The sequence below is a fragment of the Geodermatophilus sp. SYSU D00879 genome (assembly GCF_054050375.1).
In genome coordinates this window covers 113619-171289 of record NZ_JBJGZF010000009.1, presented here as the reverse complement: position 1 = coordinate 171289, position 57671 = coordinate 113619, and the positions used below count along the sequence as shown (strand labels likewise).

Here is a 57671-nt window from a genome sequence, read left to right as displayed (position 1 = left end):
TCGTCCTGAACGCCTGCCACGGGGCCGCCGTCGGCGCCACGGGCGCCTTCGCCAGTCTCGCGGACGGGCTCGTGGGACAGGGGGTGGCCGCCGTTGTCGCCATGCAGTGGGCCATCCCGGACGACATCGCAGTCCGCTTCGCGGACACGCTGTACGCCAGGCTGGCGGGGGGTGATCGACTGGAGGCCGCGGTGGCCGACGCCCGGGCCGGCATGGGCGGTGGGGTGCATGCTGCCTGTCCGGCGCTGTACCTGGCCCGGACCTACGGCGTCCCACCCGGTGGCGAGGCGGCACCGACCTTCCTGCACCTCGAGCCGGATGTCTCGCTCGTCGGGCGCGACGCCGAGGTCACCCGAGTCATGGAGTGCGTGGGTAGGGAGCGGTCTCTCCGAGCTGCCGGTCCCATGGTGTGCGTCGTCACCGGGCCGCCGGGTGCCGGGAAGACCGCTCTGGTCACCCACGCGGCACATCGTCTCGGCGACCGTTTCGGCTTCGCCCGTCTGCAGCTCGATCTCGGCGGGGACTTCCTCGCGAGCGACCCGTCCCGCCCGCTGGTCGAGGTGCTGCGGTTGGTTGGGCAGCCGGAGACGCCGTCGAACGCCGGGGAGCAGCACCGGCGTCTGACCGAGACGCTGCGCGATCGGGCCGTCCTCCTCGTCCTCGACAACGTGACCGCGGCTCGACCGGTGGAGTACCTGCTCACCGCCCTCGGGCCGGCGTGCGCGGTCATCGTCACGACGCAGATGTCGCTGGACTGGCGCGGGGACGTGCGCGTCCTGCCCCTGGCTCCGCTGGGTCCTGCGGAAGCCACGGAGCTGTTCCGCCGCACGGGCCAGCTGCATTCGGTTGATGGCGCCGACGCAGGGCTCGTCGCCCAGGTCACCTCCGCCTGCGACGGTCTCCCTCTGGCGCTGGTCGTGGCGGGGCGGCAGATCGCCGAGCAGACCGTGAGCCTCGCAGAGCTCGCTGCGGAACTCGGGAGTCGTCCGCTGGACCTCCTGCCCCAGGTCGAGGCGGTGTTCTCCGTCGCCTACGGGCGGCTCGAGGAGGCGGAGCGCAGGTGCTATCGCGCCCTCGCCGCCGCCCCCGGGAGCTCCGCCTCGCCGGAGACCACGGCGACGATGCTGCACGTGTCCGTCAGCAGGGCGCGGCGCAGCCTGCACGTGCTGGTTGGCAGACGCCTCGTGCAGCGAACCGGCGACGGACGCTTCCAGGAGCTGGAGCTGCTGCGAGCCCACGCCTTGCAGGTGTCGAGGACCGGTGAGGTGCCGCGCAGGCAGCGCGCGGCGGTGGTCCACCTCGCCGCGGAGTCTGCCCGCAGGATGTTGGCCGTGGACGGTCTGCCGTCGGCGGCCCGGCCATCCGCCGACCTCGTCCTCCCCGGCGGCATGGAGCCGGGAGAGAGCCGCGGGGCCTTCGCGCGGCGGACGGCTGCCCTGGACTGGTTCGAGTCAGAACGGGAGCCGTTGCTGGCCGCGGTGCAGATCGCCGCTGCGCGGGGGTGGTCGGACCTCGCCGTGCAGATGGCCGTGTCCATCAGCCCGTTCCTCTCGCGCCGCTCCTACTGGCTGGACTGGCAGACCGTGGCGGAACGGGCAGCGGCGGTGGCCCAGGCTGCCGGGATCGACGACCCGGAGTTGACTCTCAGCCTCGCCCACGTGCGCTACAGCTTCGGGCGCAAGGCCGAGGCGCGTGCGCTCTTTCAGCGGGCGATGACTCGCTTCCAGGAGCAGGACGACGCCCTGGGTCAGGCTGCTGTGTGCGCCCTGCTGGCCAGCTTGCAGGCAAGCCAGGACGAGCCCGATCTCGCGCTCGAGACGTGTGCGCGGGGGCTGGCGCTCGTCGCCGCTGCGGCGCCGGACGCCGGCTTTCCGCGCTCCCCGGTCCGCGTTGAAGGCGACCTGCTGGCGACCCAGGGCAACGTCTTGAGAGGTACGGGCCGCCTGGAGGAGGCCATGGGCCCAGCGGACGCAGCCCGAGACCGTCATCGGCGCGCGGGTGACCTGCGAGCCGCGGCCCAGGACGATCTGCTGTCGGCAAACATCTCGCAGGCCCTTGGTCGCGCCGAGGAGGCGCAGCGCCTGGCGAGCCGGGGCGTCGAGCTGGCCAGGGAACTGGACGACGTGCCCCTGCTCGCCGAGGGGCTGCGCATCCTGTCCTATGCGTACGGACGGCAGGGGCGCTGGGCTGAGGCGGTGCTCGTCTGCGAGGAGGGGGTCGACCTGCTCCGCAGGCGCTCCGCCGACCGGTGGGCCCTGGCGGTGGAACGGACCGCCCTTGCCCTCGCCGCGACTGGAGCCGGGCGGGGCCTCGATCGAGGTCTGCCGATCGTCGAGGAGACGATCGGCGACTTTCGTGACATGGGCGACGGGGCAGGAGAGGCGTGGGGTCTGCAGATCCGGTGCCGGGCCCTCGCCCAGGGAGACCGGTACGTCGAGGCGGTCGAGGCGGGGGAGCGGGCCCTCGGGCTGCTCGAGGCTCTCGACGCGCCGGCCGGGCTGGCCGACGCGTGCCTGGTGCTGGGGCACGCCCACGCCCGCCGAGGGCACTGGGGTCAGGCCGCAGCACGCTTCCGGCAGGCGGCTGAGCTGCGCACGGGGCTGAGCGCCGCCGCACGACGGGAGGCGCTGGACCTCCTCGCGGAGGCCGAGGGGCGCCTGAGGGCCGAGGGGCGAGGCGTGGACGGTCTCGACGTCCCGTTGTGAGTGCATGGTCTCGCCGTTGCCTGCTTGTGTCTCGTCCAGCTCTCGATGGGCGCAACGGTCAGGCCGTCCGAGGTGCGCGACCCGTCCCCGTGGGAGGGGCGGACGCCTCGGTCGGGGCCTCGACCGACGATGCGGGGCGGGGTCGCGCGAGGTCGGGAGCTCGCCGCGCGTACGCCGATCAGCCGCTCCGCGGAGCGGTCGGTGCTCTGCGTCCGTTCCTGCCCGGAGCGGGACCCGTACGTCCCCGGGCTGACGCCGACGCCCGTGCGACTGGGCCAACGGGGACCTGGCGACGGCGGCTGCCGCAGGAGCCCAGGACGGCCAAGCCACCCGTGATGCCGACCTGTTGCTCGGGACGGTCGAACGGCGGTCGTCTGCCGGTGCCGCTCGGGGCTGTCGGGCGCATCCGCACGGAGACCGCCGGAGTGTGCCCGTGCGGGGGACGGACGGCGGCGCCCGGGTCGGCGGCTGGACCCGGCCAGGCGGTGCCCGCGCATCGTAGTGCCATCCCGTGGCGGGCGAGGGCCGCGCCGGCCGACGGTGGCCGTGAGTCCTCGGTGACGCACCGGTGACGTCGGCGGAGAACGGTGAGGACCTTGCGGTTCGGCGGTCCTCGCCGAGTCCGTGCACTCCGATGCTCCCGTCACCGCCCCAGGAGGCATCTGTGGCACGTCAAGCGCTGGGCGACGTGATCGTCCTCCTCCCGGGGATCACCGGCAGTGTGCTGCAGCGGGACGGCAGGGACGTGTGGGCGCCGACGCCGCGGGCCGTCCTCGCGAGCCTGTGGTCGCTGGGCCGGAGCCTCAAGGAGCTGGAGCTCGACGCCGACCCCGTCGACGCCGACGACCTCGGCGACGGCGTCGTGGCGACGCGGCTGGTGCCGGACGTGCACCTCGTTCCCGGGCTGTGGGGCATCGACGGTTACTCCGCGATCTCCGCCACCATCCGCGGTGCGTTCGACGTCGTACCCGGCCGGACCTTCCTGGAGTTCCCCTACGACTGGCGCCGGGACAACCGGGTGTCCGCCCGGAAGCTGGCGGCCGTCGCTCTCCCCGCCCTGCGCGAGCAGCGGAGGAGCAATCCGGACGCCAAACTCGTGCTCATCGGCCATTCCATGGGTGGACTGGTCGCCCGCTACTTCCTGGAGTGCCTGGACGGCTGGAAGGACACCCGGCTCCTCATCACCTTCGGCACGCCGTACCGGGGGTCGTTGAACGCCCTGGACTTCCTCGCCAACGGTTTCCGCAAGAAGGCCGGGCCGTTCACCGTGGCGGATCTCTCCCGGCTGATGCGCTCCTTCACCTCCGTGTACCAGCTGCTGCCCATCTACCCGTGCATCGATGCCGGCACCGGGATCCTCACCCGCGTCGCCGAGACGCAGCGGCTCCCGTCCGGCGTGGATGTGGCGAGGGCGCACCAGGCCGAGCACATGTTCCACCGCGCCATCGAGTCCGCGGTCGCGCAGCGGGAACAGGAGCAGCCCTACCTCGTCCATCCGATCGTCGGGCTCTCCCAGCCGACGCTGCAGTCCGCACACCTGCGGGACGGACGGCTGACGATGCTGAGGACCTACGAGGGTGAGGATCTCGACGGCGACGGGACGGTGCCGCGCGTGTCGGCGACCCCGATCGAGTACGACGGGCTGAGACCGGACCGGGGCATCTACGCCCCCGACCGGCACGCCGCACTGCAGAACGGACTGTCGATCCGCACCCAGTTGCTCGGCCTGCTCACCCCGGTGATCCGCCCGGAGAGGTTCCGGGACGCCCGTGGGGGCCTGCGCCTGGAGCTCGACGACGTGTACTCGGTCGACGAGGAGATCCCCGTCACCGTCGTGTCCGCGACGCGCCGGGACACACTCGTCGCGACCGTGACGGACGTGGCGACCGGACGACCGTTGATCGGGCCCCTGCCGCTGCGCGCTCACGACGACGAGATGACCCACTCCGGGGAGCTCGGGCCGCTACCCGGCGGCTGCTACCGACTGGAGGTGGCCCCGGCCGGCGGCAGCACCCGCACCGCCCAGCCGGTGCACGGGCTGTTCCTGGTGGTGGCGGACGACGAGCCGGTCTGACCGGGTCGGGAGCGTCAGGCTGGGAGGACTCATGCGAGGCTCCGTTTTCGCCCTGCTGGTCGGCATCAACGACTACGGCGGCCGCGTCAGTCCCCTCGCGGGCACCCATGACGACGTGCTGGCGTTCGAGGCCTTCCTCACAGCCCAGGTGCCGGAGGGCCGGCGGCACGTGCGCCGACTGCTCGACGGCGAGGCGACGCGCCAGGCGGTCATCGAGGGCTTCACCAAGCACCTGTCCGGCGCCCGGGACGGCGACGTCGCCCTGTTCTACTTCTCCGGGCACGGCTCGGAGGAGCCGGTGGCACAGCGGTACTGGGCGCTGGAGCCGACGGGGTGGAACCAGACCCTCGTGTGCTTCGACAGCCGGACACCGGGGGTGCCCGACCTCGCGGACAAGGAGCTGAACCAGCTCGTCCGGGGCATCACTGCGAACGGCGCGCACGTCGTCCTGTGTTTCGACTGCTGTCACTCCGGAGGCGCCAACCGCGCGGGGATTCCGCCGCGGGTGCGGGCGCGCCTCGCGCCGCGCCTGCAGGAGCCGAGACCCGATGAGGAGTACCTCCCCGAGGTTCGGCAGGCACTGGCCGGCGCGGCGCGGGATGCCAGCGCGAGCGCTACGGGGTGGCACGACCTGCCCCCGCACGTCGCCCTGGCGGCGTGCGAGTCGCAGGAGCTGTCGCTGGAACTGCCGATCGGCGAGGAGGTCCGTGGCGTCTTCTCCGCCATGCTGCAGAGAGCGCTCGGCATCCTCGGGCCCGGCGCGAGTTATCGCGACCTGATCGGGGCCACCTCGGCCGCCGTCCGGGACCGAGTCGCCGACCAACACCCGGTCGGCTTCGCCGAGGATCCCGCGAGCCTCGACCAGCCCTTGTTCGGCGGCGCGGTGCGGCTCCGCCGCTCCCGCGTCACCCTCGAGCACGTCACCGGCGCCTGGTGGGTCGACGCTGGGCGCGTCCACGGTGTGCAGCCGCCTCTGGACGGTAGGTCGTCGGTGTTCGCGGTGCTGCCGCCTAGCCCGGCAGTGGGGGACACCGAGGACGAGGGAACGACCCCGCCCGGTGACGGCCGGCCTCTCGGGCACGTCCAGGTCACCGAGGTCGAGCCGGGCCGTTCCCGGGTGGTCCCGACCGGCAGCTGGGCGCCGGCGTCCGGGACCCGGTACCCGGTCGTCCTCGTCGACCTGCCTCTGCCGCCCGCCCGCGTCGAACTCGTCGGCGACTCGCCCGCCTGGGACGCCGTGCGCGACCTGCTGCGCAGCTCACCGCACGTCCGCGAGGGCTCCGACGACCCCGGGCTCGAGGGTGACCGCTTCCGCGTCGTCGCCGGCTCCAGCGGCCTGACCATCACGCGCCCGGACGGCAGCCCGCTCACCGACGGCGTGCCAGCCGACCGGTCGGCAGCGCGGCGGGTGGTCGACCGCCTCGAGCACCTCGCGCGATGGCACCACATCAAGCGGCTCGACAATCCGGTGTCGGCCCTCACCGGTACCGTCACGATGGACCTCGTGGCCGCCGAGCCCGGGGCGCAGGCCCCGCCGCCCGGCAGCCGCGTGCCGTTGCTTCCGGCGGACAACGGCGAGTTCCTACTCGAGTACCGGGCCACCTCGGGTGGCTGGCAGCCGCCGTACGTCTTCGTCTACATCACCAACGGCAGCGACCGCAACCTGTACCTCACGCTGCTGGACCTCACCGACCGCTTCCGCTGCCACGGCCGCCTCTTCCCCGTCGACCTGGTCCCGGCCGGGCAGACGGTGGCCGCCTTCACCGGGAAACCGATCGACGTCACGGTTCCCGACGAGCGCTTGAAGGCCGGCGGCGACACCGTCTACGACTGGCTCAAGGTGTTCGCCTCCGAGGACCGGTTCGCCGCGCAGGCCTACGAGCTGCCGAATCTCGACGGCGTCATCAGCCGCGCCGCAGTCCGCCGGGGAGCGCCCCGATCCGTGCTCGACCGCCTCGCTGTCCGGACCATGACCCGGGACGCCGGGGGAGCCGACATCATCGCCAGGCCGGCGGAGTGGACGACGGCGAGGATGACCCTGCGCACCGTCCACCCCGGCATCGCCAGGGCCGCCCACTGAGCACGGATCCGGTGCGGCTTGACGGGTGAACGGCCCGTCAGGGGCCGAAGTGGACATACGGCGCCCACAGGAGTGGCCGGTCCGGGTGCCTGGCCCGGAGATCGCCGACGGCCGCGTGCAACGCCTCAGCGGTGCGCGTCAGGTTCTGACCGGCCGAGTCGAGACGCGCGTACACGATCTCGGCGACGTCCGGCGCGGCGGCGTCGACGACCGTCCAGAGCGTGCCGATGACGTGCCGGTACCCGAGCAGTTGCATCGCCGCCGCCAGGTGGATGGCCTCGTCCAGCAGGAGGGGGCTGCCGGTCGCGGTCTGACAGGCGGACAGGAACGCGAGCTCGGCGCTGTCGAGGCGGACGCCGATGAGTTCGTCGACGGTGAGCCGTCCATCCCAGAGCAGGAAGGCGCTGCGGGAGGGCTCCGCCTCGTCCTGCAGCCCGTGACAGGCGAAGTGCACCCAGGGATAGGTGCTCAGGGCACGGAGCACGGCGCCGCGGGTCGCTCTCCGGTCCAGGAGCTGCCGTCCGTCCTCCGGAGGCGGGAAGTGCGCGGACAGGACGGCGAGTTCCCGGGGCACCGCCGGCAACGGCGCCATGCGGGGGGTCCGGGACATCCCCACGGCGAGCTGCCGGGGGGCGCCGGTGGGGCCGCTCCTGGCCCGGAGCAGCGCGGCGAGGGTCGGCGTGTAGGAGCTGACGACCCGCGCCGGGACACTCTCGGCGACCGGCCCGTCGGCCGGGGAGACCACGGCGTGCCGTCCGGCGGCGTGGAGGGGGAGGACGGCCAGGGGACCGACCGGGGACCACCACAGGCGTGGGAGGGACTCGTCGTCGCGACCACCCGTGTAGCCCAGGTGATCGAGCACGGGTTGCCCGGCGGTGTCCCAGAGCCACCCCAGGACCCTCAGCGGGAGGTCGTGGTCGGTGGTCGTTGTGGTCGCGGCCAGATCCCGGGAACTGGCGGCCCGCCGGCGGGTGGCCGCCGCCCACAGCCGGCTCATCCGGCCGCCCAGCGGCGCCCCCGGCCCGGGCGGTGTGCGGGCGGCGTCGGCGGAGGTCGTGGACAGGAGGAGGTTCGCCTGGGCCACGGCCGCCTCGTGGGTGAGCTGCGGCAGGTCCACGACGTCGACGCCCGGGGTGCCCGCCGCCGTCACGACCAGGGCGTGACCGCGCCGTTCGCCGGCGACGAGGACGACGACGGGTCCCTGTGCCGCGGCTTCGCGGAGGACCGCGAAGGGGACCGGCGCGAGGAAGTGCCGGAAGCCCTCGACGTTGCGCGCCTGCTCGACCAGCGCGTCCCACTCGATGGCCAGCCTCCGGCGCCGTTCCAACGTCCGGATCTGCTCGTGCCGCGCGGGCAGCGCGTCCTGACCGCCGTCCTCCCCGGTCCACCCCGCCTCGGGGGTCGGCTGACCGAGCTCCTCCCGGATGCGGTCGAGGCGGGCCGCCAGGTCGGGAACCCGTTCGGCGAGGCGCGTCAGGTCGCTGCGCATGTGCAGTGCCTGCGTCCACAGCACCGACCGCGCCTGCTCGAGGAGTTCGACGGCACCGGGCAGGTCTCCGGCCTCCAGGACGGCGCCCACCGCTTCCGTCGCGAGTCCCGCGTGGTCGACGAGGTGCACCTCGCGTGTCCGGCGCTCGAGGCCGTGCCACGCCGCGAGCGGTAGGAGGGTGACGGCGGCCGTGTAGCCGTCGGCGGCCGAACGGAGGTCCCCGGTGTCCCGGGCGAGCCTCCCCCATGCCCGGGCGGCCGTCAGCCGCACCTCCGGAGGGGCGGTGACGAGCACGCTGGCCGTCCGCTCGCAGGTCACGGCCTCGTCGGCGTGGGCGTGGTCGCCGGTGAGGGCGAACAGGGTGCGCAGTGCCCGGCCGAGGTTGTGCAACATGCCGGCACGGTCGGGGTGATCGGTGGGGATGGTCGTCACCGCCTCGCGCAGTCTGGCCACGGCGGCGTCCAGATCGGCGCGTCGGTCCGTGTCCTCGTGGCGCGCGCGCAGAGCCGTCCCCAGGTTGGACAGGCGTGCCGGCCGGTAGGGGTGGTCCGCGGCAGTGGCGGCCAGCGCCGACTCCGCGGCGTCGATGGCCGCGTCGAGGTCGGAGCGGCGGCCGCCGCTGTCGAACCGGGACCGGAGCGCGTTGCTCAGGTTGGTCAGGTACGTCGCCCGGTCCGGATGGTCGCCGGGTGTGGTCTCGACGGCCACCCGGGCCGCCGAGACAGCGGCCTGGATGTCCCGGCGATCGTGCGTGCGGTGAAAGCGGTCGCGCAGGGCGATGCTGAGGTTGGCCTGATGTCCGGCGAGGTCGGGGTGCGCCGGCCCGGTGGTGGCCACCGCCTGGCGTGCGGCGTCGACGGCCGCGTCGATGTCCCCCTGCGCGCCGTGTCTGCGAAACCGCACGGCGAGGACGCCGCCCAGGCCGGCGAGGAAGGTGGCGCGTTCCGGATGGCCGGCCGGGGTGGCCGCGATCGCCCGGCGGAGGGCGTCCACGGCCCGGTCGAGGTCGTCGTCGCTGCCCGACGCCTGGTAGCGGACCCGCAGGGCATTCGCCAGGTTCGCCAGGTACGTCGCGCGCTGCGGGCGGAGCGGCGGGGTCAGTTCGACCGCTGCCTCGAGCGCCGCGATCGCACGGTCCGCATCCCGAGGGTCGTCCAGGCGCTCGTATCGGCTCTGGTGAGCCACGGCGAGGTTGGAGAGGCGAGCGGGCCGGTCAGGGTGGTCGGCCGCGGTCGACTGGACCACCCCTTCCAGGACGGCTATCGCCTCTTCGAGGTCCTCGGGCCGCCCGGTACGTTCGTAGCGGCTGTGCAGCGCGTTGCCGAGGTTCTCGACGCAGCTCAGGTGGTGCGGGTGGTCCGGCGCGAGCCCGGCTCGGGCCTGGCGCAGGCTGGCGATCGCGTCGTCGAGCACCCGGGGCTGATCCGTGGTCTGGAAGCTGCGCCATTGTGCGACGCCGAGGTTGCACAGGAACGCAAATCGGTCGGGGTGGTTCGGGGGCCTGAGGGCGGCGGCGTCCCGGAAGGCGGCCACGGCCGCGGTCAGGTCGGCGGGGTCACCAAGTCGGTCGAACCGCGTCAGCAGCACGTCCCCGAGCGCGGAGCGGGCCATCCCCCGGTCGCGCGCGCCGGCATGCTGGGCGGTGGTAGCGGATCTTGCCGCGTCCAGGGCCGCGGCAAGATCCGCCTCATCGCCCGTGGCCTCGAACCTCGCGGTCAGGGCGCCGGCGAGGTTGGTCAGCCGGCGGGCGAGCATCGCGTGGTCGGAGGGGGTCTCGCGGACGGCGCGGCGCCCCGCCGTGATCGCTTCGTCCAGGTCCTTGGTGTCTCCGACCAGGGTGTAGCGCGTGACCAGCGCATCGGTGAGATTCGAGAGGACGCGGCCGCGGTCCTCCTGACCGAGCGGGGTCCGGGCCACCGCCTCGCGCGCGACCTCGACACTCTCGACGAGGTCCTCTTCCCGCCCGATACGGCCGGCGCGCGTGGACAGGGCGGCGCCGAGGCTCGCCAGCACGACCGGCCGCTGCGGATCGTCGTCGCCGAGGAGCGTCAGGGCCTCCCGGAGAACGGAGATGGCGGCGTCCAGCGCCGGTAGGTGGTCCCGGGACTCGTGCTCATCGAGCCGGTGCGCCGCCAGCCGGAGTCTCCGACCGACATCGTCCACGGGCGGACCTCCTGACCCAGGGCCCGGCTGCGCCGGACCGGGGAAGCACGAGGGTCATCCCAGCACCGGCGCGGGATCCCGAGAAGGTCCCCGGCTGCGGCCGGTCGACGGCTCCCGACCCGGCGGCCGCGGAGGTGGACCTGGCTGCAGCAGTCCTGGTGGGACGGATGTGACGCCGGAGCTCGGCTCAGCCCGGTCGCCACGGGCGGCCTGGCCGGTCGCTCGGAGCGACGGTGGGCCGTCGTCACCGCCACCGGCCGGACGCGGTGCACCCGGGCGGCTGCCGCGGCGGGGCGTGGGTCGGGGCCGTGGAGTATCCCGGGGACGGTCGGTGGCGAGCCGGATCACACTGGTCGACGCCATCGTCGCGACGAGGTGGTCCGGGCCCCGGTGGCGGGCCGAGCGCGTCACCGGCACCGCGGTCGGCGGCGCCGTGCCCTCGCCCACCTGCGTCCTTGGTCTAGCGTCCGGGCGGCCTGCGGAGGTCACCTCTGTCGCTCCGGACAGCGTCTCCGCCGTTCACTCGGAGGCGCCATTGACTTCATCAGGTCGGGGGAGTGCACTCACGGATCGTCACGGAACAGCAGGAACATCCTCGATCGGCGGCGGGAGATGACCGTCCGACCCGGGCAGCCCCGCTGCCCGACCGACCCCTGCGAAGGATGGCCGTGACCGACGACCGAAGTGCGGCGCTCCTCGTACGGGTCTGGCTCGAGGACGGGACAGAGCAGTTCCGGGCGCGCGTGACCGCGGTTGGGCTGGACGTGTCGGAGGAGGATCGCACCGTCGCTCTCGCATCGTCACCGCGTGAGGTCGTCGATGCGGTCGGTAACTGGCTGGATCGTTTCGTCCGTTACGGAACGGAAACGGATTGACACGGAGACGGAGTGCTCCGAGCATTTCGAGCCGAGGCCTGCGCCTCGTCGCCCCTCAGCCAGAAGGTGCCCCAGGGGGTGGTCCCGCCGTGTCTGTCGCCCTGACCCCGCGGATCTCGTTGCTCGACGGATTTTCCGTCCACTTCGGTGAGCGAGCCGACCAGGAACCGGTCGGCGACCTCCCGCGAGGCGTCCAGCGCCTGGTGGCCCACGTCTGCCTGTCCGGTCGACCACCGCGGGCCACCATCGCCGGACAGCTGTGGCCCGACGTGCCGGAGGAACACGCGCACGGCAGCCTCCGCTCGGCCCTGTGGCGCCTGCACCGGGTGGCTCCCGGGCTGGTGCATGCGTCCGGCAGCGTGCTGTCGCTGGCCGAGGGCGTTCGGGTGGACGTGCAGGAGCTCGGGGACTGGGCCCGGCGGGTCCGCGACCCCTCGTGCCCCCTGGCCGAGGTCGACGTCCCCGAGGTCGGGCTGCGCGGCGAGCTGCTGCCGGGCTGGTACGACGACTGGGTCCTTCTCGAGCGGGAGCGGCTGCGGCAGCTGCGCATGCACGCGCTCGAGGACGTCGCCACCCGGTTGGCGGCGGCCGGGCGGTACGGCGATGCACTCCAAGCGGCCTACGCCGCCGTACGGGCCGAGCCGTTGCGGGAGAGCGCTCATCGTGTGGTCATCCGCGTGCACCTAGCGGAGGGGAACGCCGCCGAGGCGTTGCGGGCGTACGAACAGTTCCGGGTCGTTCTCGCCGACGAGCTGGGTGTGCGCCCGAGCGAGAGGATGACGCATCTGGTGGCGGGGCTGCGCCCCGTGCCGCAGCCCGCCACGGGCACGTGGCGACGCCGTGTCCAGGACACCGGTGTGGCGGCTGGGTGCTAGTGGCTCCGACGACCGGTGGACCATCGAGGCGGATCCGATCTGAGAACCGACCTAGCCGGCCGCGGCCTCCCCGGTCAGGAGCGGCCACATGCCGGGACAGACGGCCGCCGGGTCGCGGCGATGCGTCGCTGCGGCCGCCCGGGGCTCTGAGCGCGCGAGCAGAGGCAGGGGGTAGGTACTCGCCACGGTGCGAGTGAGGGGAAGCGGCACGGCCCATCGCCGCCGCGCGAGGCTGTCGAGACACAGCTTGTCGTGCCCGGTGACCGGGCAGCCAGCTCGGATCGATCCCGGTGCGCCCGTGAAGTGCTCCTGTCGGTGCGTCTCTCCACGGGAGGATCGGGGACCCGGACTGCCGCTTGTGCAGCTCCGTGTCACGGTCCGTACGCCAATCGGAGCGCGTCGCACCGGGGCCTCGTCGGGTGAACCCAGGAGCATCGCGACCCTTCCGGCTTCCTCTGCCCGCAGACGGGTAGAGGCCAGGAGCCACCGCATGACCTCCGCGGTAGCCCTCCTGCGGATCCGGCATCTCGATCGTTCCTGCCAGGTGGGGGCGACGACTGATGCGTGATGCGTGATGCGGGCAACTGCTCCGGCGAGCCGGCCGTTCCCAGCCCGGCACAGCGCGCTCGCCGAGCACGTGTCTGTGGACGCCGAGCACCCAGGACCCGGCCGATTGGCAGCCGCGCCCGCTGGCGAGGGGGTCGCCGCTACGTCGAGGTCGCGCCCATGACGAGGGTCGCACGCGTTCCGGATCAGGTCTGCACGATGGTGCCAAGCGGTTCGGGCTGCACGTAACCCGCCGTGGTCACCCAGTCGTCCCAGAAGTACGGGGCGCCGTTGATGATCACCCGATCGAAGTACCAGTCGGAGCGAAGGCCGGACGGCTCGAAGTAGACGTAGACGGCTTCGATGGTCCCGAGGGACGGCAGTCGCAGCGAGAAGTGATCGGCGGCTCCGCGCTCGAAGTCGTCGTGTGCGTCGTTGTCAAGCTCCTGCCAGCCGGAACGCACGAGTCGGCCACCCAACAGCCCATCCATCCAGATCCAGACGTTCCCGTCCGTTCCGGCGCCATCCACGTCACCGGTGAAGACCGTGATGTCGTAGTCCTGGTAGGTGGTGCTGTCAGCCGCTTCCGGAGCACCGTCCGACTCGCGCGTCCGCTGGCGCGCCGGGGCGGTACCCGGCACTGGAAGATCCTGCTTGCTCATCCTGGCCATCAGGCGGCACCTTCCCCCGGTTCCTATCCGGAGAGCCTCCTCGTCCAGCGTCACGGCGCCGTCTTCCCGGTGTCACTTGTCCACTGACGTGCGCAAGGACGGACACCGGTGGTGTAACCACGCCGATGTACAGCCAGCGCAGCAGCGAGCCCTGCACCGCCCGTGGTGTCGGCGCCGACTCGGGCGTGCACGACCGTGGCGATCCGGGCCGGCGCAGCGACCGATCCTCCTGCCCGCGTGGTCCGCCCAGTTGCCTGGTCACACGGCCTCGGGCATCGGTTCCCGTACGACCGCCCCGGCATCCCCGGCGGGTCGGTGCGAGGGGGACGCAGGCGAGGGGGTCAGTCAGCGTCGGTGATGCTCACCCCGATGGGGAAGTGGTCGGAGAAGCCGTTCTCGTCGACCGCCTTGCCCATCCCGCCGAACGGCTTGGGCCGTCGGTACGGTCCTGCGGCGAAGGTGCCCGGCATCCGGACCACCTCGACGGAGGTGGCGTCGACCCGCAAGCGGGCGCTGCCGGCAGCCATGTTCGCGTTGGTGAGGAACTGGTCGAGCACGTGCGGTTGGTTGTCGAAGTAGAAGGTGCCGTCCGGCTCGCCCGCGGTGGACCACATGAGGTTCCACAGCCGGGGGACGTCGGCGGTGATGACCTTCTGGCGTTGGCGAGTGCTCAGGGCATGGACGACCAGCGAGGCGTCGAACGGCTCGTCGTTGAAGTCGCCCATCACCAGGACCGGCGTCTGAGCGCCGTGGACCTCGCGGGCGCGCTGGTGGAAGTAGGCGAGGGTCTCTCCAGCGATGTGGCGGTACCCGGCTGATTCGAACTGGCCGTCACTGCGGGAGGGCCAGTGGTGGCGAAGACCGTCCAGGTGCGTCCGGCCCGGGTGCGGAAATTGACCTGCAGGATGTCGCGGGTGGCGGTGCGCCGCATAACGACGTGGAAGAAGGTCTCGCCGTCCGGCACGGCGAACAGCCGCGGGTCGTAGAGGAAGGCCACGTCGATGCCGCGGGCGTCGCGGGTGTCGGCGTGCACCACGCGGTAGCTCCGAGCGGGCAGCAGCCGTTCGACGGCGGCGACCAGCAGGTCGAGAACGAAGCGGTCTTCCACCTCGCACACGCCGAGCAGGTCGGGCGCGCGACCGGTGTTCATCTGGGCGATGACTGACGCGAGCTGGCCGACCTTCCGGTCCCGCAGCCGCGGTGTCCAGCCGACGATGCCCTCGCCGAGGGCCCGGCGGACCTTGTCGCTGCGCCGGTCAGCGGGGCGGCCTCCTCGTCGAACAGGTTCTCCAGGTTCCACCAGGCGACGTAGTACATCGACGGCATGGCAGGTCCTTTCCGTGGCGCCGCCATCACCGCAGGCGGTCGGGCAGGCAGTGAGGGCTGCTGGGGCAGCTTGCACAGACCCCGGGACCCCCTGGGGACCTCCGCGCCCGGGCGCCGGACCGCCCAGATCGGTCGTCCCGGTCGAGGCAGCACAGAGACGAGCGCACCTGGTTCCCGGAGCGGCGTTCCCCGTCCGGTTCCCCGTCGTGCCCCTGCTCGCGTTCCTGGGTGAGACGGTGAACGGCGTGGATGCGTCGCTCCCCATCCCGGCCGGCGAGGCGGTCGCCGGGTGCCGGGCAGCCCTCGTCGACGGTCTGAGGACCTCAGCGAGCGCGATGCATCTGCTTGGTGGACTTCGGGTTGACCGTGGCGACCGGTCTCAGGGCGTCGAGGGCGCCGCGCGTGGCCCGCGTCGAGACGAACCCCGGCGACAGAACCTGCACGCTGGATGCCCCCTCGTCCCGCAGGCGCTGGGCGACCTCGTCGGCCGTGTGGCCCTCGTGCGGCTCCAGGAGGGCGTCGATCTCCGCCTCCGGACCGCCGAACACCCAGTCCCTCTCGTTGATGGTCACCACGGGACCTCCTGACTGCGGCCGGACGGATCGGAAATCCGCTGGCCCCCCGAGGTTACGGGCCACGAAGAGCCGCCGCGATGTCCAACTTGCCGACGCCGTAGACGGGATCCCACGGGCCCACCCCTGTGTGCAGGTCGCGTCGGGCGCTGCGGCGGAGCAGGTCGTGCACGTCCGCGAGGGTGCGGCCCGGCTTCTGCTGGAGGAGCAGGGCGACGGCCCCGGTGACCATCGGCGCGGCCATGCTCGTGCCGGCGAGCGTGAGCAGCCGGTTCGGCGTGGCCGCCACCCGGTCATCGGCGGCCTTCCGGCTGCCCTGGGCCAGCGCCGCGGTGATCATCTGTCCCGGCGCGGAGACGTCGGGCTTGGCTCGCCCGTCGCGTGTGGGGCCGATGCTGCTGAAGGGGCTGGACCGGCCCGTCACCAGCCGTGGGTCTCCCATCGGTCCCGAGTCGCTGGGCCAGACGCCCCGGGTGGCGTGACTGGCGACCGCCACGCAACCGTCCCCCGTGGCCGCGAGGCCGACCGTCCGGGCGTTCTCGACCAGTCGGTGCGCCCGGAAGGTGGCGAAGCCGCTGTTGTGGAACCAGCCGTCCAGGCGGCCGATCGTCGCGGCGTGGCAGGTCACGCGCAGCCGCCACCCGCGGAGTTCGGCGTTGCCGGCCTGCCCCGGGACGTCGAGGGCGATCTGGTCCTGGATGAGGTTGGCGGGCGCATAGGGCTGTCGGGCCAGGTCGATCGAGACGGAGGCGGATCGCCGCCGGAGGGCTTGCCCGTTCGGAGGCCCTGGGAGCACGTCACCGTTCGGCGTGACCAGGGACACGGCGAACTGGTCCACCGCGGGATGCCAGAGGGTGAGCACCACGAAGGCCGTGCCGTCGGGCTGGCGCTGCAGGTCGAAGGTGGCCTCCTCGACCTGCCCGGTGTGGAACCGGCCGCCGATGTGGATGTCGTCGGCGCGCTCGTTGCCGGCGGACACCACGATGATCCTCCCGGGCCCGGTCAGTTGGGCGTGCAGGCGTTCTTCTGCGTCGGTGCCGTCGTGCGCGCCGAAGTGGTGGCCGAGGCTGAGGTTGACGACGCACGGCCGACCCCTGGCCTTGACGAAGACCCAAGACACGGCGGTGTCGGTGTCCCGGAAGTTGGTCTTCACCAGCAGCAGCCGCGCCCCCGGAGCGACTCCCTCCAGGGCGCCGAAGCGGGACCCTGCGGCGATGGCAGCGACGTGCGTGCCGTGGCCGTCGTCGTCCGCGCCGGGCCCTCGGCCCTGGGCCCACGCCTGCTCGAGTTGGGCGGTGGTGAACTCCCGCGGGCGCGCCTGCGTCTGGTCGAGCAGTCCCTCGACCCGGAGCCGACCGGCGCCGTCGCGGAACATGGGGTGCGAGAGGTCGAAGCCGGAGTCGATGATCCCTACGAGTACGCCGGCCCCGTCTTCGGCCACGGGCCGCGGGCCCGGCTGCGGCGCTGCCAGGCCGATGTCCGGCAGCGCCGCATCCAGGTGCACCTGGGCCAGCTTCTTGGTCTGAAGGCGCTGGACGTCCGGTCGCTGCGACAGCCGGGCCAGCGTGGCCACGTTGGCGCGCACGGACAGGAAGCTGTCCGACAACTCCTCGACCTCGGCGTCGGCACTCATTGCCTGTGCGACCTCGGACGCGTTCGCGGTCTCGACGATGGCGGCGGCCGGCGGGCCGGTCACGCTCTCCGGCGACTCCTCCGGTTCGGCGGTCGTGATCCCGGCGGCGCGGGCTGCGGCCACCCGGGCCCGCAGTCCGGGTGGCTCGTGGGCCTGCAGGCTCAGCGAGATGGACGCCTTGGTTAGCAGCGGGAACGTCTCAGTGGCCATGTCCGACCCTCCGGTGGGCGTGCCCGGCCATCGTTCCCCCGAGCTGTCACGGCTCCGTCACCTGAGTCCCGACGCCCGCCACGGGCGACAGGCCCTGCGGCGGTCACCGCGGACGTCACGGCCCTCGGCATCCCGGCACCCACCACGGCGGCTGGCGGCGCTTCGACGGCACGGAGCAGGCGACCCGAACGCCACGGTGCTCGATCACCGCCAGGGGTGGCGTTGCGACGGCACGGGAAAGGACAGGTCAAGCCGCGACGTCCGCCTCGCCCTGCTGAGCTTCCTCGGCGGGCAGATGACCGCAGCGGTCGTCCGGAGCCGGATCCGGGCCGATCGGGACCGCCTCAGCAGGAGCGGCACCGCCTCTGGGGCGGCTCAGGGCTCGGGCGACGGACGGCGCCGCCTGACCCGGCGGACGGGAGGTCAACGCTCCGCGGGACCCCGCGGTCGAGGGCACCCGCACGACCGTCGAGCTGCGGAACGGCTGGCAAGCGCGAGCGCCCGGCGACGGACCGACGTCGTCGAGCGCGTGTCGACTCGCGGTCTCCTCAGGCACCCACCGCGTGATGGAGCCCCTGGGGGAGCAGGGGCCTGCCACTCCCGCCGCACATCCGCAGCAGTGCCACGAGCGAGGCCGACGGCTCGATACCGAGTTCCCTCCTCAGCACGGTGCGATAGGCGGCGAGACGGTTTCGCGCCTCGTTGACGTTGCCCTCGGCGAGATGGGCCTCGATGAGCACCCGCTGGCCGCTCTCCCGCAACGGTTCGGCGCTCACGGTCACCAGCGCCGCCTCCACCGCCTCGGCGAATCGTCCCTGCCGCACCATCTCGCGGCTCAGCTGCTCCATGGCGTGGAACACGCGTTGGCGTAGCCGCTCGCGTTCCAGCAGAACCCAGTCGTCGTACCACCCCGGCAACATGTCGAAGGAGTCGATGTCCCAGGGCATGACGGCCAGGTCCTGCGGGCTGCTGCTACCGGAGATCACCCGGGCAGCCCAGTCCCCGAGCAGGTGGACGTCGACGCACACCTCGTCGTGCAGGCGCAGGGAGGAGGCATCCGCCCGCACAAGGCTGATCCCGGCACCATTCAGTCGCCAGAGGGCAGACCTGAGGTTGCCGGCAGCGCGCCCGTCATCCACGGTCGGCCACAGGCAGCCGGCCGCGTACCGGCGGTCCACCGGACCGCGATGGAGGGCGAGGAACGCGACGAGGCGCTTGCCGCCGTCCGCGATCTCCCAGGTGCCCTGACCCTGGCTGACGTAGGGCCTCGCGATCAGATGGACGAGAGGACCGCGGCGCCCGTCGCGCGCGTTCGCCAGCGAGTTGACCAGGCCGAGAAGCATCTCCACCCCCGGGGGTGACGGCCGCCATCTTCCAGCCGCGCGAGACGCTAACGAGCCCTTCGTCACCGCCGCGTCACGGTGGCGTCGGCGCGCGGGCACCGCCGACCCCGGTCGCCATGCCGGCCAGGAAGTCGCGGACCAGCCTCAGGGCGTCCTCGATGTCGCCCGTCGCCCACGTCCGTTCGGTGGACGGGTCCTCGGTGTCGTAGCGCGCCCGGATCCTGATGACCACGCCGCCGTCCTGCACCCAGACCCGCAGGATGCACACCCCCGTCCGATCGGGACCCGACGCCACGGGCACGACCGTGCCAGCCGCGCGACACCCGGCCGTCACCGTCCCGTTCCCGGTCGCACGACGGGACGGTGGCTCCTGCGTGACGGGAGTGCAGGGGCGCCGAGGGCGTCCGCGGTCGGAGGACGGGCGGTGCCGAGCCCCTTCCTCCGGCCCGATGACACGGGGTCCTGCGCCACGTGTCGAGCGGCCCGACGTCGGCCGGTTCCCGGGGCGAGGACCGGCCGGGAACGCGTTGACCGGGGGGAGGCCCAGGGCCCTCCGTGAGCCGGGGCAGCCGCATGACGCGTCCGCCTCCCGGTCCCCGGCCCGTGGGCTGCGCGGCAGGCACCCGGATCTCCCGTCGCCGGCGCGAGCAGCGGGAGGCGCCCGGGCGCCCTCGCCGTCCTGTCGCCACCCCGTCGCGGCGGACGCAACGGCGGGGTGACGGCCGGGTGACCCCGCCGTCGGACAGTCGGGCCCGTGCGATCGACCGGCCGGACCCGAGGCTGACGTGGCCAGCCACCGCGCCATCGAGGCCACCTGCGAGGCGGTGGTCGGGCTGCTGCGGGACAACTACCCGGAGGACCTGGTCGAGCCGCCCCTGCAGTTCTCGGTGTTCACCAAGGCGCAGTTCGCGAAGGGGCTGGGGGCCGGCGTCTCGCTGTTCCTCTACCGCGTCTACCTCGACGGGACCGAGCGGGCGCCGGAGGGCCGGATGTTGCCCGACGGTCGGCGGCAGTTCCCGCACATGCCCGTCCAGCTGCACTTCCTGCTGACCGCCTGGGCCGCGCACGCGTCCCTCCAGCAGTACCTCACCGGCTGGATGATGCGGGTCGTCGAGGACCACCCCGTCCTGCCCGCCGGGCTGCTCAACCGGCGCTACGACGAGTCCTCCCCGGTGTTCTGGCCGGAGGAGACCGTCGAGCTCAGCGTCGCGCCGCTGGACTCCGAGGACCTGTTCCGGTTGTGGGACCTGATCGGCCCCGACAGCTACCAGCTGTCGGTCCCGTACCAGGCCCGAGGCATCCGCGTGGAGTCCGGGCGCCTGCTGGAGGACCAGCCGGGCGTGCAGGAGCGCGTCCAGCGCCACGTCCCGATCGGATTCCCGCGGTGACCCGGGTGCAGGACCAGGGGCTGGAGACGGTCGGGGTCGCCACCCTGCTGGGGCTGGCCTTCCACGACCTGCTGACGGACACGCGGGTGGTCGAGGGTCTGCTGGTGACCGCGTCCCCGGTGGGGGGTGGCCGGACGAGCCGCGCGTTCCGGACGCGGTCGGGTGCCTACGCGTTCCGGGCTCTCGACGGGATGCGGCCGGTGGAGTTCACCACCGGGGACGAGCTGGGGAGCCTGGTCCCGGCACGGGAGTTCCACGTCGCGGTCGTCGACACCAGGGCCCGGTTCCTCCCGCTCGTCCTCACCGTCGCCGTGCCCACCGTCGGGCTGGTGACCCTGGCCCTGCCGGGCGCCGGCAGCCTACCTCCCGAGGAACACCCGATCTACATGTTCAGCGCGCCCACGCGCGCGCTGCCCGGGTCGTTCGCGACCGTGCGCGCCCAGCTCGCCGACCATGCCGACGGGACACCGGCCGCGTTCGCCCGGGTGGAGGTCGTGACCGATCCCGACACGCCTGCCCGACGTCGCCATGTGGGCGTGGCAGGCGAGGACGGCGCGGTGCTCCTGCCCGTGCCGTACCCCCGCTTCGGCAGTGCGCCCGACGGCGTCGGTTCCGTGCCTGCCGCCGGGACGCGGGGGGATCCCCCGGCGGCGAGGCGGTGGCCGCTGCGCGTCCGCGTGCACCACCAGCCGGACCTGCTGACCCGCCCGCCCGGGGCGCCCGCCCCCCTCCTGCCCGGGATCCTCGCCCAGCCGCCGGGGCGGATCTGGGAGGTCCGGGACGGAGCGCCGGCCGCCGCACTGGACGCCTCGCTGCGCTACGGGGCCGAACTGGTCCTCCGCACCGCCGGGGATCCCCGGTCACGCCTGCTCGTCGGGACACCGGCGCCGTGAGAAACCGTGGAGGGACCTGAGGACATGCCCGAGTACCTGGCGCCTGGCGTCTACGTCGAGGAGACGAGCTTCCGGCAGAAGTCGATCGAGGGGGTGAGCACCAGCACCGCCGCCTTCGTGGGGCCCACCCGCTTCGGTCCCACCTTGGGCGAGCCCGAACTGCTGACCAGTTTCTTGGACTTCGAGCGCATCTACGGCGGCATCGACCCGCTGCACTTCGAGGACGAGGGCCTCACTCCCAATGACCTCGCGCACGCCGTGCGGGGGTTCTACGAGAACGGCGGCTCCCGGCTGTATGTGACCCGGGCCTACACGCCGGAGGCCCGCTCGACCGGGCACGCCCGGCGGTCCATCGGCGACGCCGTCAGCGGGGGGGACGTGCCGCTGCTGATCCGGGCCCGGCACCCCGGCGCGGCCGGGAACGTCGCCGTGACCGTGGGCGTCCGCGCGGGACAGAACATCCTGGCCGAGGACCCCGGCACGGGACAGACGGTCCTGCGGGGAGCGGCGGTGTTCGACACCGTCCTGTTCGTCCCGGCGAACGGCGAGCCGGAGCTGTACTGGGTGGAGGAGCACTTCGACCTGGACCGCCAGCTGGACACCCACCGCCTGCGGCGGCCCGGCGACGACCCGGCAGCCGCGCCGGTGGTCTCTGGCCTGACCGGCGGCGCGGTCCACGTCCTGACGGTCACGGTGACCGTGGGGGCGCTGGGCCGGTTCTCCGACCCGCGCACCTGGGAGGACCTCGCGGCCGATCCGCGCAGCCGCCGTTCCTCCGTGCTGGTGGAGTTCGCTGCCCGGCCCACGCGGCGGTCGGTCGAGCTGTTCGTGCCGATCGTGATCGGGCCCGATCCGCTGACCCTCGACCCGAACCCGTTCGACAACGGCGTCGCGCTGCTGGAGGGCCTGTTGCGCGAGGAACTGGACCGGGAAAGCCTGGCCACGACGGCTGCCGTGCACCTGCGCGAGAGGCTCGTGCCGCCTACCTCGGCGAGCGTCCCGGCGCCTCCCCGGCCGGTCCAGGTCCAGGTCCTGCTGGAGGACGGCAGCGACGGGTGCCGGCCGCAGCTGTCGGCCTACGAGGGGGACGCCGACGAGAAGAGCGGCATCGCCGCCCTGGAGGACCTGGAGGACGTGTCCATCGTCGCCGCCCCGGGGGCAGCACGGAACGGGTTCAGCGACACCTGGCGGTCCACCGCGGAGAGCGTCCAGCAGGCACTGATCACCCACTGCGAGCGGATGCGCTATCGCGTCGCGGTCCTCGACTCCCCGGACCGGGCGCTGGTGAGCCAGGTCCTCGAGTGGCGAGGCAAGATCGACTCCACCCGGGCGGCGTTCTACTACCCGTGGATCACGATCCTCGACCCGGTCACCAACCAGGAGCTCGACGTCCCCCCGTCCGGCTTCGTCGCCGGCGTCTACGCCCGCAACGACGTGGAGCGGGGCGTGCACAAGTCCCCGGCGAACGAGGTGGTCCGCCTCGCCGTGGCCTTCGAGCAGCTGCTGAACAAGGCGCAGCAGGACGTCCTCAACCCCGAGGGGGTCAACTGCCTGCGCTACTTCGAGGGACGCGGCCTGCGGATCTGGGGGGCCCGCACCGCCACGTCGGACCCGGAGTGGAAGTACGTCGCGCTGCGCCGGTACTTCGCCTTCCTGGAGCGATCGATCGACAAGGGCACCCAGTGGGCGGTGTTCGAGCCCAACGGCCGGGCCCTGTGGGGCAACGTGCGACGGACGGTGGAGGACTTCCTCTTCAGCGAGTGGACCTCCGGCCACCTCATGGGCGACGTCCCCGAGGAGGCCTACTTCGTTCGGTGTGACCGCTCGACGATGACGCAGAACGACTTCGACAACGGCAGGCTGATCTGCCTGATCGGCGTCGCCCCCCTGCGCCCGGCCGAGTTCGTGATCTTCCGGATCGGTCAGAAGACGCTCGAGAGCCGGGGCTGAGGAGCCGACGATGGTCTACCGCGACAAGCCGTACAGCCAGTTCAACTTCCTCGTGGACATCGGCGGACCAGCACCCGACACCCCGGCCGGCGGGTTCCAGGAGGTGTCCGGCCTGGGCATGGAGTTCACCGTCGGCGAGTACCGGGCCGGCAACAAGAAGGACAACGCCCCGGACAAGATCAGCGGCGCCTACAAGGTCCCCGACGTGACCCTCAAGCGGGGCGTCATGGGCGACGACGGCCTGTACACGTGGCTGGACGCCGTCCGCAACGGGCGCTACGACGCGCCGCGGACGGTGACCATCGAGCTGCTCAGCGAGGATCGGCAGTCCACGGCCTCGCTGTGGAAGCTGGTCGGCGCGCGGCCGCTGAAGTACACCGGGCCGACGCTCACCGGCACCGGGACCGACGTCGCGGTCGAGGAGCTGGTGCTCGCCTGCGAGAGCATGTCCATGGAGTTCTGAGGTGTCGGCGCTCGCCCTGCGCCTGCCGGGGATCAGCTTCACCACCGACCCGCCGCAGCTGCCCGAGACCCTGCCCCGGATGGACGTCGCGGCCTTCGTGGGTTTCGCCGCGGCGGGTCCGCTCGACGTCCCGGTCGTCGTCGAGGACGTGCAGCGGTTCCGGGAGGTCTTCGGTCCGGACGTGGAACTGGCCCGCGAGGTCGGTGACGCGCGGATGCGGTCGTCCCATCTGGGGCCGGCCGTGGAGGAGTTCTTCCGCGGCGGAGGGCGGCGTTGTTGGGTGGTGCGCGTCGCCGACCGGGCCCGTGCCCACCGGGCGCGGTTCCCGTTGTCGGGCCTGGCCGGGATCGACGTGCTCACGGGACGCTGGACGCTGGCAACCACGCGGGCCCGGGCCGTCGGGAGCTGGGCCGATGGACTCACGGTGGCACCGGTGGCGGAGACGGTGCGGCTGCCGGCGGTCCTCGGGGTCGACCCCGAGCGGCGCCTGCTCGAACTCGCCGCGGATGCCCCGCTGGTCGTGGGTGACACCGTCCGGCTGGCCGTCGACGGGGGCCGGGCGCTCGCTGTGGCGACGGTGGCAACGCTGGTTCGGGACCGTGCGACGCTGGTGGTGGGCTGGGACCGGCTGTGGCTCCTCGAACCGGTCCCGGATCCCCGGGCCCTCCCCGCGGTGGTGCGCGCGGCGTGGGTCACCGCGGGCGGCGAGGCACCGCTGCCCGCGCCGCCGGAGATCGGCCCGGGCCCGGCCGGTGAACCGGTACTGAGCCTTCCGCCCGGTCCGTCGCCCGCCGCCGGTGACCTGATCCGCCTGGACCTGCGGGACGGCGCCGTGCTGGCCGCCGTCGCGGCGGGCCCGGTGCCGTCGTCCGGCACGCTGCCGGACGAGCCGGGGCACTCGGTGGGCCTGACGCGGGCGTGCCTGGTCCGCGGCCCGGACGGCGCGGAACTGCCCCGGGGGCCCTCCGGGACGGCGCCGGTGGCGGAGCGGCTGCGGCTGTCCCTGACGGTGTGGCGGGGCGAGCGCCTGGACGGTCGGCTGGACGGGGCGGGGCTGGACCCGCGGCACCCCCGGTACTGGGCCGCCCTGCCGACCGACGAGGTCCTCTACGGCGCGCTCGCGCCCGTCGGCCCGGGCGGCGCGCGGCGACCGCACGAGCCGAAGGCCCTGTGGGACGACGTCGCGTCCCCCCGGCTGCCGCTGGCGGGCCCGGAGGGTGCCGACCGCGAGCCCCGACCGGACCTCGCATGGCTGCCGCTCGCGGTGGCCGACCGGGCCCAGTGGTCCACGGCGCGGCCATCGCTCGCCGACACCGGCAGCCGTACGCGGCTCGCGCGGGACGGCCTGGCGGAGTTCGGCGCGCACCTGTTCCTGGACCCCGATCTGACCGACGCCGGGACCGCGACCCTGCTCGACCGCGCTCTCGCCAAGACGTCCCTCCTCGACCCGGCGGGCCGGCTGCTGGGCGTGCATGCGCTGCTGCCGGTGGAGGAGGTCACCCTTCTGGCCGTTCCCGATGCCGGACACGCGCGCTGGCACGGCCTCGCCCTACCGCGGCCGGCGGTGCTCTCGGCCCCCCTGCTCTGGCCCCCGGTCGCCGACGGGGGCGCGGCGACCCTGTGGTGGGCCCCGCCCGAGGGGGCGGCCCGGTACGTCGTCGAGTGCGCCCCGCGGCCCGACCTGCGGGCCGCCACCACGGCGCTCGACGGCCCCGCTCCGCTGGGGCCGGCCGCGCCGCCGGACTGGATCCCCGGCGGCCCGGGCGCCGACCGTGCCGTGGGTCTGCGCCTGCCCGGCGCCGGGTGCCCCCAGCGGACGTGGCTGCGGGTGCGGGCGGCGGCGGCCGACGGGACCCTCGGCCCCTGGTCGAACACGGTGCACGGCATCCTGCCGCCCGCGGACTTCGAGGGGTGCGACGAGCCGCCGACCGCTCCCTGGCTGCGCCTCGCGGACGTCCCCGTGGACGCACCGGCGGCCGATCGCCGGCCCGGTGCCCCCCGCCGGCTGTGGTGGGACCCGGAGCCCGGCTCGGCGGCGGAGCTCGAACACTCCACCGACCCGGGGTTCGCCGTGGTCGAGGGGCGTGACGTCGTGCCGAACGGCGGGGAGGCCCTCACGACGGTGCCCGACCGCGACGCCACCTACCACCGGCTGCGCATGCTGCCCGCGGACGGGCGCGGGCCCGGTCCGTGGTCGAACACGGTCGTCGTCCCCGCCCCGCCGCTGCACGCCCAGGTGATCGACCCGGCTCCCGGCGAGGTCTCCGCGGACCTGCTCGCCGTCCACCGGGCCGTGCTCCGGATGGCCGCGGCGCGCGGTGACCTGTTGGCAGTGCTGTCGCTGCCCGAGCACTACCACGAGGACGCGGCGGCCGCACACCTGTCCGCCCTCACGGGCCCGGGGGCCCGGTCCGAGGCGGCCGAGCTGCTCCCCGGCCCAGGGAGCACGGTGCGGCCGCTCGACGCCGGGGAGGCGCACGCGTTGTCCCACGGGGCGCTCTACCACCCGTGGACCGTGGTGCGCGGCGGGTCCGGCGTGGTCGCCACGCCGCCGGACGGGCCGCTGAGCGCCGTCCTGGCGGACACCGCCGCCGTGCGCGGGCCGTGGGCCTCACCGGGCCACCGGCCCCTGGAGTCCGTGGTGGCGCTCACCCCCGCCCTGCCGGAGCCGACGATGACCGGGCTGCTGCGGGGCGGCGTCAACGTCCTGTCCTCCCGGCCCGCCGGGTTCCTGTCGCCGACGGCCCGGACGCTGAGCCAGGACGACGCCCTGTCCCCGATCGGGGTGCGCCGGCTGCTCGTCCTGCTGCGGCGCCTGGCGCTGCGGCACGGCACCGGCTACGTGTTCGAGCCGTTCGGGCCCCGGCTGCACAGCCTCGTCGTCCGGGGCTTCGAGCGCCTCCTGGCCGACCTGTACCAGCGCGGCGCATTCGCCGGGGGGACACCCCGCGAGGCGTTCCAGGTCGTGGCCGGCGACGTGCTCGATCCCGGGGGGGCCGCCGCGGGCCGGTTCGTCGTCGAGCTCCGGGTGGCCCCCGCGCAGCCGCTGGCGTTCCTCCGGGTCCGGCTCGTCCAGTCCGGGGCCGGTGCGCTCAGCGTGACGGAGGTGTGAGGTGTCCGGTCCGTTCACCGCGTTCAACTTCCGCGTCAACGTCCTGCTCGGGGACAGCGGCCGGGACCCGCTCTGCGACGCCGCGTTCGCCGAGTGCTCCGGGCTCGAGGTGGCCGCCGAGGTCAAGACCATCCGCGAGGGCGGCAACAACAACCAGCCGGTCCACCTGTCGGGCCCGGTGTCCTACGGGACGCTCTCCCTCAAGCGTGGGATGAGCAGCAATCTGGACCTCTGGGACTGGGTGGACCGGGTGACCCGGGACGGTCAGCGGCACCTCCGGGCCACGTGCGAGGTGGAGATGCTGGCCGCCGATCGCTCCGGGCCGGTCGCCGTCTTCGTCCTGACCGGGTGCCTGCCGGCCCGGCTCCGGGCCCCGGCGCTGAACGCGCAGACCGGCCTGGTGGCGATCGAGGAACTCGAGGTCGCCTACGAGACCCTCTCCCTGCAGCGGCCGCCGGGAGGTGGGGCGGGTGCCTGACACACCGGCGGTCACCCGGGCCTGCCTGGAGCAGATCCGCCTCGGTGACGGCAACCGCCCGTCGCAGGTCACCGACGCGCGGGCCACCGTCGAGGTGCAGTTCAACCCCGAGTCGCTGAAGGTCACCTACGCCAACACCGTGGCCGGCACCGACCAGTCCGGCGGCTCGGCCATCCAGTTCGTGAGCAAGAGCAGCACGAAGCTGGCCGTCGACCTGTGGTTCGACGCGACGGTCACCCCGGACGTCGCCGACGTCCGCGAGCTGACTCGCCGGGTCAACCACTTCGTCGTCCCGGTCGAGCAGGACGGGGGGCTCGCCCCTCCGGCGGTGCGGTTCCTCTGGGGCTCGTTCCTCTTCGAGGGCGTCATGCAGTCCATGGACGAGTCCCTCGAGTTCTTCTCCGCCGAGGGACGGCCGCTGCGGGCGAGGGTCTCGATCACCATCGCCAGCCAGGACATCCAGTTCCAGATCCGCAAGGCCGCCGCGGGGAGCGGGCCGCCCCCGCCGGGCACACGTCCGCGGGTCCCCGCCGTGGAGGGGCAGGGCCTGCAGCAGATGCTCGGGCGGACCGGCGATCCGTCGCGCTGGGCCGCCGTGGCCCGCGCCAACGGTATCGAGAACCCCCGGATCCTCCCTCCCGGCGCGCTCGTCGACCTGGCGGCCGACGCCGGGGCGTCGGTTCCGTCCGCGTTCGCCACCGTCCCGAGGAGGTAGTGGTGCCCGTCGTCATCAACGAGCTGGACGTGGTCGTCGAGCCGCGCCCCGAGCCTCCGCCGGCGCCTCCGCCGGCGCCGTCGCCCGGTGTCACCGCGCTGGACGTCGACGACGTCGTCCGGCGCCGGGCGGATCGGCTGGCGAGGGTGAGGGCCGACTGACATGTCGACACCCACGCCGTCCCTGTACGCCGCGGCCCCGGCGGTGTCCCTCGACGGGACACCGGAGCCCACGCTCGCCGCCGCCGTGCTCTCGGCCACCGTCGACGACTCGGTCGAGGGGATGCGCCGTTGCGAGCTGGTGCTCGGGAACTGGGGGGCGACCGGCCAGGGGCTCGGGTTCGTGCTCTCCGACCGCAGGCTGCTCGACTTCGGTCGCACGGTGGCCATCACGATCGGTGCCGGGGACCGGCGCGGTGAGGTCTTCTCCGGCGCGGTGACCGGCCTCGAGGAGCACTATCCCGACCGGCGGGTTCCCGAGCTGGTCGTCCTCGCCGAGGACCGGCTGCAGGACCTGCGGATGACCCGGCGCACCCGGACGTTCGAGGACGTCACCGACGAGGACGTGGTCCGCCGGATCGCCGCGGATCACGGCCTGCGGGCGGAGGTCGACGTGGACCCCACCCGCTACCGGGCGCTCGCCCAGCTCAACGAGAGCGATCTGTCCTTCGTCCGGGCCCGGGCCCGCGCCGTGGACGCCGAGGTGTGGCTGACCGCGGGGACGCTGCACGTGCAGGCCCGGGCCCGGCGGGACGCCGGCGCCGTCCCGCTCACCTACGGGGCGGACCTGCGCGAGCTCACTGTCCTCGCCGACCTGGCCCACCAGCGCACCGGGATCGGCGTGTGCGGCTGGGACGTCGAGGCCAAGGAAGCGCTCGAGCACGAGGCCGCCGAGTACGCGGTCGCCGGCGAACTGGATGGCGGCAGGGGCGGTGCGAGCACGCTCGCCGGCGCGTTCGGCAGCCGGCCGGACCGGGTCGTCGGCCTGGTTCCGCTCAGCTCCGACGAGGCCCGTGCGGTCGCCGAGGCGCGGTTCCGGCAGGTGTCCCGCCGGTTCGTCACCGGCCGGGGCACCGCCGAGGGCGACGCCCGGATCACCGTGGGAGGACACGTCGACCTCGTCCGGGTGTCCCCGGCCTTCGCCGGGCGGTACTTCGTCACCGAGGTGCGGCACCTCTACGACGGGACGTCGGGTTTCCGGACCACCTTCCGCATCGAGCGGCCGGGTCTGCGGGGGACGTCGTGACCACCGTCGTGCCCGGTGACGCCGTGATGACCGGCATCTCCGGCTGCTACCCCGGCGCCCACCCGGCGCTGGTGACCGACGTCGTCGATCCCGACGGTCAGGGGCGGGTGCGCATCCGACTGCCCTGGTCGCCTGATCCCGGCGCCGCGGGATATGAGGCCTGGGCCCGGCTGGCCACGTTGATGGCCGGTGCGGGCCGGGGGAGCTGGTTCGTCCCGGACGTGGACGACGAGGTCCTCGTGGTCTTCGAGGCCGGTGATCCACGCCGGCCCTACGTCGTCGGCGCCCTGTGGAACGGTGTCGACGCGCCACCGCAGTCGATGGACGGCGCGGGCGCCAACGACCTCAAGGTCCTCCGCTCGCGCAACGGAATCACGGTCACCCTCGACGACCACGACGGCCGCGAGCGGCTGGTGCTGGCCACTCCCGGCGGTCAGCGCGTCGTCCTGGCGGACGGGCCCGGCGCCATCGTCGTCGAGGACGGCAGCGGCAACCGTGCCGAGCTGGTCTCCGGCGGCATCCGGCTCCGGTCCTCGGGAGCGGTGACGGTGGAGGCCAGTTCCGTCACGCTGACCGCCGGCACGGTGACGGTGGATGCCGGCATGTCGAAGTTCTCCGGCGTGGTGAAGGCCGACACCGTGATCACGAACGCGGTCGTCAGCTCCAGTTACACGCCCGGCGCCGGGAACATCTGGTGAGGCGACGATGACCCGTGACGAGGTGGTCTGGCGGACCCCGCAGCCGCTGTGGGCCGCGGTTCCGGTGGCGGGGGCGGCCTTCGGCCGGCCGGCGCTCCTCCGGTTCGCCGGGGACGACTTCATGGAGCAGGCCACCGCCGCCGTGGGCGCCGGTGGCCCCGGGCTCGCCGGGTTCGTGGCCGGGCAGGAGACGTGGCGTGACCCCGGGGCGGGGCTGGGAACCGCCCACGAGCGGCCGCCGTCGACCCCGGTCCGGATCTTCCAGCCCGTCCACGGGCGGTTCTACCTGGTCGCCGCATCCCTGGTGTGCCGCCGGTTCGGGCACCCCGACCACGCGGTGTCCCCGGACCTAGGCGAGAGTGTGTCCTTCCTGCTCCGCCGGCTGCACCCGGTGGGCACCCGGCCGGTCGACCCCGACGACCCGACGACCTTCGTCGAGGCGGGCTGGGTGCCCGCGGGCGACGGCGGAGCGTGGCGGCAGGTCGACCGCGCCGCCGTCCTGACCGGGGAGGCCCGGCTGCCGCTGTTCCCGGTCGCCGTCCACGACCGCGACCGGCCCCGCCGGCTGCACGCGGGGCTGGTGCCGGTCGGCGCGCGGGAGACGTTCACCGGGGTGCCGACCGTCTCCCCGGACCACGCGGCGGGCTCGGACGACCCTCTGGCGGCCCTGGCCGACCCCCGCCTGCAGGTCCTCGAGTCGGTGGTGACCGGCCTGCAGGGCATCCGCGGTTCGACGCCCGCTGCCGACCCGGTGCTGCTGCGGGAGTCGGCGTTCTTCGCCCTGGTCGACCTCGCCCACTGGCTGGACGAGCACCTGGACGGGGCGCTGGAGGCGGGGTCGGCGGTGCTGCGCGAGCTCGACCGGCCGTTCGCCTCCACCACCTGGCGCGCCGCGCTGGCCACCGCGTTGGCCAACGAGTCCGCCGCGTTCGCCGAGGGCTCGCCCGAGTCGGCGCCCGTGGCCGGGCTGTCCGCGGACCAGTTGCGTGCGGCGGTGCAGGTGCTCGGCGTGCAACTGGGGGATCCGGGCGGCCCGGGGACACCGCCGACCCACACGAGGTTCTTCCGCTGCGTGCAGGAGGCGCTCGAGGCGCGCCCGGGCGACGGCCCCGCGGCGGGACCGCCCCCTGCCGACGGGATGGTCGCGGGAGGCGTCTACGTCGTCCGGTTCCTCTACGAACGTCCGCGCTGCCTGCCCCGGGAACGCCAGCTGCTGAGCAGCCCCACCCGCACGTTCCTCCTCGCGCCGTTCCACGACCCGGACGCCCCGGCCCGGCCCGTGCGCATCGTGTTCCCGGCCGATCCCAGTCCCGCCGGGCTGCGCCGGTTCCCGCGCAACGTGTCGACCGTGCTGTCCGCGGAGCTGCGCCGGCAGATGCACCGGGTCACCGAGGACACGCTGCGAGAGGGCAAGATCGGCACCCCGCCGACGATCGACTTCGGGATGGTCTGCCAGCTCTCGGTGCCGATCATCTCCATCTGCGCGCTGCTGCTGCTCATGGTCGTCGTCGCGATCCTCAACATCGTCTTCTTCTGGTTGCCCCTGCTGAAGATCTGCGCCCCCGTCCCGAAGGAGGGCTGAACCATGGCCGGCGACGTGTCCGAGTTCCTCGACGAGGGTGCCCTGCTGGGCCGCGGCCTCTCGTTCCCGCCCCGCCTGGGCCCCGACGGACGGATGGCCTGGTCCACCGGGGCGCAGAACGTCCGGGAGAGCATCCAGCTGGTCCTCGGCACCGATCCCGGGGAGCGGGTCATGGAGCCTGCCTTCGGCGCCGGGCTGCGGACCTTCCTCTTCGCACCGAACATCCCCGCCACCCACCGGCTGATCGAGGAGCGCGTCGCCCAGGCGCTGCTGCGCTGGGAGCCCCGGATCCGGGTGGACCGGATCCGGGTGGAGGCCGATCCGGCCGACCCGCAGAGCGCCGACGTGACCATCTCTTACACCCTGGTGGCCACCGGGGAACGGGGCGTCGTGGCCGTGGTCACCCCGGTGCAGGGGTAGGTCGCGATGGAACCCCCACCTCCTCCCGTCGACGGCCGCAGCTATCGGCAACTCCTCGACGAGGCGGTGGCCCGCATCCCGGTGCACACGCCGGAGTGGACCAACCGGAACGCCTCGGATCCGGGCATCACGCTGCTGCAGCTGTGGGCGTTCATGACCGAGTCGCTGCTCTACCGCAGCTCACTGATCCCGGAACGCAACCGGCAGGCCTTCCTGCGGCTCCTCGGGCACGCGCGCCGCCCGGCGCGGGCGGCCACCGGGCTGGTCACCTTCGACAACCGGCGCGGCCCGATGAGCCCCGGGGTCGTGCTGGACCGGGACGTCGAGGTGGCCGCCGGGGCGGTGCCCTTCCGCACGGAGAACGGGCTGGCCGTGCTGCCCGTCGAGGGCAAGGCCTTCGTCAAGCGGCGCGCGGAGATCCCCGCCCTCGACCGGGCGGACGTCGAGCGGGAGTACGAGGCCCTGTACGCCGGTTTCGCGGAGCCGGGGACCGACTTCGACTACTACGAGACCGCGCAGGTGGACTGGCACGCGGCCGAACGTGAGCCGCTGGACCTCGCCGGCACGGTCGACGGGATGCTGTGGCTGGCCCTGCTGGCCCGTCCCGGGGACCTGCCCGCAGACGTCCGCGACAGCCTGGCCCATCAGACGCTCACCGTGGGAGTGGTCCCCGACGTGCGCGCCACGGCGCGGCTCCTCCCCGCGGGCGGAGGCGACCCGCAGCAGTCCCCGGCGGGCCTGGAATTCGCCCTCCCGAACCTGGCGACCCCGTTGCCCGAGCAGGCCGAGGGGCGGCAGGCCAGCTACGTCCCGGTACCGACCGTCAGTACGGCTGACCTCACCACCACGGCCGGCGTGGTGCAGCTGGAGCTGCCGGACCGCGGCCGGCTGGACGTGTGGCCGCTGGACCCGACGGAGGACGGGGTGGGCGGATTCCCGCCGGCGTTGGAGGGTGCGGACGCCGACCGGTTGGTGACCTGGTTGCGGATCCGCCCGGCGCCGTCGGGATCCTCGCCGGCGTCCGGCCCGGGAGCGGGGGCACGGCTGCGCTGGCTGGGCACGAACGCGGCCCTGGTCCGCCAGCGGGCACACGTGCCGGTGGAGACCCTGGGGCGCGGAACCGGAGGCGGCGACCAGCGGGTGCAGCTCGGGCAGACGCCGGTGCTGGGTGACTCCCTGCGCCTGAGCGTCGGGGGCGTGGTGTGGGAGCGCGTCGACGACCTGCTCGGCGCCGGCCCCGAGGTCGCCCTCCCCGACGCGGCCGGGCGCCCCACCGACCCCGGCGACCGGACCGACGTGTACACCGTCGACCTGCAGTCCGGTGCGGTCGCCTTCGGTGACGGGGTGCACGGGCGCAGGCCGCCGTTGGGCGTCGCCATCACCGCGACCTACGACCACGGTGGGGGACGGCGCGGCCTCGTCGCCGCGGGGGCGATCACCAAGGGGCCCGCCCTCCCCGCGGGCGTCAAGGTCACCAACCCCGTGTCGACGTGGGGAGGCGACGAGCCCGAGTCGGTCGCGGACGCGGAACGCTCCGCCGCCGCGTTCCTCCGCCACCGCGACCGGCTGGTCGCCCCCGAGGACTTCCGGGACGTCGTCGCCGGCACCCCGGGGGTCGACCTGGCCCGGGTGGAGGTCCTGCCGCTGTTCCACCCCTCCCTGTCCCATCCCGGGCTCGGGGAGGTCAGCGTGGCCGGCGCCGTCACCCTCCTCGTGGTGCCCCGGTACGACGCCGTGCACCAGGACACCCCCGATCCGGACCGGCACGTCCTGGACGCCGTCTGCGCCCACGTCGAACCGCGCCGGCTGGTCACCACCGAGCTGCACGTCCGCGGCCCCGACTACGTTCCCGTCTGGGTGTCGGTGGGCTTCGAGGCCCTGCCCGGACGCGACCTCGCCCTGGTGCGGGAGGAGCTCCGGCGGTCACTGCGGACCTTCCTGTCGGCGCTGGCCGGTGGTATGCCGGGCCGGGGCTGGCCGCTGCACACCGACGTCGAACGTCTCGAGGCGTGGGTGGTCGCAGCACGCGTCGAGGGGGTCGCCAAGGTCACCGACGTGCTGCTGAGCGGCGCTGACGGCGTCGGCGTCGACCGGGTGACGCTCACCGGGCTGCAGCTGCCCCGTCTCGTCGCCGTGTCAGCGCGCCAGGGCCTGCCACAGCCGCTCACCGAGTTGCTCGGCACGGCCCCGACGCAGCCGGACGTGCCGCTGCTGCCGATCCCGTACGTCCCCGCGGAGTGCTGAGGGCGGTCATGGCCGACGTCAACGGCACCCCGTTCCACCTCGCCATCGGACGGCGGGGGTGGCTGGGCGACGAGGACCCGCCCGACGGGCTGGCGTGGCACGTTCCGGACGCCACCGTCCGGCTGGCCGCGCTGCCGTACGTGTTCCCGGAGCGCCGAGGGAACCGTCGGCTGTACCCCGCCGACCGGCGCGGTGCGGGTCGGGACCGGTACGGCACCCTCGTCTGGATCGGGGCGGACCGGACCGACGTGCGTCGCCAGGCGCCGGGTGCGCGCGGATCGACGCGGTACTGGCCCGTTCCCGAGGCCGTCCCCCCGCAGCCCGGGGACGGCTTCCACGCTGCGGCCGGACGCCGGGTGCCTCCCTGCCTCCTGGCCGGTCTGGCCGTGACGGACGACCACCACCTGGTGGTGGGGTCCGGGGACCTGCCCGGTGTCCTGGTGTTCGACCTGCATGCGGGGGGAGCTCCCAGCCGGGTGCTGTGGCCGGCGCCGCTGACCCCGGTCGACATGGCCGCCGGGCCCGAAGGGTGCGTCTGGATCCTGGACGGCCCACCCGGTCCGGGGCCGGCGCGCCTGTGGTGCCTGGACCGCAGGCTGCGCATCGCCGACCTCGCCGGGCGCGTCGCCCGCCCGCCCCGGGCCGCGGACTTCGTCGCCAGCGCTTCCGCGGGTCCGCCGCCGGACCAGCCGGTCCCCGGAGCGGGGAGCCCGGCGCCGGTGGCGGCCGAGTGGCCGGTGGCCGTGGAGGCGCTGCCGGACGGGTCCGTGCTCGTGCTGGACCGCGGCGGAGTGGGGCCGGCGCGGATCTCGCGCCACCGCGGTGGGCGCGAGGCGGGTGGCTGGCCGCTGTCGGCGGTGACCGAGCCCGTCGACCTGGCCTGGACCCCCGCGCCCGGGGGCGGCGTGGCGGGCACGGTGGTGGTGGCCGACAGCCGCGGGGACCAGGCCACCGCCTTCGAGCTGTCCGCCGACGGCGGGTCGCTGAGACCGCTGGCCCGGTACCTGCCGATGCGGCTGTTCTCCGGCAAGGGGCTCGTGGCCGGTGGCGGGCAGGTGCGCTACGACCTCGAGGACCGCTGGCTGCCCCTGGTCGAGCGGCACGCGCCCCGCTACCGCACCAGCGGCACCGTCGTCGTCGGCCCGTTCGACGCCGGCTCGCCGGGCACCGTCTGGCACCGGTTGGCCATCGACGGTCGGATGCCGGTCGGCACGGCGGTCCGGGTGGAGTCGCGCACCGCCGACGAGGCCACCGACCTGGAGCGGGCCCCCTGGCGGGAGGAGCCCGACCCGTACCGGCGGGGGCGGGACAGCGAGGTGCCCTATCACCGCGTCGGTGCAGCCGGCGCACCCGACACCGGCACGTGGGAGATCCTGCTGCAGCGGGCCGTGGGCCGGTTCGTCCAGGTCCGGCTGACCCTGACCGGTGACGGGCGGCACACCCCCCGCCTGTGGGCCCTCCGGGTGCACGGCCCGCGCTTCTCCTACCTCCGGCAGTACCTGCCGGACCTGTATCGGGAGGACCCGGACTCGGCGGGGTTCCTCGACCGCTACCTCGCCATCGTCGAGGGGCTGCTCACCACCCTCGAGGGTCAGATCGCCGGCGCCCAGGTCCTCTTCGACGTCACGGCCCTGGACGCGCGCCACCTGGCCTGGCTGGGCACGTGGTTGGGCGTCACCGTCGACCCCGGCTGGGACCAGGCGCGGGTCCGGTTGTTGCTGAAGCACGCGGTGGAGCTGCACGGCCGGCGGGGCACGGTGCGCGGTCTGGTCGAGGCGATCCGGCTGGCGACCGATCCGCACCCGGACTCGTCGATCTTCGACGGGACGGCAGCGCCCGGCTTCACCGTTCGGGTGGTCGAGGCCTTCACCGCCCGGTCGGCGCCCGGCCCCTCGCCGGCGACGGGGGAGGAGCCGGCGCCCGCAGCCGGACCGCGCCTGGTCACCACCGGTCGCCGCTGGTTACCCGCGGACGGGCGCAGCGAGCTCGACCGGCGCTACCGGGAACACGTCCTGGCCCGTCACGCCTCGCCCGCCGGCGTCGCGGCGGCCTGGGGACGTCACGTGGCCACCGCACCCGACGGGACGCTCACCGAGCCGTTCCGCCCGCTCACCCCGTGTGGGCCGACGGAGGCCCGCGACCGGGCGGAGTTCCTCCGCGCCTCCGTCGGCGTGCCCTACGCCGACGTCTCCGTCGACGACCGGCGCGCCTACCGGCAGTTCCTCGCCCAGCGGTACCGGCGGACGTCGGTCCTGAGCGCGGCGTGGGGCCTGGCCGGAGGCGCCGTGCCGGCGACGTTCGAGCAGGTGGACCTGCCGTGCACCGCGGTGCCGCCGGACGGCGTGCCCCTGCGGGACTGGCTGGAGTTCGTGGGGATGGTCCTCCCGGCCCTGCGGGCCGCTCACCGCTTCACGGTGCTGGTCCCCGTACAGCTCGACGAGCCCGACGAGGCCCAGCGGGACCACCTGGCCAGGGTGGCCCAGGTGGTGGAGCGGGAACGCCCGGCTCACACGGCCTATGAGATACGGCCCTACTGGGCGGCCTTCCAGGTGGGGGCGGCACGCATCGGGGCGGAGACCACCGTCGGCCCCAGCAGCCGGTTCGCCGCCCTGGTGCTGGGCGAGGGGCGTCTGGCAGGCGCCCGCGTGGGCGGGCGGTCCCCGTGGGACGTCTCCGATCGGTGGGTCGTGGGGCGGGACCGGATCGGACGTCGAGCACGCGACGGAGGGACGGAGCCGGACGATGGGTGACTTCGCGGACGTCTCCTGCGGCTGCGGCGGCGGGGATCCCAGCAAGCGGGTCCGGTACACGCGGGGGATGGTCCTGGGCGAGGACGACCTCGATCAGGAGCAGCTGTACCTGCGCGCTCGGGACCACCTCGGCCTCCGGGCCCTGCACGGCTCCGGCACGCTGTCCGGGTTGCACGTGCTGTGGGATGTCGGCACGGGGCGGCTGACGGTCATGCCGGGGCTGGCCGTGGACCCCGTGGGGCGCCTGGTGTGCGTGCCGACCGAGCAGTGCGCCGACCTGGCCCGGTGGGTCGAGGCTCACGAGGAGGAGCTGGTCGGCTCGCTGCCGGTCGGGGCGGTGCCCGCGACGACGGCCCTCTACGTCGTCCTGTGCCACCGGGAGTGCGAGACCGACGCCGTGCCGGTGCCCTCGCAGGCCTGCCGGACCGCGGAGGAGAGCATGGCTCCCTCCCGGGTCCAGGACTCCTTCGAGCTGCGCATCCTCACCAGCCCGCCGCTCGAGCCGGGCGAGGACGCCGACGGCGCGCTCCGGCAGCTGGTCGACCGGCTGGCCGACGTCCTGGACTCCGTTCCCGAGGAGTCGCTGGCCGACAACGACTCCGTCCGCCACCAGTTGGTGTCGTGGGTCACTCGGCACCGTCCGGAACTCGGGAGCGCTCCCTGCCTGGCCCCGCCGGCGGATAACTGCGGGCAGCAGCCGCAGGCGCCGTCGACCGCGGTGCTGCTGGCCCGGATCGACCTCCGGCTCGGGGAGGACGTCGACGGCCGGCTGGTCCTGGACTCCCCGCCGGTCGTCGTGCAGGACGACCGGCCGGTCGCCCTCAGCAGCCGCTTCCTGCAGGAGTGGCTCATCGCGCTGGCGCTGTACCGGCGCCCGCCGATCGCGGCACCGCCGGTCGAGGACCACAACGTCCTGGACAACCTGGCCGTCGGTGACGTGCACACCCAGTACCTGCCCGCCGACGGCAGCCGGCCGCTGCTGGGCGACCTCGACGCCGGGGGGAACGCGCTGACCCGCCTCGGCCCCTCGACGGCGCCGCACCACGCGGTCCGGGTCGACGAGGTCTTCTTCGGAGACCTGGGCCGGACCGCCGGCGGGGCGCGGCTGGAGCAGCTCCAAGGCCGGCCCGTGGCCGCCGCCACGCCGCAGCAGGGGGACGTGCTGACCTTCGACGGCGCTTCCTGGGTGCCCGGGCGCCCCGCCGGCGGCCGTCCCGGTCCGCTGCTGCCGCTGGTCACCATCCGGCTGATCGGCAGCAACAACCGGCAGGATCCCGTCCCGGCCGTGTTCCTCCTCTGGTTCCACCTCGACGTCCCCGGCAACGAGGTGGTCCTCGTGACCGACCCGACCACCGGCGGCGCGCCGCTGGAGTACGACCGGCACCTGCGGGTCGCCATCGAGGAGTGCGGCCCGAACGGGGATCCTCGGCTCAGTCAGGTGTCCGCGCAGGACATCACGGTCCGGCAGGTCGAGTGCAACCTCTTCCGGGCCGAGGTGACGCGGGTGCCCGCGACGCTGCTGCGCTTCACGTTCAACCTGCGCCAGATGTTCGTCGGCGTAGGGGCGCCCCAGCCCCTGACGGAGTACGCGCGCGACCGGGGTGTCACCTGGGTCGGGCAGGGCGATGAGGACACCGTGACGGAGTTCGTGCTGAACCCGTCCGCGCTCAAGTTCGTGGACGGCTTCGAGGACGTCGTCGTGCTCCCCGCGCCCTGGGGCGGCACGACCGTCCGGATCGGTTAGGACGGGCCATGGCCGCCGAACTGCTCCTGCAGAGCGCCCACCTCACCGACGGCGTCGAACGGGTGGCCTGGTGGAACGGTCGCGTCCTCACCGCCGAGGACCTCAGCGATGTGCAGCGGGCCACCGACCTGGCCGATCGGCGACTCGGTCGTGCCCTCGGTCCCGGTGTCGCGCGCGGGCTGACGGTGACCCGGCGACCCGATCGGCGCAGCCTGGACCTCACGGCAGGGCTGGCCGTCGACGTCGCCGGGGACGTCCTCGAGCTGACCGCGCCGGTGGTGCTCCGACTGGTCCGGCCGCCCGGAACCGAGCGCGTGGCCGGCTCGGACTTCGTGGTGTGCGTCGACCGGCCCGCGCCGGTGTCCTCGACCGGCGGCGGCGCCTACCTGCTGACGATCGCCACCGCCACGGGCACCCGGGGCTCCGCTCCCGGGGCGGCGGTGCACGGGGCCCCCACCGCACCGTGCGGGCCGCGCTACGAGGTGACCGGCGTGCAGTTCCGGCTCGTCCCGCTGGACGTGACCGGGCTGGCGGTCGCGAGTGGTCACGACAGCGACGACCTCGCCGTGCTGGCCACCGCGGGCGCCGACGTCCCGGATCCGCGGGTGCGCAACGTCCTGGCGCACCTGCTGCTGGACTCGGTGCCCCGGGCCCGGGCGGCCCTGGATCCCTTCGGCCCGCCGGAGCAGCACCTGCCGGCCCTGCAGCGCCTGACCGCCGCTGGGGTGGTGCGGGACTGCGAGGTCCCGCTCGCGGTGGTCACCTGGGCCGGGGGCGGGGTGGACGTCGTCGACTGCTGGGCGGTGCGCCGTACCCCCTCTGGCACACCGACCGACTGGCCCGCGGTCTTCGCGGGTCCGGCCGGGGCGGCCGCGGGTCTGGCGACGTTGTCGCAGTTCGCCGCGCAGCTCTCCGACCTCGCCGGGCCCGGTGTCCCGGAGGCGGGCCGGACCGGGCTGGCGGCGAAGGAGGTGTTCCGTTACCTGCCGCCGGCGGTGCTGGTGCCGGTCAGCGGCAGCAGCGCCCGGCAGGGGGTCGACCTGGCGGTCTTCCTCGACGGTCTGGACGTCCGGGGCGGGGCCTCGATCGCCGCCGGGCGGGTCTGGCCCCTCGTCGCCGCGTCGCTCACCGCCCCCGTCATCGACCTCGACGTCGCCGGGGTGCTGCGCACCTACACCGTCGACGAGGCCGTGGACGCCGCCACCGGACGCCCCTTCGTGCTGGTGACGGCCGACTTCCTGCGGCACCTGGCGGTGTCACCGCCCGAGGACACCGACCGGCTGGTCATCACCGGCGTCAGCCCGCCCGGTGACCACCAGGTCGGCGCCGAGATCACCGTGCACGGGCGCAACTTCGCCCTGCCCGCGGAGCGGAACACGGTGACCGTGGGAGGCATCCCGGTCGTGGCGTACAACCCGGGGACGAGCGACACGGCGCTGGTGTTCAACCTCCCCGAGGTCCTGGACGTCCCCAGGGTGGCGCCGGTCGTGGTGGCCAACGACCGCGGCGTCGCCGAGTGGCTGATCTCGGTGGTCCCGCGGATCCCGATCCCCGAGGGGACCGTCGTGTTCACCGAGGACCTGGGCGGCGTGTCGGAGCTGCCCATCGAGGAGGGCGACACCTACACCTTCCTCTGGCAGGTGGAGGCGCGCACGGACGTCGCGGCCACCTACCGGTTCCGCCCGGTCTTCACCGGCGCGGTCGGGGTCCCCGTCGACGAGTGGCAGGCAGCCGCCAGCGTGGTCGACGCGGCCGGAGCAGCGGACGACCACTTCGAGCTGCGGCCGCACGACCCCGACGTCCCCGGCTCCGGGCCCGTGCCGGTGGGCATCCGCCTGACGGTCCCGGTCGGGGCGTCGACCGTCCAGCTCGCGCTGGCCTGCGAGTGCCTGGTCGCCCCGGCGAAGCCGGAGCTCAACCGGTCATCGGCGCCTCTCGAGGTCGTCGTCGGGGAGATGCTCACCGCCAGCGATCCACGCGTCGAGTTCGACCCGCCGACCCTGACCGCGGGCGGCCGGGTGGACCCGGACGGCGCACTGGTGCTGCCGGTCGGCCGGAGCGTCCGGTTCCAGATGATCACCCGCCCCCAGGAGGACGGGCGGTTCCGCTTCACCGCCCAGGTCCAGCCCGCGGCCGCGGGGCTGTGGTCGCTGGAGCGCGCGAACCCGGCGCCGGGTGAGGAGGTGGCCGAGTCGGCCGGAGGCGAGCGGCGCTTCGCGGTCACCCTGCTCGCCTCCGGGGAGGAGACCGATCCGTCCCGCGTGCTCCGGGTGCGCGTGATGGGGACGCCCACGGCCGGCGGCGGCGACTACGTGTCCTTCATCCGGTTCTTCCTGCGGACCCAGTGAGGCGGGGCGCGCTGGCGCCTCCGAGAGAGAGGTCGAGACGATCATGGTGGACACCATCTCCTTCCCGGATCACCAGGGCGTCCCCACCCAACCGGGTCCACCGACCGTCGACGGTTTCGTGGAGCCGGAGCCGGCGATGTCGGAGGAGTTCGGCACCGCCGTGGCGCGGATCGATCCCGGCTGGGCCGGCGCCGGCCGCGAGACCTTCGGCGGGGCGACGGCGGCCGGGTTGTCGGCGCCGCTGGTGTCCTTCTCCGGGGTCAAGCACCGGGGGCAGGACTTCCTGCACCTGTCCTTCGTCGTCCGCCGGGATCCGAGCTTCGACCAGGACGACCGGGTGATCATCGTCCTGCACCCGGACTTCGCCGCCGGGTCGGTCGGCAAGACCGGCCACGAGCGCCGCATCGACATCGAGCCGGTGACCGGCGGCGCCGGCGCCGGCACCGCCGCGCCCAACGACCCCGATCCCTGGGGGCTCACGCTGGGCCAGGTGGGGTTCAAGACCAACAGGAACCCTCGCAACGTCGAGTACTACCGCTGGGACACCGGGACGTCGGCCTGGGTGTCCGCGGGCGGGGCGCCGGCGGGGACCGACATCAAGGTCCGCTCCTGGGATGGCGGCACGAACAACCGCAACTACAGCGTCGAGCTGAGGCTGCCGACCTCCGTCGCCCAGGGCGGTGCCGGCTGGATCGACATGACCGGCACCATCGGCTTCTTCTTCGACGTCCTGCGGGTGGCCCAGGGGACCCCCGCCGGCCTGGACTTCGTCACCCAGTTCACCTGGCCACTGGGGCAGGAGTTGGACGACGAGGACGGCCAGCGGGACATCGAGGACATCGTCATCGAGCCGGCGCGGCTGGGTCGGGCGCTGCTGGGCCCCTCCCAGGGCGGGGTCCGGTCCCGTGGCGTGCGGTTCGCGGACGACCAGGGAGCCATCGGGGTGCGCCGGGACGGGAGCGCCGACCCGCCGGGGCACCTGATCGTCCGGGACGTGAACGAGTTCGTCGCCACGGTCCTGAACGACGACGTGACCTCCCCGGCGAGGGGCGTCACCGCGGAGTTCCGCATCGCCAACTGGGGGATCGGGCCCGGGGCGTTCGCGCGGTGGAACAGGCTCATCCCCACCGCCGGCGCCCACAACCCCTCGGACCCGGTGGACCTGCCGGCGGCCACCGCAGATGCGAGCGCCCCCGGAGGCGTCCTCCCCTCGAGGGCGCAGCTGAGGACGAAGTGGCAGCCCGGGTCCGAGTTCGGCACGACCCTGAGCCTCCACCAGTGCATCTGGGTGCGCCTGGACTCGACCCAGCCGGTCAGCTTCGTCCAGAGCAGCCGGGTGCGGAACATGGACGTCGCGGAGCTCTCGGAGTTCCGCCGGGAGGCGCAGATCGACGGCCGCGGGTGGCCGACGGACGGCGCCGGTGACCTGCAGTTCCTCCTGCTGACCAGCCACATCGCGCTCACCCGCAGGCCGGGGGCACCGGACGGCGAGGTCCCGGGGGAGGAACCCGGGGGCCCGGTCCTCAACTCGGTGCGGACCCTCCTGCGCCGTGCCGCCTCGCTCGCCCGGTTCTCCGGCGGACCCGGTCGTCGGCGCCGCGACCGCGACCGCGACCGCGACCGCGACGACCGGGAGGGGCGTGAGCGGGTCTTCGTCACCGTGGTCGACGGCTACCGCCGTACGAACCGGACCCTCACCGTCCGCGGGCGGCGCCTGCCGGTCTACCTGTACGCGGACTCCTTCGGCCACACCGCCCTGCACGCCTCCCGGCGCCGGGAGGATCTGGACGTCGATCTCGACGGACCGTCGGTGAGGCGCGCCGGCGAGGGCAGCTACACCGTGCGGGTCCCCAGGGACGGAACGGCGACCGTCTCCACCCGGCTGCGGACCCGCCGCCGTGGTGGTCACGGTGGTGGGCAGGGGGGCGGCCACGGTGGCGGCCACGGTGGCGGCCACGGTGGCGGCGGCCATGGAGGAGGCCACGGTGGCGGGCAGGGCCCCTGGTGGGGCCGCTGGCGGCGCACGCGCGGGTCCGGGCGTGACTAGGCCGTGTCCTGTCCACCGGCAACCGCCACGGGCCAGGTGCTCCGCGTCCGGGTGCGCACCCACGGGGAGGCGGCAGGCGGCGTCCCCGGCTGGCTGCGCTCGGAGTTGGCGCGCAGAGAGCTCGACCCGCCCGGCCTGACGCCGTCGGCCGTCCTCGTCGTGCGGCGCGTCGACGGGCGCCTCCCCCGGGCGGTCGTCGGGCCCTCCGCGGCGCGTTCGGCGCTGCGCGGCTGGGAGGGAGGACTCCGCGCCGACCTGGCCGACCTGCTCGGCCGCGCCGCACGGCCGCACGGCGGCGTGGTCCCTCCCGGCGCGCCCGCCGTCCTCTTCGCCGACCACGCCGAGTACCTCGCCTGCCTGGTGGCCGACGTCCTGCGCGGCGTGGCCACCCGGTGGTGGTGGTGGGAGGCGGCCCTGCGGGAGGCGGGCGGTCCCGACGTCGCCTCGGTGCTCGGCTCGCGGGTGGAGGTGCTCCCGGCCGTGGTCGACCTGCTCGGCGGCTGGCGGCTGGCGGCCGCCGCGGTACAGCGGATCGACGAGGCGCGCTGCGACCGGTTGCTGGGCGCAGTGCTGGACCGCTTCGACCTGGCGGCCGCGCGCCCGGCCGGACGTTTCCCGGGGCCCGCTCCCGGCCCGGGCGCCGGTGCGCCGCCGCCCGGCGGTCCACCCACGGGCGACACCGGGTCCGGTCCCGGTCCGCTTCCTGAGGACGGCAGGCCGGCCGCGGCGCGATCCGAGCAGCCGTGGGCCCGCTGGCTGGGACCGGCGGCCGTGCCGGACACCCTGTCGGCGGGGCGTGCGCGCCTGCTCGGCGTCGCCCTGCTCCTGCAGCGTGCGCCAGGGGCCGCGCGGTCGTCCGCCGTCACGGCCGTGCTGCGGGCGTGGGCGGATCCCCCTGCCCTCGTGGCCGGGAGCGACCGCCCCTCCCGTGACCTCATCCACGACGACCCCGTGTGGGCGCCGGCGGAGCCCGGCCGGACCGGGGTCTTCCCACCCGTGATCCCGGGAGCCGTGATCCCGGGAGCCGTGATCCCGGGACCCGGGACCCGGGACGCCGACGCCGCCCCGCCGGGACCGCGGCCGCACCCGGCGACCGCCGCGGCCGGCCCAGGCTCCTCCGGTCCCGCGCTGCCGTCGGACGACGGCCGTCGCCGGGGGCGCGGGCCGGCAGGCCCGGGCGGGCCGGAGGCCCTCGCCCCGCCCGGCCCCTCTGACACCGATCAGCCCGACCGGGCGCCGGCCGCTCCCGGTCCCCTCGGTCCGGACCCGCTGCGCACAGGCCTGACCGGGGTGCTCTACGCCGTCCACCTGATCACCCGGGCCCGGCCCGCGGACGCCGCCGACCCGCGATGGCGGCTGACCGAGATCGGCGGCTGGGGCCTGCTCGAGGTCGTGGCGCGGATCCTGCTCCAGACCCCACCGGGCGATCCGGGCGACGTGCACGATCCCCTCTGGCGGCTGCTGGCCCACCTCGACGGCCGGGAGCCCGGCCGCCCCGTCGGTTTAGGTCGCGCCGAGCTCGCCCTGCCGGACGGGCCGCGTCCGGCGACGCCGCCACCGCTGCTGGCCGGGGTGGCCGACGGCACCCGGGAGTGGGCGGAGGCGGCCGGGTGGCGACTGCGCGACCGGCTGGCCGCCGAGCTGGACCTGCCGCCGGCGCAGGCGGCGGCCCGGCTGCGGGTCCCGGGGCTGGTCTTCGCCTCCCGGACCCACGTGGACGCGGTCATGGACCTCGCGTCGATCGACCTGGCGGTGCGGATCGCCGGCCTGGACCGGGATCCGGGCTGGGTGCCGCGGCTCGCGCGCGTCGTCACCTTCCACTTCCGCTCGGGAGGCCTGCCATGACCCGCGGCGCCCTCGCCGGCATTCCGCTCACGGCCGAGCACCACTTCCGGGTCTGCTGCCACGTCGCGGCGTTCCGGCTCATCGCCCACGCCCGATCCCTGGCCGTCGCGGGGTCGCTCGATCTGGACGATCTCCTGCGGCGGCACCCGTTCCTCACCGGGCACCTTGAGGAGACCGCGCCCCTGGTGCCGCCGGACCTGAGCTGGGACGACTCCGCCCGCTGGTGGGACGAGGCGCTGTCGTCGTGGGAGGCGACCGCCGGCGACCGGCACCTGCCCCTGGTCGCGCTCGGCGCCACCGGGCTGACCACGGGGGAGCGGCTCGGCCTGGTCCTGTGCGGTCTGGTCGAGGAGGACGCGCGGTTCGGCTCGGTGTTCGCCGACCTGCAGCGCCCGTTGCCGTACCGCCGGCCCACGATGGACACGGTGGCCGCCGTCGTCGGCCCTCCCGCGGACGCGTGGACCCTGCGGGAGACCCTCCTGTCGCGGGGGCTCGTGGAGATGCTGCCGGGCTCGGGTCCCCGCTCCGAGGAGACCGCGAGCGTCCCGCTGGAGCTGTGGGAGGTGTTCCGGGGCCGCGGACCGGGGCGTGCGCCGGGGGCCGGCCACCTCGTACCGGTCAGCGAGCTCGACGCGTTGACGGACCTCGTCCTGCCCGAGGAGTTGCGTGTTCGTGCCCGGCGGCTGGCGACCGTGCTGCGGGGGGCTTCCCCGCGTCCGGTGGTGGTGCGCGGACCGGCGGCCGGCGGGCGGCGGCGGCTGGTCGGCGCGCTGGCCCGGCACGCCGGTAGGGGAGCCCTGTTCGTCGACGGGCCGGCCCTGGACAGCGGGGGGTGGTCCCGCCTGGGGGCGCTCGGCGCGGCCTTGGCCGCGATGCCCGTGGTGCGGCTGTCCCCGCTGCCCGGGCAGGTCGTGGAGGTGCCGGCCGTCCCCGGCCTGGCCTGGCACCTCGGGGTGGTGGTCGGGACCGACGGCGGCCTGCAGGGGGCGGCGCTGGAGTCGGCCGCCCGGCTCGACGTCCCCGCCGCCGGGCCGGAGGAGCGCCGGGAGCACTGGCGTCGCCACCTGCCCGAGCTCGACGAGACCGACCTCGACGACGTCGTCGACCGCGTGCAGCTGCCGAGGGGACACATCCGCAGGGTCGCCGCCCGGGCGCGGGACGCCGTGCTGCACGAGGGCCGCGGCGCCGTCCGCGCCACGGACCTGCGGAACGCCTGCCGGGAGCTGGGCCGCGAACGGCTGGACACCCTGGCGCAACGACTCGACCCCCCGGGGGCCGGCACGCGGCTCGTCGCCGACGACGTCGCGCGGGAGCACCTGCTCGCCCTCGAGCTGCGGTGCCGGCACCGCGAACGGGTCCTCGACCACGTCGGGCCGGGCTTCGGCGCCTCGAGCGGACCGGGGGTCCGGGCGCTGCTGACCGGTCCCAGCGGCACGGGCAAGACGCTCGCGTGCCGGCTGCTGGCCGCCGCGCTGGACCGCGACCTCTACCGGGTCGACCTCTCCGCCGTCGTGGACAAGTACGTGGGCGAGACGGAGAAGAACCTGCACCGCGTCCTGTCGGCCGCCGAGGAACTCGACGTCGTCCTGCTCGTCGACGAGGGCGACTCGCTGCTGGGCAGCCGGACCGAGGTCCGGACCGCCAACGACCGGTTCGCCAACCTGGAGACCGACTACCTGCTGCAGCGCCTGGAGACCTATCGGGGGATCGTCCTGATCACCACCAACCTGCCGGAGGCGATCGATCCCGCCTTCCGCCGCCGGATGGACGCCGTGCTGCACCTGGTGGAACCCGGGCCCGCACAGCGCTGGGAGCTCTGGCAGGCGCACCTGCCCGCCGGGTGCGCGGTCACCAGCGACCACCTGGAACAGGTGGCCGCCCGCGCGGAGATGACCGGCGGTCAGATCCGCAACGCCGCGCTGCACGCCACCCTCGCCGCCCTGGAGGAGGGGGAGCCGCTGGGGAACCGCCACCTCGACCACGCGCTGGCGGTCGAGTACGGCAAGGCCGGCGCCGTGTCGCCGTTCACCCGCGGTACCCGCGCGCCACACCGCCGCCGGTGCGAGACGTTCCTCGAGGCGATCCCGTGAACGCGGCCGTGGTCGCCGCCCACCGCGCGGCCGGACCCGGCGCGACGGCACGGCCGCGCACCCGCACGGGAGGAGCCCCACCCACCCGCGCCGCCCCACAATCCACGGTGGGGCGGGCCCCCGTGCTGCGGCTGCCACGGGTGAGCGAGCCGGAGGACCCGCTGGAACGCGAGGCGGTCGCCGTCGCTCGCTCCATCACGGCGGGTGCAACGGCCGGGCCGGTCTCGGCCGTGGGCGGCACCGCGGCCCGCCTCGCCGTCGGCGAAGATCCTGGCTCCGACCCGGCCGCCGTCGGCCGGCCCGTACCGCGCGCGACGCAGGGGCGCACGAGGCGGGCGGACGACCCCGTGATCGGTCGTGCGCCGCGGACCGGGCCCGCCGCCCCCGCGATGACGCCGAGGGTGGCCGCGGCGCTGCGCTCCCCGGCCGAGGGTGACGCCGTGCCGGCCTCGGTCCGGGCCGTGCTCGAACCCGGCCTCGGCGCTGACCTGAGCGGGGTCCGGGTCCACCAGGACCCCCGGGCGCGGGACGCCGCGGCCCGCCTGGGCGCACGGGCTCTGACGTTCGGCGGCTCGGTCTTCCTGGGGCCCGGCGAGTCCGCCCACGACGTGCCGTTGATGGCGCACGAGGCCGTGCACGTCCTCCAGCAGCGGACCGCCCTCGGCGGCGCGGGCGGTGAGGGCCCGGCGCAGCTCCTGCCGTCGTTCATCACCGACCGGCTGGCCTCCTACGCCCGGCACGTGCCGGGCTACACCCTGCTCACGGTCGTCATCGGTGCCGATCCGCTGACCGGTGAGCCGGTGGCACGGACCGCCCAGAACCTGGTGGGCGGCATCCTGGGGCTGGTGCCGTTCGGCACCGCCGTGTTCGACACGCTGGTCGAGCTGGGGGTCGTCGACGCAGCGCTGGCGTTCGTCGACCGCCGGCTGGCGACCTGGGACCTGTCCCTCGGCCGGCTGGAGCGGGTGATCTCCGACGCCTGGGACGAGATGGACTTCGTCCGCACCGATCCGTTCGACTTCAACCTGCCGATCCTGGTCCGCCGCGTGTCCGCGCTGGTGGACGACGTCGGCGGGTTCGCCGGATCGGTGCTCGACGCCCTGCTCGAGCTGGTGCGGCAGGCCGTCCGCGACGTCGCGGAGCCGCTGCTGGCCGAGAACCGCGCCTGGGGGCTGGCCACCAAGATCCTGCGCCACGACCCGCTGCGCGACCAGCCGGTCGAGGCCACGACCGTCGAGATCCTCGAGGACTTCCTGGTGCTCATCGGCCGGGAGACCGAGCTGGAGCAGATGCGCGCCCGCGGGACCCTGCAGGAGACCGCGGCCTGGCTCGACACCCAGCTGACCGTCGTCCAGACGCTGGTCGGTGAGCTCGGAGCGCTGTTGCAGGCGGCCTGGGAGGCGATCCGGCCGGAGAACCTGCCCGACCTCATGGCGAACCTCCGCGCCCTGGTAGCGAGGGTCTCCGGCCTGCTGCAGCGCGCGTGGGACTTCGCGGTGACGGTCGCGGCCAAGGTCGTCGAGTTCGTCAAGAAGGCGCTGCTCGGCTGGCTGAGCACCTTCCTGCGGGACGTCCCGGGGTTCCCCCTGCTCACCGTGCTCCTCGGGCGCGACCCGTTCACCGGGGAAGCCGTGCCTCGTGGCGCAGCGGGTCTCATCCGCGGCTTCCTCACCCTGCTGCCCAACGGCGCGGCCACCTACGAACGGCTGGCGGAGTCCGGGGTGGTGGACCAGGCCGCCGCGACCATCGAGACCGCGGTCGCCGAGCTCGGCATCTCGTGGGCGATGGTGACCGGCCTGTTCCGTGGCGTCTGGGACGGCCTGTCCATCGCCGACCTGGTCGACCCCATCGGCGCGTTCCAGCGGGTGCGGGACCAGTTCGGGGAGCCGATCGGGCGGTTGTTCGCCTTCGTCCGCGTGGTCCTGCGCGAGGTCCTCACGCTGGTCCTGGCGCTGATGCAGTTCCCCACCGGGGTGCTCGACCGGATCCTCGCGAACGCGCTGGCCGCCTACGACGACGTCCGCCGCGACCCGGTGGCCTTCCTGATCAACATGCTGGGCGCGGTGAAGGAGGGCTTCGCGCGCTTCTTCGCCGGCATCTTCGACCACCTGCTCGGGGGGCTCACCGACTGGCTGTTCCGGGGGCTGCGGTCGGCCGGCATCGACCCGCCCGCGGAGCTGACCCTGCAGAGCGGGCTCGGGCTGCTCCTGCAGCTGCTGGGCATCACCGCCGAGCGGCTGTGGGAGAAGCTGGCCGAGCGCATCGGGCCCGAACGGGTGGCGCAGATCCGCGGGGCCGTCGACCGCCTGACCGGCATCTGGACCTTCGTCCGCGACGTTCAGGAGAACGGCGTCTCGGCGGTGTGGACCCACGTCCAGGGCCAGCTGTCCGGCCTGTGGGACACGATCATCGGCCACGTCCGGACGTGGGTGATGGAGCAGATCGTCAACCGGGTCACGGTCAAGTTGCTGAGCATGCTCGACCCCACCGGCGTGATGGCGGTCGTCAACAGCTTCGTCGCGTTGTTCAACGCGGTGCAGTCCGCGGTCGAGTACGTCCGCGAGCTGCTCGACATCGTCGACCGGTTCGTCGGCACCGTCGCCGCCGTCGCCCGCGGGGACATCCAGCCGGGGGCCGCCATGGTGGAGCAGGGGCTGATCGCCGCCGTTCCGGTCGCCATCGGCTTCCTGGCCAACCAGGTGGGGCTCGGCAACATCGGCGACAAGATCACCGAGATCGTCGGTGGGCTGCGGACCCTGGTGGACCAGGCCCTCGACTGGCTGCTCGACCAGGCCGAGCGCCTGCTGCAGTCGGCGCTCAACGCCCTAGGAATAGGGGGGCGGGCGGCCCAGGCCGCAGGACCTGGCCCGGCTACTCCACCGGAGACAGTGGAGCCGCTACCCCCAGGGCTTCCGCCGGATGAGATCAAGCGGCGTGTCCTGGACATGGTCACTGCTCGCCTAGGCCGTGGAGACATGGCCTCAATTCAGACGGTGCACAGCTTCCTGCAGACGGTGGTGACAAGTAACCGCGACAGTGGGTTGCGCGACCTGCGGGTCCGCGTCGCGGATCCAGGTTCCATGGCCGTCGAGGTCATCGCTGAGGCGAGCGCCCCCCAGACGCGCCGGTTGGCCTGGGAGGAGATCTTCGCGGCCTCCGCCCTTGACGCCGATGAGGAGCTGGCAGTGTTCAGATCCAAGCTGGACTTGGCCGGCGAGGACTCCTATGCCGCGCTGGCAGTGGACGGCAGCCGCGTCGGCGAACTCAGTTCCAGCAGAAGGGGGCTCCACGCAGAGGAGGGGTTAGTCCGCAGTTCCGCATGGACGGATGCCCTCGACACGGCCAAGCAAAGTGTCGCCGCCAACGGTAGCTCGACACTCACCCTAATGATCAACCGAAGCCCGTGTGCTGCCTGTACCGAGTGGCTGGTAAGTGCAATCAAGGAAGCGCGGAGCCGGCTGGGTGACGGCGTCCATAGCCGCGTGCTTTGGCGTCTGGCCGCGACGGGGACATATAGGCGGCAGGCGAGAATAAAGCCCGCCGACATGGCCATCCTCCGCGAGGGGGCGCAAAAGATTGCTACGCGTCTGGGACGTCCGTTCGATGAGGTGTTCGAGGAGCAGGCGGAGATCTGGCGCGAGGATCTTCGCTCCTCCAGTACTGAGTGGAGCGACGCCGACGAGGAGTATTCCGGCCTCGCGTCCTTGGCCTCGGCTGGATGGCAGGTGTTCGGCTTAGACACCGGCGGTCCACTATTGCCTCGTCGACTGGAAATGGGTCAGATCGCTGCCCGGTTGGCAGAAAAATTTGGGTGGGGAACGTGACCCCGGGGCCGCTTGTGTCCTGTCTGATGCCGACGTGTGACCGGAGGTCTTTCGTCCCCCTTGCGATCGAGGCGTTCCTGCAGCAGGACCACGCGGAGCGGGAACTGGTGATCGTCGACGACGGGGAACCCGTGGCCGACCTGATCCCAGAGGATCCCCGGATCCACTACCACCGACTGGACCGGCGCACCGTGCTCGGCACCAAGCGGAACCTGGCGTGTGAGGCCGCCCGGGGCGAGATCCTCCTGCACTGGGACGACGACGACTGGTACCCCGCGGACCGCGTCTCCCGACAGGTCGCGGCCCTGGCCGCGACCGGCGCCGAGGTCTGCGGGACCCGCACGCTGCTGTTCCACGACCCGGTCACCGCCCGCGCATGGTGCTACGAGTACCCGGAGCGGGCGCGACCCTGGGTCGCCGGCTCCTCCCTGGCGTTCTCCCGAACGTTTTGGACGGGACACCCGTTCGACGCGGTGCCCACCGGTGAGGACACCCGGCTGCTCTGGCGCAGCGGGTCACGCCGGATCGCCGCCATCGGCGGGCCGCCGCTGCTGGTCGTCACCCTGCACGCCCGCAACACGACCCGGACCCGGACCAGCGGCTCTCGGTGGACGCCAGTTCCGGTCGCCGACGTCGTCGCCGCCATGGGGGAGGAGACGGCGGACCGCTACCGGGCGGCGGCGCGCCCCTCGGCGCTGAGGACCGCCAGCCGCCCGGCGCCCGACCGCCCCGCCGCCCGACCGTCCCCGGCGACGGCACGGACGGCGGCCGGGACACCGCCGCCCTCCTCACAGGCCGGCATCCGCCCACCGGCCGTCACGATCGCCATCCCCTACCACGGCTGCCGGCGCTACGTCCGCCGGGCCGTGGTCAGCGCGCTGGAGCAGACGTTCCGAGACACGCGCGTCGTGGTGGTGAACGACGCGGATCCCGTTCCCCCGTGGGACCTGCTGGCGGACATCGCCGACCCCCGCCTGGTCCGGTTCGACCTGGCGTGCAACGGCGGACGCTACTTCGCCGACGCCGTCGTGCTCGGCGCATCGGCCAGCCCCTACTTCGTCGTCCAGGACGCCGACGACTGGAGCGAGCCCACCCGCGTCGAGCGGCTGCTGGAGGCCGTCACGGCCGCCGGCGCGGACGCCGCCGTGTCCGCGTCGGCGGTCCACCGGCCCGGGGCCGGTCCCGCGGCCGGTGTCGTCGTACGACCGCGGTTCGCCACCGAGCCGATCACGGAGCGGGCGCGGCACCTGTGCGACCACCACGGCCTGTTCACCCGGGAGGCCCTGCTCCGGCTCGGCGGCTGCTACGGCGGCCTGCGGATCGGCTACGACACGCTCGTGATGAACCTGCTGCTCATGACGGGCAGGGTCATCTACGTCGACGACGTGCTCTACCACCGCACCGTGCGGCCGGACTCGCTCACCCGGGCTCCCGTCACGGGCTTCGGCTCACCGGCCAGGAGCGCGGCGCTCGCGGAGGTGCAGCGTCGGCACGGGCTCGCCTTCCGCGCCCACCGTCTGCACGCGCAGGGGGCCCTGACCCGGACGGAGCTCCTGGACCGCGTGCGCGCGCTGACCGACGGGCAGGTGGAGGACGAGGACCGCCGGCGCCTGCGCGCGGAGGTGGTCCGTCTGCAGCAGCAGCTCGCGGCCCCGCCCGGGGACCATCCCGCCGCCCACCCCGGGACGCGGCCGGCGACGGCGACGCGGCCCCGCACCCCCACGGTCGCCGACCTGCTGTGGTCCCGGGAACTCCCCTGGGACGACGGCTGGACGCTGCCCCGCTCCACCGCGGTCGAGATCGTGGAACAGCTGCGCCGCTCCGGGGCCCGCGAGGTGCTGGAGGCCGGCAGTGGCGCGTCGACCGTCGTGCTGGCCGCCCAGGCGGTGCGGACCGGTGGCCGGGTGGTCTCCCTGGAGCACGAGCCGCGCTATGCGGAGCGCACCACCGGGCTGCTGCGCCGATGGGGGCTCGAGGAGGCGGCTGAGGTCCGGCTGTCCCCGCTGGTGCCGCGGACGTGCGGCCGGGACCGGTACCCGTGGTACGCGGACCCGCCGGAGGGCCGCTGGGACGCCGTCGTGGTCGACGGGCCGCCGCAGCGGTTCGGGCGCCAGGCGGCCCTGTTCGCCGTCGCGGACTCCCTCGCCGACCGGTGGCAGCTGCTGCTGCACGACGCCCACCGGGAGCACGAGCGCCGGTGCCTGCAGCTGTGGCGGGAGCACTTCCACCTGCAGTCCACGGTGCACGACACCGACGATCAGGGACTGGCCGTGCTGCGGCCGGAGGACCGGCCGACATCGGCGCTCCCGGTGGAGGGGCTCGGCATCTCCGTGCTCACCGGGCACCGGCCGGAACTGTTCCGCCGCACGATGGAGGCGCTGGTGGACCACGCCGGGGACCTCCTCCGTACGTCCCCGGTCGTGGTCCTCGTCAACGGCTCGGACCCGGTCACCGAGCGGTATGCGAGGACGCTGGACTTCGTGGACGACGTGGTCGCCGTCCCCGGCCGTCCGGCTCCCGTGGGCCCCGCGGCGAGCTGGGCCGTCACGGCGCTGCTGGCCAGGGCCGAGGTGTCCTTCCTGCTCCACCTCGAGGACGACTGGCTGGCCTGCTCCCTGGACGACACCTGGGCCGCCCGTGCCGCCGGCATCCTGAGGGAGGACGACGCGGTGGGGCAGGTCCGCCTGCGCCACCGCGGGGATCGTGTGCTGTCCAGGCACATGGTGACCGGGCGGCCCATCGTCTGGGAGGAGGCCGACGGCCACGCGCGCAGCCCGTCGGCGCACTTCACCTTCAACCCGAGCCTGATCCGCGCTCGGCAAGCGCACCTGCTCTTCCCCTGCTCGGACGAGGCAGAGGCGCAACGCCGGTTCGTCCGGGGTGGCTGGGCCACGGTCCAGCAGAGCCCGGGGGTGTTCCGGCACATCGGGGACGGCGACAGCCTGCGGCGGCGGTTGCGGCGCTGAGGGGGCGACCGGGCCGCGCGTCGGCGACCGCCTCACGCGGTCGGTGTCCAGATGCCCTCACAGGGCTGCGCCTCGTCGGCGCCCGGCCACGGCGGCACGGTGGTCGCGACGGCGACGAGCGGCTCGCCTTCCGCCGATCGGAACTGGAACGCGGTCCCGACCGGTATGGAGACGGAGACACCGGCCCGCAGGTCGACCACACCGTCGGGCTCGGCGGCGGATCGCCGCCACATCTGCCCGGACCCGCTGACCACGTACCAGAGCTCCTCGACGGTGCGGTGCACCACCGCTCGGGACACGGCGCCGGCGGGGAGCGTGGAGTGCGCCGCGCTGCCGTGGGCGCCGGTGACGAGCAGGCGGACCTCCGAACCGTCCGGTGCCAGGTAGTCGGGGCCGGCAGGAAGAGTTCGGGTCTCCGGGCGGGTCATGCGGCCTCCTCGGGGTCGTGCCCGCGCTGCCCCCCTGCGCGGCCGCGGCTCCCGGGCCCGTCATCCCCTCCTGGCAGCCTCGGGGGACGTCGTCACCGGACCGTCACCCGTACGTCACCGCGGTGGCCGGGAGCACGAGGAGGCGCGTGCGGCGGCTGCCGGACGTCACCCCTCCGTCGCTGCGCCGGACCGGGGGCGGACCTGTCCCGTCTGCGTTCGCGGGCGGGTGTGGGTCACCGCGCGATCGGGGTTGACGCCCGCGGCCGGCTGGCCGGTGGTCGGCCGGGTGATGACGGTCCGGGGAGGAGCTGCGGGCGCGTCGGCGGCCACGCGCCCGTGGTGACTGGCGCAGGCACGACACCGGCGCTCCTCAGGGCGAGCGCGCCCGCGGCCGGCAGCGGCCAGGCCGCTGCGGAGCAGACAGCGGCGCCGTGCAGACAGCGGTCAGGAGGTCCCGATGTGGACGAACGGCGCCCAGAAGAAGGGATGTGCGGGATCGTCCGCACTGGTCGTTGCCTCCGGCGCAGTTCCGCCCAGGTCCCGGGAGGAACGCACGTGCCCCGCAAGGGGCGCTTCCGGATCCGTACGCAGCGAGCGGTACCACTCATCGGCCGCGCCCTGCGAGAGCGCGCGGAGGCGGCGCTGGGCAGCGGCCAGAGCCTGCCCGGTCGACTCCGTCGTCATCAGCTCCTCGTGCAAGGCCACCATGGTCAGGCAGGCCGTCCGGTCGTCGACCGGCCACAGGGACACGACCAGTTCCCGCGCGCCGGCGGCGATCAGTGCCCGGGTGAGCCCGATGAGGTCGCCGGCCGCCGTCGCCTGGCCGCGACCGCTGTCACAGGCGCTCAGGATGGCCAGGTCGACCGTGACGCCCAGACCCATGAGGTCGGGCACGGTCAGGCTTCCGTCGCCGGCCAGAACCAGTTCGGCGCTGTACGGCGCCCCCTCCCGGAGGATGCCGTGGGTGGCCAGGTAGAGCAGACGGGCCGACGGGAGCGCATCGAGCAGGGCCTCGCGGGTCGCTCCCGAGCCGATGAGGGGATCGGTCCGGCGCAGCCGGGCGACGGCGAGCGCCTCGTCCCGTGCGCCGGGCAGGCGGGGGAGTCCCCGCTGCGTGCTGAAGGCGGGATCCCCGAGCACGAGCGTGGGCGCATCCGGCCGGATCCGCCCCGGCACGCGCGGCGCCATCGACGCGGCCGGGAGGTAGGAGACGGCGTGGGTGGCCGCCAGGACGTCGTCGTCGTGGGGGAGGAGGTGGAAGGGGAGGACCGCGAGCGGGCCGTGCGGCACGAACACGACGCGCCGGAAGGTCTGCAGCTCGTCGGCGAACGGGCCGAGCAGAGCCGCGGCGAACCGGTGCGCCAGTGCGTCCCGCGCCGCCACCGTGGACGAGCGAGCCGCCACCGCGCGGTGGAACTGCCGGACGGCAGCGGTCAGCAGGGGTGTCTCACGCTGCTGGAGGACCACACGGGCGTCCTCGTTCGTCACCGCCCAGCCGATCAGCTCGTCGTTGAACGCGTGGTACTGCAGCAGCAGCGAGCCGGGGCCGAGGCGGCTCTGCACCTCCGCGAGGGACGGGGTGACGGGCAGCCGCCGTCGCCCGGCCAGGAGACGCGGAGCGGTGACCGCCACCGCCGCCTCGGCCTCGTCGAGGGAGCGCTCCGCCGCTCGCACGGTGCGGTGGATGTGACCGGGGGGTGTGTGTGCAGTAGGCCCGAGGGCGGCGACCTGCTCGATGGTGCGCGCCAATTCGGCCCCCGCGCGCTGCCAGGAGCGCACCGCGCCGAGCACGTGCTGGTCGACCCGGGTGAGCCGACCGGCCTCGACGAGGTCGGTGAGGGCACTCGCCCGAGACCGGTCGGAGAGCTCGAAGGCACGGGCCAGGTCCACGCTCCGCGAGGGTTCCGCGCCCGCGAGGGCCGCGTGCGCCGACACGGCCGTCGTGTATAGGCCCGCCACGTCCAGGTCGTCGGAGGCCGTGGTCCGGAAGACGTCCAGGGCCAGCGCGGTGAGGTGGTGTTCGAACGCCGCGATCGCCTCCGCGGCACGGGGCGCGGCCGCGCCGGGGTTCCCCGCGCCCAGCAGGGCCTCAGCGTGCACCGCGGGCCCCTCCCACGGCTGGTCACCCTCGGGGAATCCGCCCTGCGCAGCGAGGCGCTCCAGCGCTGCCAGCGCTTCGTCGAAGCGCTTGAGGCGGACGAGGAGGCGCACGGTGAGGTCGAGGGGGAGCCCGGCCTCCAGCAGGGGAGCGAGGTGCGCGGCAGCGTCGTCGAACCGGCGCATGGTCCCCAGCACGACTGCGGTCGGCAGCGGTCCCACCGCCGGAGCGGCCGCGAGGGCGGCGTCCAGTTGCCGCTGGGCGGTGGCGAGGTCCCCCGCCGCGCGGGCCGCGACTCCGCGGTACAGGGGGATGAAGACGGCTCCCTCGGCGATCACGTCGTCGAGGAACGGGCGGAAGGTCGCCTCCAGGTCACCCCCGGCCGCGCCGTCGCGCAGCCACGCGGCCAACTCGCCGACGCGGGCCAGCGCGTCGCCGTCCCGGAGGGCATGCGCATCCCGGTTGGCCGTGGCCGTGCGGTCGACGAGAGCGGCCCAGCCCAGTTCGCTCCTCACCGCGGGGTGGCTGCGGGCGTCCTCCAGTTCCGAGAGGGTCAGCACCAAGGCGGCTCTGCGGTAGTTGACCTGCATGTAGCGGTTGGCCTGCGCGCTGCGCAGCATCGCCGACTCGGTGGTCACACCCAGCGGTGCGTTGATGGCCTCCGCCAGCAGGACCGCCTGCCGGCTGCGGAGCACGTCCTCGTCGCGCCAACGGCGGGATCGGGCGAGGCACAGCCGGGCGAGTCCCCGGGCGAAGCTCGTGCTGCCCACGCTCGTCGCCCAGCGTCCGACCGCGGCGCCGACGTCCTGGACATCGGCCGGATCCCCGGCGTCGATCCGCGCCAGCGCGCCGTGCACGTCGATCAAGCGCACCAGGCCGCTGTCGCCGGCCTGGTCGGCGAGGCTCCGCGCCTGGTCCAGCAGCGGCAGCGCCTCATCCGCGCGCCCGGCCGCGGCAGCGAGCCAGGCCCGGCGGATCCTGACGGCGGCCACCCCACGAGGCGCGCCGGCCGCGGCGAAGGCGCGCTCGGCCGCGGCCCACAGCCCCAGCGCGCCAGCAGCGTCGCCGACTCGGCCGGTCGCTGCGAGGCCGTCCTCGAGCTGCTCAGCGAGGAGCTCGGGAGAGGAGCCCGGGGCGGCCATCCAGTCCCCGCTGGTCAGCACGCAGGCGGCCACACCGACGGGATCCTGTGCCGCCTCGTAGGCCGCGCGGGCACGGCCGAGTTGCTCCTGCGCCTGCGCATCGTGCCCGGCCCGGGCGAGGAGGTCGGCCAGCAGGAGCTCTGCCGGCGCGACGGCCACCGGCCTGCCGAAGCGCAGGAGGTCGTTCCGCACGGCCTCAGCCATCCGCAGCGCGAGGCCGGTGCCCTCGTCACCCCCGGCGACGAAGCGCCGCCACGAGGGGAGCGCGCCGACCAGCCGCGTGGCGACGACGATGAGCAGCAGGCCCGCGGGGGTCGTCGGCCGGGGCGGGTCCACCGTCAGGCGCTCGGCATCGCCAGGCTCCAGCACCGCGGCGCCGCCTCCGGGAAACCAGTTGCGGTCGACGATCCTCGCCAGGTGACGGAGCGCCTCACCGACGGCCGCGGTGTCGCCCGAGCCGGTCGGCAGCTCGCTGAGGAGCTGTAGCGCCCGCTTCGCTTCGCCGGCGTTGAGCGCGGCACTCGCGGCGACGAGCCGGATCTCCGCATCCGGGAGCTGATCTCGATACGACCCGTCGCCTGCCTCCTCGAGCACCCGGCCCGGATGTCCGCGCCACTCCTCGCGGACCAGCAGGTTCAG

General features: G+C 74.3%; 36 protein-coding genes (2 of these 36 cut by a window edge). 26 read left to right on the top strand and 10 right to left on the bottom strand.

Annotated elements, in window-relative coordinates; genetic code table 11:
- The 3 genes from ACI79B_RS13815 to ACI79B_RS13805 all read left to right on the top strand — a co-directional run.
- Positions 1–2705, top strand: the 3' portion of a protein-coding gene (locus tag ACI79B_RS13815; protein WP_456928444.1) for a CHAT domain-containing protein. It extends 712 nt beyond the left edge of the window; 2705 of the gene's 3417 nt are visible here — the last part of the coding sequence; the start codon falls outside the window, past its left edge; its stop codon occupies positions 2703–2705.
- A 664-nt stretch (positions 2706–3369) separates the two neighbouring features.
- Positions 3370–4779, top strand: a complete 1410-nt coding sequence (locus ACI79B_RS13810; protein ID WP_456928445.1) for a lipase/acyltransferase domain-containing protein — start codon at positions 3370–3372, stop codon at positions 4777–4779.
- A gap of 31 nt (positions 4780–4810) precedes the next feature.
- Positions 4811–6859, top strand: coding sequence for a caspase family protein (locus tag ACI79B_RS13805; protein WP_456928446.1), 2049 nt, complete (start codon positions 4811–4813; stop codon positions 6857–6859).
- Positions 6860–6896: 37 nt separating this feature from the next.
- Here the strand turns inward: ACI79B_RS13805 and ACI79B_RS13800 are convergent, their stop codons facing one another.
- A complete protein-coding gene (locus ACI79B_RS13800) occupies positions 6897–10511 on the bottom strand; it encodes a CHAT domain-containing protein (protein ID WP_457000163.1) in 3615 nt (1204 codons plus the stop codon).
- Positions 10512–11179: 668 nt separating this feature from the next.
- Here ACI79B_RS13800 and ACI79B_RS13795 point away from each other — a divergent pair.
- Positions 11180–11386, top strand: coding sequence for a hypothetical protein (locus ACI79B_RS13795; RefSeq protein WP_457000162.1), 207 nt, complete (start codon positions 11180–11182; stop codon positions 11384–11386).
- A gap of 89 nt (positions 11387–11475) precedes the next feature.
- Entirely contained in the window at positions 11476–12261 is a 786-nt protein-coding gene (locus ACI79B_RS13790; RefSeq protein WP_456928450.1) for an AfsR/SARP family transcriptional regulator, read from the top strand.
- A 752-nt stretch (positions 12262–13013) separates the two neighbouring features.
- Here ACI79B_RS13790 and ACI79B_RS13785 read toward each other — a convergent pair.
- The 7 genes from ACI79B_RS13785 to ACI79B_RS13755 all read right to left on the bottom strand — a co-directional run bounded on the left by ACI79B_RS13785 (position 13014) and on the right by ACI79B_RS13755 (position 18794).
- Positions 13014–13478, bottom strand: coding sequence for a PLAT/LH2 domain-containing protein (locus tag ACI79B_RS13785; RefSeq protein WP_457000160.1), 465 nt, complete (start codon positions 13476–13478; stop codon positions 13014–13016).
- A gap of 341 nt (positions 13479–13819) precedes the next feature.
- Positions 13820–14278: an endonuclease/exonuclease/phosphatase family protein gene (locus ACI79B_RS13780; protein ID WP_456928556.1), complete on the bottom strand. Its 459-nt coding sequence runs from the start codon at positions 14276–14278 to the stop codon at positions 13820–13822.
- Complete coding sequence (locus ACI79B_RS13775; RefSeq protein WP_456928557.1) at positions 14203–14778, bottom strand: endonuclease/exonuclease/phosphatase family protein; 576 nt, start codon at positions 14776–14778, stop codon at positions 14203–14205. Before ACI79B_RS13775 ends, ACI79B_RS13780 begins: the two co-directional genes overlap by 76 nt.
- 349 nt (positions 14779–15127) lie before the next feature.
- Positions 15128–15376: a hypothetical protein gene (locus tag ACI79B_RS13770; RefSeq protein ID WP_456928452.1), complete on the bottom strand. Its 249-nt coding sequence runs from the start codon at positions 15374–15376 to the stop codon at positions 15128–15130.
- A gap of 55 nt (positions 15377–15431) precedes the next feature.
- Positions 15432–17219 (bottom strand): S8 family serine peptidase, encoded by a 1788-nt coding sequence (locus ACI79B_RS13765; protein ID WP_456928453.1) that lies wholly within the window; start codon positions 17217–17219, stop codon positions 15432–15434.
- Between the two features lie 548 nt (positions 17220–17767).
- Positions 17768–18562 carry an AfsR/SARP family transcriptional regulator gene (locus ACI79B_RS13760; protein ID WP_456928454.1) on the bottom strand — a complete coding sequence of 265 codons (795 nt, stop codon included), beginning with the start codon at positions 18560–18562 and terminating at the stop codon, positions 17768–17770.
- A 73-nt stretch (positions 18563–18635) separates the two neighbouring features.
- On the bottom strand, positions 18636–18794 hold the full coding sequence (locus ACI79B_RS13755; protein WP_456928455.1) for a hypothetical protein: 159 nt from the start codon (positions 18792–18794) through the stop codon (positions 18636–18638).
- Between the two features lie 553 nt (positions 18795–19347).
- On the opposite strand from ACI79B_RS13755, the gene ACI79B_RS13750 reads away from it, so the two are divergent.
- The 21 genes from ACI79B_RS13750 to ACI79B_RS13650 all read left to right on the top strand — a co-directional run bounded on the left by ACI79B_RS13750 (position 19348) and on the right by ACI79B_RS13650 (position 53364).
- A complete protein-coding gene (locus ACI79B_RS13750) occupies positions 19348–19950 on the top strand; it encodes a DUF4255 domain-containing protein (protein WP_456928456.1) in 603 nt (200 codons plus the stop codon).
- Positions 19947–20843 (top strand): hypothetical protein, encoded by an 897-nt coding sequence (locus ACI79B_RS13745; protein ID WP_456928457.1) that lies wholly within the window; start codon positions 19947–19949, stop codon positions 20841–20843. The genes ACI79B_RS13750 and ACI79B_RS13745 overlap by 4 nt, the downstream gene beginning before the upstream one ends.
- A gap of 24 nt (positions 20844–20867) precedes the next feature.
- A complete protein-coding gene (locus ACI79B_RS13740; protein ID WP_456928458.1) occupies positions 20868–22793 on the top strand; it encodes a phage tail sheath family protein in 1926 nt (641 codons plus the stop codon).
- Between the two features lie 10 nt (positions 22794–22803).
- Positions 22804–23256 (top strand): phage tail protein, encoded by a 453-nt coding sequence (locus tag ACI79B_RS13735; protein ID WP_456928459.1) that lies wholly within the window; start codon positions 22804–22806, stop codon positions 23254–23256.
- A gap of 1 nt (position 23257) precedes the next feature.
- The gene (locus ACI79B_RS13730) at positions 23258–26368 is read left to right on the top strand and encodes a hypothetical protein (protein ID WP_456928460.1); all 3111 of its coding nucleotides are present in this window, start codon (positions 23258–23260) and stop codon (positions 26366–26368) included.
- Between the two features lies 1 nt (position 26369).
- Positions 26370–26846, top strand: coding sequence for a phage tail protein (locus ACI79B_RS13725; RefSeq protein ID WP_456928461.1), 477 nt, complete (start codon positions 26370–26372; stop codon positions 26844–26846).
- Positions 26839–27561, top strand: a complete 723-nt coding sequence (locus tag ACI79B_RS13720) for a CIS tube protein (protein ID WP_456928462.1) — start codon at positions 26839–26841, stop codon at positions 27559–27561. Before ACI79B_RS13725 ends, ACI79B_RS13720 begins: the two co-directional genes overlap by 8 nt.
- A 2-nt stretch (positions 27562–27563) precedes the next feature.
- Entirely contained in the window at positions 27564–27722 is a 159-nt protein-coding gene (locus tag ACI79B_RS13715; RefSeq protein ID WP_456928463.1) for a hypothetical protein, read from the top strand.
- 1 nt (position 27723) lies between these two features.
- Positions 27724–28806: a phage late control D family protein gene (locus ACI79B_RS13710; RefSeq protein ID WP_456928464.1), complete on the top strand. Its 1083-nt coding sequence runs from the start codon at positions 27724–27726 to the stop codon at positions 28804–28806.
- Positions 28803–29504, top strand: coding sequence for a phage baseplate assembly protein V (locus ACI79B_RS13705; RefSeq protein ID WP_456928465.1), 702 nt, complete (start codon positions 28803–28805; stop codon positions 29502–29504). The genes ACI79B_RS13710 and ACI79B_RS13705 overlap by 4 nt, the downstream gene beginning before the upstream one ends.
- A gap of 7 nt (positions 29505–29511) precedes the next feature.
- Positions 29512–31086 (top strand): hypothetical protein, encoded by a 1575-nt coding sequence (locus ACI79B_RS13700; RefSeq protein ID WP_456928466.1) that lies wholly within the window; start codon positions 29512–29514, stop codon positions 31084–31086.
- A 3-nt stretch (positions 31087–31089) separates the two neighbouring features.
- On the top strand, positions 31090–31506 hold the full coding sequence (locus tag ACI79B_RS13695; RefSeq protein ID WP_456928467.1) for a GPW/gp25 family protein: 417 nt from the start codon (positions 31090–31092) through the stop codon (positions 31504–31506).
- A 6-nt stretch (positions 31507–31512) separates the two neighbouring features.
- Positions 31513–33750, top strand: a complete 2238-nt coding sequence (locus tag ACI79B_RS13690; protein WP_456928468.1) for a putative baseplate assembly protein — start codon at positions 31513–31515, stop codon at positions 33748–33750.
- A gap of 386 nt (positions 33751–34136) precedes the next feature.
- Positions 34137–36500 carry a phage tail protein gene (locus ACI79B_RS13685; RefSeq protein ID WP_457000158.1) on the top strand — a complete coding sequence of 788 codons (2364 nt, stop codon included), beginning with the start codon at positions 34137–34139 and terminating at the stop codon, positions 36498–36500.
- Positions 36493–38244, top strand: coding sequence for a hypothetical protein (locus tag ACI79B_RS13680; protein ID WP_456928470.1), 1752 nt, complete (start codon positions 36493–36495; stop codon positions 38242–38244). Before ACI79B_RS13685 ends, ACI79B_RS13680 begins: the two co-directional genes overlap by 8 nt.
- A gap of 8 nt (positions 38245–38252) precedes the next feature.
- Positions 38253–40592, top strand: coding sequence for an IPT/TIG domain-containing protein (locus ACI79B_RS13675; protein WP_456928471.1), 2340 nt, complete (start codon positions 38253–38255; stop codon positions 40590–40592).
- Positions 40593–40635: 43 nt separating this feature from the next.
- Positions 40636–42639 carry a hypothetical protein gene (locus ACI79B_RS13670; protein ID WP_456928472.1) on the top strand — a complete coding sequence of 668 codons (2004 nt, stop codon included), beginning with the start codon at positions 40636–40638 and terminating at the stop codon, positions 42637–42639.
- Positions 42640–42690: 51 nt separating this feature from the next.
- A complete protein-coding gene (locus tag ACI79B_RS13665) occupies positions 42691–44484 on the top strand; it encodes a hypothetical protein (protein ID WP_456928473.1) in 1794 nt (597 codons plus the stop codon).
- Positions 44481–46574, top strand: a complete 2094-nt coding sequence (locus ACI79B_RS13660) for an ATP-binding protein (RefSeq protein WP_456928474.1) — start codon at positions 44481–44483, stop codon at positions 46572–46574. Before ACI79B_RS13665 ends, ACI79B_RS13660 begins: the two co-directional genes overlap by 4 nt.
- Positions 46575–46714: 140 nt before the next feature.
- Positions 46715–50398, top strand: a complete 3684-nt coding sequence (locus ACI79B_RS13655; protein ID WP_457000157.1) for an eCIS core domain-containing protein — start codon at positions 46715–46717, stop codon at positions 50396–50398.
- Positions 50399–50424: 26 nt separating this feature from the next.
- On the top strand, positions 50425–53364 hold the full coding sequence (locus ACI79B_RS13650) for a glycosyltransferase (RefSeq protein WP_456928476.1): 2940 nt from the start codon (positions 50425–50427) through the stop codon (positions 53362–53364).
- A gap of 32 nt (positions 53365–53396) precedes the next feature.
- Here the strand turns inward: ACI79B_RS13650 and ACI79B_RS13645 are convergent, their stop codons facing one another.
- Together ACI79B_RS13645 and ACI79B_RS13640 are read right to left on the bottom strand one after the other, a co-directional pair.
- The gene (locus ACI79B_RS13645) at positions 53397–53792 is read right to left on the bottom strand and encodes a cupin domain-containing protein (RefSeq protein WP_456928477.1); all 396 of its coding nucleotides are present in this window, start codon (positions 53790–53792) and stop codon (positions 53397–53399) included.
- 444 nt (positions 53793–54236) lie between these two features.
- Positions 54237–57671, bottom strand: the 3' portion of a protein-coding gene (locus ACI79B_RS13640; RefSeq protein ID WP_457000156.1) for a CHAT domain-containing protein. Its footprint extends 87 nt past the window's final position; only the last 3435 of its 3522 coding nucleotides appear in the window; its start codon lies beyond the right edge, outside the window; the stop codon is at positions 54237–54239.

Bases quoted from the DNA above. Each gene is read 5' to 3' on its own strand.
- ACI79B_RS13805 (WP_456928446.1), top strand. From the start codon at position 4,811: ATGCGAGGCTCCGTTTTCGCCCTGCTGGTCGGCATCAACGACTACGGC.
- ACI79B_RS13785 (WP_457000160.1), bottom strand. From the start codon at position 13,478: ATGGCCAGGATGAGCAAGCAGGATCTTCCAGTGCCGGGTACCGCCCCG.
- ACI79B_RS13765 (WP_456928453.1), bottom strand. From the start codon at position 17,219: ATGGCCACTGAGACGTTCCCGCTGCTAACCAAGGCGTCCATCTCGCTG.
- ACI79B_RS13760 (WP_456928454.1), bottom strand. From the start codon at position 18,562: ATGCTTCTCGGCCTGGTCAACTCGCTGGCGAACGCGCGCGACGGGCGC.
- ACI79B_RS13740 (WP_456928458.1), top strand. From the start codon at position 20,868: ATGCCCGAGTACCTGGCGCCTGGCGTCTACGTCGAGGAGACGAGCTTC.
- ACI79B_RS13735 (WP_456928459.1), top strand. From the start codon at position 22,804: ATGGTCTACCGCGACAAGCCGTACAGCCAGTTCAACTTCCTCGTGGAC.
- ACI79B_RS13710 (WP_456928464.1), top strand. From the start codon at position 27,724: ATGTCGACACCCACGCCGTCCCTGTACGCCGCGGCCCCGGCGGTGTCC.
- ACI79B_RS13700 (WP_456928466.1), top strand. From the start codon at position 29,512: ATGACCCGTGACGAGGTGGTCTGGCGGACCCCGCAGCCGCTGTGGGCC.
- ACI79B_RS13695 (WP_456928467.1), top strand. From the start codon at position 31,090: ATGGCCGGCGACGTGTCCGAGTTCCTCGACGAGGGTGCCCTGCTGGGC.
- ACI79B_RS13690 (WP_456928468.1), top strand. From the start codon at position 31,513: ATGGAACCCCCACCTCCTCCCGTCGACGGCCGCAGCTATCGGCAACTC.
- ACI79B_RS13680 (WP_456928470.1), top strand. From the start codon at position 36,493: ATGGGTGACTTCGCGGACGTCTCCTGCGGCTGCGGCGGCGGGGATCCC.
- ACI79B_RS13675 (WP_456928471.1), top strand. From the start codon at position 38,253: ATGGCCGCCGAACTGCTCCTGCAGAGCGCCCACCTCACCGACGGCGTC.
- ACI79B_RS13670 (WP_456928472.1), top strand. From the start codon at position 40,636: ATGGTGGACACCATCTCCTTCCCGGATCACCAGGGCGTCCCCACCCAA.
- ACI79B_RS13660 (WP_456928474.1), top strand. From the start codon at position 44,481: ATGACCCGCGGCGCCCTCGCCGGCATTCCGCTCACGGCCGAGCACCAC.
- ACI79B_RS13650 (WP_456928476.1), top strand. From the start codon at position 50,425: ATGCCGACGTGTGACCGGAGGTCTTTCGTCCCCCTTGCGATCGAGGCG.
- ACI79B_RS13645 (WP_456928477.1), bottom strand. From the start codon at position 53,792: ATGACCCGCCCGGAGACCCGAACTCTTCCTGCCGGCCCCGACTACCTG.